This window comes from Arthrobacter sp. JZ12 (genome assembly GCF_035189165.1).
Lineage (GTDB): Bacteria > Actinomycetota > Actinomycetes > Actinomycetales > Micrococcaceae > Arthrobacter_D.
Genome location: NZ_CP045246.1, coordinates 740536 through 797349, shown reverse-complemented (window position 1 = coordinate 797349; position 56814 = coordinate 740536). Strand labels below are relative to the sequence as shown.

Annotated in this window: 54 protein-coding genes (2 of these 54 cut by a window edge); 24 read left to right on the top strand and 30 right to left on the bottom strand. The window is 63.7% G+C overall.

The features are described from left to right. The 3 genes in view from GC088_RS03825 to GC088_RS03815 are tightly spaced (at most 53 nt apart) and all read right to left on the bottom strand, a layout consistent with a single transcriptional unit that may run on beyond the window. Positions 1-1211: the 5' portion of an HNH endonuclease signature motif containing protein gene (locus GC088_RS03825; RefSeq protein ID WP_323960654.1), read on the bottom strand. It extends 469 nt beyond the left edge of the window; only the first 1211 of its 1680 coding nucleotides appear in the window; its start codon is at positions 1209-1211; its stop codon lies off the left edge, out of view. 53 nt (positions 1212-1264) lie between these two features. After that, a complete protein-coding gene (locus tag GC088_RS03820; protein WP_323960652.1) occupies positions 1265-1846 on the bottom strand; it encodes a GNAT family N-acetyltransferase in 582 nt (193 codons plus the stop codon). A gap of 9 nt (positions 1847-1855) precedes the next feature. Further along, positions 1856-3322: an MDR family MFS transporter gene (locus tag GC088_RS03815; RefSeq protein WP_323961902.1), complete on the bottom strand. Its 1467-nt coding sequence runs from the start codon at positions 3320-3322 to the stop codon at positions 1856-1858. Between the two features lie 490 nt (positions 3323-3812). On the opposite strand from GC088_RS03815, the gene GC088_RS03810 reads away from it, so the two are divergent. Together GC088_RS03810 and GC088_RS03805 are read left to right on the top strand one after the other, a co-directional pair. Further along, on the top strand, positions 3813-4694 hold the full coding sequence (locus tag GC088_RS03810) for a transposase (protein ID WP_323960650.1): 882 nt from the start codon (positions 3813-3815) through the stop codon (positions 4692-4694). 75 nt (positions 4695-4769) lie between these two features. Continuing rightward, positions 4770-5342, top strand: a complete 573-nt coding sequence (locus GC088_RS03805) for a hypothetical protein (protein WP_323960648.1) — start codon at positions 4770-4772, stop codon at positions 5340-5342. 1 nt (position 5343) lies between these two features. On the opposite strand, the gene GC088_RS03800 is transcribed toward GC088_RS03805, so the two are convergent. Both GC088_RS03800 and GC088_RS03795 read right to left on the bottom strand, forming a co-directional pair. Further along, complete coding sequence (locus tag GC088_RS03800) at positions 5344-6441, bottom strand: S1C family serine protease (protein ID WP_323960646.1); 1098 nt, start codon at positions 6439-6441, stop codon at positions 5344-5346. A gap of 100 nt (positions 6442-6541) precedes the next feature. Further along, positions 6542-7048 carry a metallophosphoesterase family protein gene (locus tag GC088_RS03795; RefSeq protein ID WP_323960644.1) on the bottom strand — a complete coding sequence of 169 codons (507 nt, stop codon included), beginning with the start codon at positions 7046-7048 and terminating at the stop codon, positions 6542-6544. A gap of 87 nt (positions 7049-7135) precedes the next feature. Here GC088_RS03795 and GC088_RS03790 point away from each other — a divergent pair, with 87 nt between their 5' ends. From GC088_RS03790 to GC088_RS03760, 7 genes are all read left to right on the top strand, one after another. Continuing rightward, a complete protein-coding gene (locus GC088_RS03790; protein ID WP_323960642.1) occupies positions 7136-7975 on the top strand; it encodes an SDR family oxidoreductase in 840 nt (279 codons plus the stop codon). Positions 7976-8143: 168 nt separating this feature from the next. After that, complete coding sequence (locus tag GC088_RS03785) at positions 8144-8944, top strand: mechanosensitive ion channel family protein (RefSeq protein WP_323960640.1); 801 nt, start codon at positions 8144-8146, stop codon at positions 8942-8944. 56 nt (positions 8945-9000) lie between these two features. Next, the gene (locus GC088_RS03780; protein WP_323960638.1) at positions 9001-9201 is read left to right on the top strand and encodes a hypothetical protein; all 201 of its coding nucleotides are present in this window, start codon (positions 9001-9003) and stop codon (positions 9199-9201) included. A gap of 177 nt (positions 9202-9378) precedes the next feature. After that, entirely contained in the window at positions 9379-10668 is a 1290-nt protein-coding gene (locus GC088_RS03775; RefSeq protein WP_323960636.1) for a serine/threonine-protein kinase, read from the top strand. Continuing rightward, on the top strand, positions 10665-11222 hold the full coding sequence (locus tag GC088_RS03770) for a hypothetical protein (RefSeq protein ID WP_323960635.1): 558 nt from the start codon (positions 10665-10667) through the stop codon (positions 11220-11222). The genes GC088_RS03775 and GC088_RS03770 overlap by 4 nt, the downstream gene beginning before the upstream one ends. Then, positions 11222-11866: an MBL fold metallo-hydrolase gene (locus tag GC088_RS03765; protein ID WP_323960633.1), complete on the top strand. Its 645-nt coding sequence runs from the start codon at positions 11222-11224 to the stop codon at positions 11864-11866. The genes GC088_RS03770 and GC088_RS03765 overlap by 1 nt, the downstream gene beginning before the upstream one ends. 59 nt (positions 11867-11925) lie before the next feature. Then, a complete protein-coding gene (locus tag GC088_RS03760; RefSeq protein ID WP_323960631.1) occupies positions 11926-13182 on the top strand; it encodes a phospholipase D-like domain-containing protein in 1257 nt (418 codons plus the stop codon). A 63-nt stretch (positions 13183-13245) separates the two neighbouring features. Here GC088_RS03760 and GC088_RS03755 read toward each other — a convergent pair whose 3' ends face one another. Genes GC088_RS03755 through GC088_RS03730 form a run of 6 tightly spaced genes read right to left on the bottom strand, consistent with a single transcriptional unit; the run spans position 13246 to position 20915 of the window. After that, entirely contained in the window at positions 13246-13959 is a 714-nt protein-coding gene (locus GC088_RS03755; protein ID WP_323960629.1) for a GntR family transcriptional regulator, read from the bottom strand. After that, positions 13949-15586, bottom strand: coding sequence for a dipeptide ABC transporter ATP-binding protein (locus GC088_RS03750; protein WP_323960627.1), 1638 nt, complete (start codon positions 15584-15586; stop codon positions 13949-13951). The genes GC088_RS03755 and GC088_RS03750 overlap by 11 nt, the downstream gene beginning before the upstream one ends. Continuing rightward, entirely contained in the window at positions 15570-17381 is a 1812-nt protein-coding gene (locus GC088_RS03745; protein ID WP_323960625.1) for a gamma-glutamyltransferase family protein, read from the bottom strand. Before GC088_RS03745 ends, GC088_RS03750 begins: the two co-directional genes overlap by 17 nt. A 10-nt stretch (positions 17382-17391) precedes the next feature. Continuing rightward, positions 17392-18291, bottom strand: coding sequence for an ABC transporter permease (locus GC088_RS03740; protein ID WP_323960623.1), 900 nt, complete (start codon positions 18289-18291; stop codon positions 17392-17394). Then, positions 18291-19244 carry an ABC transporter permease gene (locus GC088_RS03735; protein ID WP_323960621.1) on the bottom strand — a complete coding sequence of 318 codons (954 nt, stop codon included), beginning with the start codon at positions 19242-19244 and terminating at the stop codon, positions 18291-18293. The genes GC088_RS03740 and GC088_RS03735 overlap by 1 nt, the downstream gene beginning before the upstream one ends. A gap of 3 nt (positions 19245-19247) precedes the next feature. After that, positions 19248-20915, bottom strand: a complete 1668-nt coding sequence (locus GC088_RS03730) for an ABC transporter substrate-binding protein (protein ID WP_323960619.1) — start codon at positions 20913-20915, stop codon at positions 19248-19250. A 172-nt stretch (positions 20916-21087) separates the two neighbouring features. Between GC088_RS03730 and GC088_RS03725 the strand changes: the two genes are divergently transcribed. Further along, entirely contained in the window at positions 21088-21804 is a 717-nt protein-coding gene (locus GC088_RS03725) for a YoaK family protein (RefSeq protein ID WP_323960617.1), read from the top strand. A gap of 9 nt (positions 21805-21813) precedes the next feature. Here GC088_RS03725 and GC088_RS03720 read toward each other — a convergent pair whose 3' ends face one another. Next, the gene (locus tag GC088_RS03720; protein WP_323960615.1) at positions 21814-22551 is read right to left on the bottom strand and encodes an ANTAR domain-containing protein; all 738 of its coding nucleotides are present in this window, start codon (positions 22549-22551) and stop codon (positions 21814-21816) included. Positions 22552-22693: 142 nt separating this feature from the next. Between GC088_RS03720 and GC088_RS03715 the strand changes: the two genes are divergently transcribed. Beyond that, a complete protein-coding gene (locus GC088_RS03715; RefSeq protein ID WP_323960613.1) occupies positions 22694-22933 on the top strand; it encodes a hypothetical protein in 240 nt (79 codons plus the stop codon). A 28-nt stretch (positions 22934-22961) separates the two neighbouring features. Further along, the gene (locus GC088_RS03710) at positions 22962-23246 is read left to right on the top strand and encodes a GNAT family N-acetyltransferase (protein WP_323960611.1); all 285 of its coding nucleotides are present in this window, start codon (positions 22962-22964) and stop codon (positions 23244-23246) included. Between the two features lie 64 nt (positions 23247-23310). Here GC088_RS03710 and GC088_RS03705 read toward each other — a convergent pair whose 3' ends face one another. After that, complete coding sequence (locus GC088_RS03705) at positions 23311-23886, bottom strand: DnaJ family domain-containing protein (protein ID WP_323960609.1); 576 nt, start codon at positions 23884-23886, stop codon at positions 23311-23313. Between the two features lie 96 nt (positions 23887-23982). Between GC088_RS03705 and GC088_RS03700 the strand changes: the two genes are divergently transcribed. Then, a complete protein-coding gene (locus GC088_RS03700) occupies positions 23983-24858 on the top strand; it encodes a fumarylacetoacetate hydrolase family protein (protein ID WP_323960607.1) in 876 nt (291 codons plus the stop codon). 9 nt (positions 24859-24867) lie between these two features. Here GC088_RS03700 and GC088_RS03695 read toward each other — a convergent pair whose 3' ends face one another. Together GC088_RS03695 and GC088_RS03690 are read right to left on the bottom strand one after the other, a co-directional pair. Beyond that, positions 24868-25902, bottom strand: a complete 1035-nt coding sequence (locus GC088_RS03695; protein ID WP_323960605.1) for a GTP pyrophosphokinase — start codon at positions 25900-25902, stop codon at positions 24868-24870. Between the two features lie 104 nt (positions 25903-26006). Then, entirely contained in the window at positions 26007-27374 is a 1368-nt protein-coding gene (locus GC088_RS03690) for a GmrSD restriction endonuclease domain-containing protein (protein WP_323960604.1), read from the bottom strand. Between the two features lie 179 nt (positions 27375-27553). On the opposite strand from GC088_RS03690, the gene GC088_RS03685 reads away from it, so the two are divergent. The 3 genes from GC088_RS03685 (at position 27554) to GC088_RS03675 (ending at position 29787) form a co-directional block, all read left to right on the top strand. Next, entirely contained in the window at positions 27554-27949 is a 396-nt protein-coding gene (locus GC088_RS03685) for an excalibur calcium-binding domain-containing protein (RefSeq protein WP_323960603.1), read from the top strand. Between the two features lie 32 nt (positions 27950-27981). Beyond that, the gene (locus GC088_RS03680; protein ID WP_323960602.1) at positions 27982-28737 is read left to right on the top strand and encodes a sortase domain-containing protein; all 756 of its coding nucleotides are present in this window, start codon (positions 27982-27984) and stop codon (positions 28735-28737) included. A 132-nt stretch (positions 28738-28869) separates the two neighbouring features. Next, entirely contained in the window at positions 28870-29787 is a 918-nt protein-coding gene (locus tag GC088_RS03675; protein WP_323960601.1) for an endonuclease/exonuclease/phosphatase family protein, read from the top strand. A 20-nt stretch (positions 29788-29807) separates the two neighbouring features. On the opposite strand, the gene GC088_RS03670 is transcribed toward GC088_RS03675, so the two are convergent. After that, positions 29808-31235, bottom strand: a complete 1428-nt coding sequence (locus GC088_RS03670; protein ID WP_323960599.1) for an HNH endonuclease — start codon at positions 31233-31235, stop codon at positions 29808-29810. Between the two features lie 253 nt (positions 31236-31488). Between GC088_RS03670 and GC088_RS03665 the strand changes: the two genes are divergently transcribed. Further along, the gene (locus GC088_RS03665) at positions 31489-32139 is read left to right on the top strand and encodes an NADPH-dependent F420 reductase (protein ID WP_323961900.1); all 651 of its coding nucleotides are present in this window, start codon (positions 31489-31491) and stop codon (positions 32137-32139) included. Positions 32140-32192: 53 nt separating this feature from the next. On the opposite strand, the gene GC088_RS03660 is transcribed toward GC088_RS03665, so the two are convergent. Then, a complete protein-coding gene (locus GC088_RS03660; RefSeq protein WP_323960598.1) occupies positions 32193-33341 on the bottom strand; it encodes a glutamate--cysteine ligase in 1149 nt (382 codons plus the stop codon). 167 nt (positions 33342-33508) lie between these two features. Here GC088_RS03660 and GC088_RS03655 point away from each other — a divergent pair, with 167 nt between their 5' ends. Both GC088_RS03655 and GC088_RS03650 read left to right on the top strand, forming a co-directional pair. After that, a complete protein-coding gene (locus tag GC088_RS03655) occupies positions 33509-33973 on the top strand; it encodes a hypothetical protein (protein ID WP_323960597.1) in 465 nt (154 codons plus the stop codon). Between the two features lie 35 nt (positions 33974-34008). After that, on the top strand, positions 34009-34263 hold the full coding sequence (locus GC088_RS03650) for a DUF3072 domain-containing protein (RefSeq protein ID WP_323960596.1): 255 nt from the start codon (positions 34009-34011) through the stop codon (positions 34261-34263). Positions 34264-34317: 54 nt separating this feature from the next. On the opposite strand, the gene GC088_RS03645 is transcribed toward GC088_RS03650, so the two are convergent. The 8 genes from GC088_RS03645 to GC088_RS03610 form a co-directional block, all read right to left on the bottom strand. Then, positions 34318-35790: a GH1 family beta-glucosidase gene (locus tag GC088_RS03645; RefSeq protein ID WP_323960595.1), complete on the bottom strand. Its 1473-nt coding sequence runs from the start codon at positions 35788-35790 to the stop codon at positions 34318-34320. Continuing rightward, entirely contained in the window at positions 35787-38126 is a 2340-nt protein-coding gene (gene yicI / locus GC088_RS03640; RefSeq protein ID WP_323960594.1) for an alpha-xylosidase, read from the bottom strand. Before yicI ends, GC088_RS03645 begins: the two co-directional genes overlap by 4 nt. Beyond that, positions 38123-40549 (bottom strand): glycosyl hydrolase family 95 catalytic domain-containing protein, encoded by a 2427-nt coding sequence (locus GC088_RS03635; protein ID WP_323960592.1) that lies wholly within the window; start codon positions 40547-40549, stop codon positions 38123-38125. Before GC088_RS03635 ends, yicI begins: the two co-directional genes overlap by 4 nt. Next, entirely contained in the window at positions 40550-41479 is a 930-nt protein-coding gene (locus tag GC088_RS03630) for a carbohydrate ABC transporter permease (RefSeq protein WP_323960591.1), read from the bottom strand. Beyond that, positions 41476-42429 (bottom strand): carbohydrate ABC transporter permease, encoded by a 954-nt coding sequence (locus GC088_RS03625; protein ID WP_323960589.1) that lies wholly within the window; start codon positions 42427-42429, stop codon positions 41476-41478. Before GC088_RS03625 ends, GC088_RS03630 begins: the two co-directional genes overlap by 4 nt. Further along, positions 42426-43724, bottom strand: a complete 1299-nt coding sequence (locus GC088_RS03620) for an ABC transporter substrate-binding protein (RefSeq protein ID WP_323960588.1) — start codon at positions 43722-43724, stop codon at positions 42426-42428. Before GC088_RS03620 ends, GC088_RS03625 begins: the two co-directional genes overlap by 4 nt. A gap of 69 nt (positions 43725-43793) precedes the next feature. Then, positions 43794-45845, bottom strand: a complete 2052-nt coding sequence (locus GC088_RS03615; RefSeq protein ID WP_323960587.1) for a beta-galactosidase — start codon at positions 45843-45845, stop codon at positions 43794-43796. 33 nt (positions 45846-45878) lie between these two features. Next, positions 45879-46910 carry a LacI family DNA-binding transcriptional regulator gene (locus GC088_RS03610; protein ID WP_323960586.1) on the bottom strand — a complete coding sequence of 344 codons (1032 nt, stop codon included), beginning with the start codon at positions 46908-46910 and terminating at the stop codon, positions 45879-45881. A 238-nt stretch (positions 46911-47148) separates the two neighbouring features. Between GC088_RS03610 and GC088_RS03605 the strand changes: the two genes are divergently transcribed. Next, a complete protein-coding gene (locus tag GC088_RS03605) occupies positions 47149-47640 on the top strand; it encodes an FBP domain-containing protein (RefSeq protein WP_323960585.1) in 492 nt (163 codons plus the stop codon). Positions 47641-47667: 27 nt separating this feature from the next. Continuing rightward, positions 47668-48222 carry a hypothetical protein gene (locus GC088_RS03600; RefSeq protein WP_323960584.1) on the top strand — a complete coding sequence of 185 codons (555 nt, stop codon included), beginning with the start codon at positions 47668-47670 and terminating at the stop codon, positions 48220-48222. Here the strand turns inward: GC088_RS03600 and GC088_RS03595 are convergent. Both GC088_RS03595 and GC088_RS03590 read right to left on the bottom strand, forming a co-directional pair. Beyond that, positions 48219-49217 carry a threonine ammonia-lyase gene (locus tag GC088_RS03595; protein ID WP_323960582.1) on the bottom strand — a complete coding sequence of 333 codons (999 nt, stop codon included), beginning with the start codon at positions 49215-49217 and terminating at the stop codon, positions 48219-48221. The genes GC088_RS03600 and GC088_RS03595 overlap by 4 nt on opposite strands. Before the next feature lie 78 nt (positions 49218-49295). After that, positions 49296-50219 carry an AEC family transporter gene (locus GC088_RS03590; protein ID WP_323960580.1) on the bottom strand — a complete coding sequence of 308 codons (924 nt, stop codon included), beginning with the start codon at positions 50217-50219 and terminating at the stop codon, positions 49296-49298. 187 nt (positions 50220-50406) lie between these two features. On the opposite strand from GC088_RS03590, the gene GC088_RS03585 reads away from it, so the two are divergent. The 3 genes from GC088_RS03585 (at position 50407) to GC088_RS03575 (ending at position 52923) form a co-directional block, all read left to right on the top strand. Continuing rightward, positions 50407-51786, top strand: a complete 1380-nt coding sequence (locus GC088_RS03585; protein ID WP_323960578.1) for a glycoside-pentoside-hexuronide (GPH):cation symporter — start codon at positions 50407-50409, stop codon at positions 51784-51786. A gap of 85 nt (positions 51787-51871) precedes the next feature. Continuing rightward, a complete protein-coding gene (locus tag GC088_RS03580; protein WP_323960577.1) occupies positions 51872-52546 on the top strand; it encodes a LacI family DNA-binding transcriptional regulator in 675 nt (224 codons plus the stop codon). Further along, complete coding sequence (locus GC088_RS03575) at positions 52435-52923, top strand: LacI family DNA-binding transcriptional regulator (RefSeq protein ID WP_323961898.1); 489 nt, start codon at positions 52435-52437, stop codon at positions 52921-52923. The genes GC088_RS03580 and GC088_RS03575 overlap by 112 nt, the downstream gene beginning before the upstream one ends. A 2-nt stretch (positions 52924-52925) precedes the next feature. On the opposite strand, the gene GC088_RS03570 is transcribed toward GC088_RS03575, so the two are convergent. The 3 genes in view from GC088_RS03570 to GC088_RS03560 are tightly spaced (each overlapping or abutting the next) and all read right to left on the bottom strand, a layout consistent with a single transcriptional unit that may run on beyond the window. After that, positions 52926-55040 carry a family 10 glycosylhydrolase gene (locus GC088_RS03570; RefSeq protein WP_323960576.1) on the bottom strand — a complete coding sequence of 705 codons (2115 nt, stop codon included), beginning with the start codon at positions 55038-55040 and terminating at the stop codon, positions 52926-52928. Next, positions 55037-55936: a carbohydrate ABC transporter permease gene (locus tag GC088_RS03565; protein ID WP_323960574.1), complete on the bottom strand. Its 900-nt coding sequence runs from the start codon at positions 55934-55936 to the stop codon at positions 55037-55039. Before GC088_RS03565 ends, GC088_RS03570 begins: the two co-directional genes overlap by 4 nt. Next, positions 55936-56814, bottom strand: the 3' portion of a protein-coding gene (locus GC088_RS03560; protein ID WP_323960572.1) for a carbohydrate ABC transporter permease. 24 nt of this gene lie beyond the right edge of the window; the window shows 879 of its 903 coding nt (coding positions 25-903); its start codon lies off the right edge, out of view; its stop codon occupies positions 55936-55938. The genes GC088_RS03565 and GC088_RS03560 overlap by 1 nt, the downstream gene beginning before the upstream one ends.

The window sequence follows — 56814 nt, the reverse complement described above, 5'->3', positions numbered from 1 at the left end:
TCAGATGCCGCTTCATCGCAATTAGACGCAGTTGCCGCCTCAGCGGAAACCTTCCCAGCGGCCGCCTCAGCGGAAACCTTCCCAGCGGCCGCCTCAGCGGAACCGACCGGTTGCTGCCAGTCCGATCGCGAGCGCCCCAGGAGTGTCATGACCGGAACGGTGACGAAGACGGTTGCTCCCACCCCGCGGAACCCGGTTCCCTGCTTGGGATTGCCAGTGCAGGTGTGCGTCAGGATGTCAGCGAGAACGTCTGCCCTCAGTTGGGACAGCGTACGCGGCTCGTCAGGTCCCTGCAGGGAGCGGGCGGCGGCGTCGACCCGGTTGAATATTCCGTGTGCCTGCTCGGCGGGCAGGAAGGCGCCCAGCCAGGCCATACCGTCCTGCTCAGGCTGGACTGAGACGTTCCGGTCCTTCGCGGCGCGAATCTTCCTGGCGGAGATAGTTTCCGGATGCAACTCCTCCCGCAGACGGCGACACTTTCTCGCGAGTTTCGGGCGGGTCAGTGCGCCTGCTGACTCGAGTGCAGTCGCTTCGAACCCAGCCAGCGCCTCGAATGGGATGGACCCCGACTCTTCCACTATCACCCGGCTCTGAACGGGACTGATCTTCCCCGCGTCCAGGGCCTCCCAAGTAGTCGGAAGTTCCTCGGTCAGCCGGAGGGACTCTCCGATCATTCGATGCGCGGTCGGGCCAGGAACGCGCAGCAGCGGTGCGATTTCCTGCGCCGCCAGCATGAAACTCGTGTCCGGGCGCGCCCCATCTCTATCTCTTCCCGCACCGGGCTGCTCAGATGCGTGGACCTTGTGAAAGACCTCTGCGGTCAGCAGCGCTTGCCTCGCCGCCACCCACGACGCCAACCGATCCGCCGCCCGCAGGAGGTCCAACGTGTCGCTGAGTGCACGGAACCTCGCGGAACCCGGCGCATCCCTCGTGTCCGGTGACGCCTCATCAAGCAACCGAAACATCAGCGCGTAGGGTGATGCCTCTTCGACGCGGCTGCGTGCATGATCCTCAGAGACGGCATCATCAGCCACAGACTCACCACCGAAAACAACCCGCTCCAGCACAGGCTCAGGTATTCCAGACGAGGCCTCGGCATATGCCTCTTCGAGCGCAGTCTCTGCAGACAGCGAATCAGCAGACAGCGAATCTGCAGCCAGCTCATCAGCAGTACACTGCTCAACTCGCTCAAGCGCTGCTCCGATTCCCATACAAAGCAGTGAATCATCCGCCTCTGACAAAACTGCCTGCGGCCCATCCGGCTCTATTTAACGGATGCAACCAAGCGACTCCAGGGTCGCGGATCGGTCGCAAGCATGCCCATCAGCACTGCATCAACCCACTCCCCATCCCAGAGGAGTGCATCGCGCATGCGCCCCTCCACGCGGAAACCGCACTTCTCATACACACGCTGCGCCCGCGGGTTGAACGCGTAAACCTCCAACCCGATCCTATGGACCCCAATCTCGTCGAAGGCGTAGTCGACGACGGCGCGGGTTGCCTCGGTCCCGTAGCCCTTGCCGAACGTGTGGTCGGCACCGAGCGCGATCCGGAAGCCCAGGGACCGGTTGGCGGCGTCGTAGTCGTTGAGTACCACCTCGCCGATGTGGACACCGTCTTCCACCGTGATGATCGCCCAGTCGGCTCTGCCGTCGGTCTCTGCCAGACCGGCAAGCCAGCGCTCCACCTGCTCACGGGTGAATTGCTGATGCGTCCCCGTCAGGCGCATCGATTCCGGATTCTGAAGCGCAGCCCAGGAACCTTCGAAATGCTCGGGGCCGAGCGGCTCCAACCGAAGCCGCGGCGTGGTGAGGACTGCCGGCGGAATGAAGGGCGACGGAGACATAGCGGGAGTCTAGTGGCCCAGCGGGGAAGCCGGGACACCGGCGTCGTCATGACCATCCGACGACGGGACAGCGGCAGCGGGCTTGCGCACAAACAGCGCCGCCATCACCGCGAACAGGAAGATCACTGCGCCGCAGAGGAATGCCGCCCGGATACCTCCGGCGAGCGCAGGCAGCTCAGCGGCGCCGGACCCCATCAGGGCACTGGTCTGGATGGTCATCACGGACACGAACAACGCGATACCGGCGGCGCCGGCCAACTGCTGGACGGTACCGACGACGGCGCTCGCGTGCGAGTAAAGCTGCGGACGGACCGATCCCAGCGCGGAGGTGAACAGCGGCGTGAACATGCCGGCGAGTCCGATGCTCAGGATCACATGGCAGGCAAGCACCAGCGGTACGGGTGTGGACCCGTCCAGCAGCGTCAGAGTCCAGAAGGCTGCCGCCACCAGGACAGCACCGGGAACCACGAGGACGCGCGGCCCGTGCCGGTCGAAAATCCGGCCGACTACCGGTCCCAGCAGACCCATCGCAAGGCCGCCGGGGAGCAGCATCAGCCCTGCGGCAGCGGGTTCAAGGCCGAGGACGTCCTGCAGGTAAATGGGTAGGAGGATCACCGTTCCGAACAGGGCCATCATGCTGATCGACAGGACAAGGATGGAGACCGTGAACGTACGGGAACGGAAGGTGCGCAAGTCCAGCAGTGCGCGGTCGTGGCGCTGCAGGGAAAGCTGCCGGGCAATGAATCCGGCCAGGCCTACAAGCCCGACGGCGAGCGGAACCCAGGCCGGAACCGAGGAGCCTACGGAGGCCTCACCAAACTGGCTCAGCCCATAGACAATGCCACCGAACGCGAAGGCGGACAGGATGACCGACACGACGTCGACGGGGACGCGGTTCGGCGTGGTTACGTTCTGAATGCGAAGCCCGCCCAGCACCAGGGACCCGACGGCAATGGGCAGCACCAGCCAGAACATCCAGCGCCAGTCCAGCACGCTGAGGATGATGCCGGAGATCGTTGGACCAATAGCCGGAGCCACCGAGATGACGATCGAGATGTTGCCCATGGTCTTACCCCGTGACGCCGGCGGCACGAGTGTCATGACGGTCGTCATCAACAGCGGCATCATGATGGCGGTTCCGCCGGCCTGGATCACGCGTCCGACGAGGAGCATCTCGAAGCCAGGAGAGAGCGCAGAAACCAGGGTGCCGACGCTGAAGAGAGTCATCGCGGCGAAGAAGACCGGTCGAGTGTTGAAGCGCTGGATCAGGAAGCCCGTAATGGGGATGACCACCGCCATGGTGAGCATGAACGCCGTCGTAAGCCACTGCCCTGTCGAGGCGGTGATCTGGAGATCCTCCATCAGGCGCGGAAGGGCGACGCCCATGATGGTTTCGTTGAGGATAACCACGAAGGCCGACACGAGCAGCAGGGAGATCACCAGCCGGTCGCGCGCGGACACCGTGTCGGCGGCCATGGGTAGGCTACTGCCGACGGCGGTATCGGTGGCGGGTGCGTCGGTTGTCCGATCGCGCTGGTCTGTGCGTTGCTGCAAGAGGTTCCCCCTGTGAAGGCGCTGAGGCGGCGCTACCGGTCGGCGCCAGCCAGGAATAGCAAGCCGGGATGTGCACGGCTTATTCCCGGGTCCATTTTGGCAGTCCATTTCCGACCAGCCCCGAGCGGCGTACTGTGGTTCCACATCGACGAAGATGAAGAGAGGACAGCGCGATGACCATCCCCCCGCCCTACGAGCCTCACCCTGACCCGTCGCAGCCGAGGCCGCCAGGAGAACCGGCCCCGGAACCGCAGCCCTCGCCGTCGCCGTACCCTATCCCCGACCCGGGACCTGACACCCCAGGCATACCTCCTGAACCGGAGCCCGGCCCCTCGCCGGACCGGCCCTTCCCGGAGCCCGGGCCGACGGTTCCACCTTTGCCCTGAACTGAACAACCACAAAATGGAGAGCCTTGCCGGAACCCGATCTCGCTGACATCGCTTCGGAACTGTACGCAATTCCACTGGATGAATTCACCGCTGCCAGGAATGCCCGGGCGAAGGAGGTCAGTGACAAGGCGCTGGCCAAGGAGGTCCGGGCCCTGCGAAAGCCGTCCGCGTCTGCCTGGCTCCTCAACATGATGAACCTGCATCGCGGCTCCCAGTTGACCCAGGCCCTTCAACTGGGAGCGGCCATGCGTCAGGCGCAGGAGGAACTCGACGGCAGCGAGTTGAAGAAGCTCGGTGTCCAGCGCCAGCAGCTGATCTCAGCTCTCGTCAAGGACGGAACCGCCCTGTCGCGGGAGTTGGGACACCAGGTCAGCGCAGCGGTGTCCACCGAAGTAGAGCAGACGCTGCGTGCAGCCATGGCCGACGCCGGTGCTGCCGCGGCGGTCTCGACGGCCCGCCTCGTGCGGCCGCTTGAGGCAAGCGGCTGGGACGCGGTGGACCTCACCGACGCAGTGGGCGGCCCTTTCGATGCAGGTACTGAGCTGGGGAGCTTCGCGTCGGCCCATGCAACTGAGCAACACGGCGACGAAGGCGAGGACACCCCCGATCCCGCAGCGGAGGCGCGGCTCGAACTCGAGGAAGCCGAGGACCGCGAGGAGGAAGCCGCTGAACGGCTCAAGCGGGCGCGGGAGCACGTGGATCGACTTGACCGCGACCGGGAAGGACTGGTGTCTCAGGTCCGCGAACTACGCAAACGAATGCGGGCACTCGAGCAGGAGATTGACGACATCGACGACGCTGCCGACGATGCCGCCCGCGAGCGCACCGAAGCGGAGCGGACTGCGAAGGAAGCGGAGCGCGAGGTGGAGCGCGCCCGCAAGCTGGTTGACAAGCTCAGTTCCTGAAATCAGTCAGGCGGCACAGCCATCGTAACGGAATCGTGAGCTTGATCAGCACACTTAGCTTCCACAATGGAAGATATGGCACGAATAAAAGCAGACAAGAGTACGCATACGGCAAGGAACAAGAGCACGAGGTTCAAACGCGTCTCAGCCTGGCTGATCGCGGCCGTCGCTGCAGTATCGGTATCCTCATTGGCGCTCGGCTGGCTGCAGCTGCAATCCGTTCAGCGGGCGGTCGGTCTTCAGCTTCCGGACACCATGATCGGCGGCTACAGCGCGGATCATGTGCAAGCCGTTCGAGACGAGTTGGATGCCCCGGTGATTGAGCGTTACCAAAGCGTCCACTACTTCTGGGATCTGGTGTTTCCCGTGGCCTTCGCCGCGTTGATCATCCTCCTGGTTCAGCGGTTCGGCGGACACTCACCACTGAGGTGGTTGTTCTATGTGATTGCGGTTGTCTACGCGGCCGTTGATGTCGCCGAGAACCTGGCCCTGGAGGCTGCCTTCGCCTCGGTGGACATAACTGCATCCGAGGTGGCCTTCGCGAGCTTCCTCACCACGGCGAAATTTGTCCTTTTCGCCGCCGCAATCCTGGCCTTCGCGTTCTCCTTCATGCTCAACCGACCGGCCGAGCGCGCGTCCGCCCGCTGACCTACCCTTCCTCGGCCGGGCGCTCTCCCAGCGTCATTTCGACTTCACGTGTTTCACCCTCGCGCACGAACTCAGCGGAGACGGAGTCGCCGGGATCGAAAGCACGGAGGGCCGCCAGCAGCCGCTCCGCGCTTTCCAGCGGCTCACCGTCCAGGGAGACCATAATGTCGCCCGCACGGATTCCGGCGTCGTCGGCAGGGCTGTCGTCTTCGACGGCAAGCACGGCAACCCCCTGCTCCGCATCGACACCGAGCTGTTCGGCGATCTGCGGGGTGAGGGTCCGCGGCACCAGTCCGAGGAAGGCGTGGTCGGCCTTGCCGTCTTCCAGCAGTTCTTCCACCACTTCGACGGCGGTTCCCGCCGGTATCGCGAATCCCAGGGACACCGCGCCGGCCTGTGGCGGGATATAGGCCTCGCTGATCCCGATCACCTGTCCCTGGCTGTTCACGAGGGCACCACCGGAGTTGCCGGGACTGATCGCGGCATCCGTCTGGATGAGGTCCACCAGCGAAGCGCTGTTGGTTGCCGATCCCGGAATTTCACGGTGCAGTCCGGAGATGATGCCGGCAGTGGCGGTGTTCTCGAAGCCGAGTGGACTTCCAATGACAACTGCCAGCTCTCCGACGTCGGGCAGCTCGGTCTGGAATTCGGCAGCGGGCAGCCCGGTACGGTCGGCCTGCACCAGCGCAAGGTCCGTAACGACGTCGGTCGCCACTACGGTGCCGGACACCCGCTGGCCGTCGGCGAAGGCCACCTGCACTTCCTCAGCGCCCCCCACTACATGCTCGTTGGTGAGGATCAGCCCGTCTTCGTTGTAGATCACGCCGCTGCCCAGGCCGCCGCTCTCAAGGAAAACGGTGACCACCGACGGCTGCACGTTGTCGATGAGCTGAGGGATGTCGGTACCAGCGGCCGCTGGAGTGTCCGCTGCTGCACCGCCGCCTTCGCCGCCCTGAGTCGCGGCGGCGGAGCCGGACTCCTGCGTCTCCTCACCCGGCGGCTCGGGGGACTCGGTGCAGCCCGAGAGCGCCAGGCACACTGCGACGGCGGTTACCGCGCTCTTCCGAACGATGGGCAATTGTCGCTGGCCATTCTCCACACTGAGCTCCTTGTGCCGTGATGTCTGCTGCAGTTTGTACGCACCAAAACGTTTACTTCAGTTATTCCTACCAACAACGCGGTTTGAGCAAAAGGAGCGGCTACCGCGCTGGAAGCCGTTCGAGGCGCACGTCCCGCAACTCGCCGTCGTCGGCCACAGCAGTGAAATAGGTGCACGCAGGCTGGCGCCGGCGGTCAGTCGGCGAGCCGGGGTTGAGCAGCCGCATTCCTGCGGGGGTGGTCGTGTCCCAGGGAATGTGGCTGTGACCGAAGACCAGGACGTCCGTATCCGGAAACGCCTCGTCCATGCGCTTCTCCCGTCCGGTGGCCGCACCCGTTTCATGCACGACGGCGAACCGGACGCCCTCGAGCTCGGCCCGGGCAATCTCGGGCAGGCGGGCGCGGAGATCTGCGCCGTCGTTGTTGCCATAAACGCCGATCAGGCGACGGCACCGCCGTTCCAGCTCATCCAGGAGCGGAACATCCACCCAGTCGCCGGCGTGGACGACCACGTCGGCGGAATCAACCGCGTCCCAGACCTGCTGGGGCATCTGCCGGGCGCGTTTCGGTACGTGCGTGTCAGCGAGCATAAGCAGTCGAAGCGCCATGCGAGCAAGTCTGGCACGTAGCGCGGGCAAAGCAGTGCTCCCGGGCAACGCTCAACAGCGGGCGGCCCTACGTGAGAAGCTTCCGGGGTGACTGTCTTGATCGCCGGATGCGGTGACCTCGGAACCCAGGCCGGACTGTACTTCGCCGAGGCGGGGCACCGCGTGATCGGGTGGCGGCGCTCCCCGAAGAAGCTGCCGCCCGCCATCGAAGGCGCAGCTGTCGACATCACCGGCACGCTGCCCACCGTCCCGGGCGACACCGACGTCGTCGTTATCGCGCTTACCGCGGATGGGCGGAACGAGGCTGCCTACCGCACCACCTATCTCGGGGGCACAGCCAGCCTCCTCGACGCACTCGAGCGCGACGGCGTGGCGCCGCGGCGGATCATCTTCGTCTCATCCACCGCTGTCTACGGCAACGACGACGGCGGGTGGATCGACGAGACCGAGGTCCCGGCGCCGTCGACACCCACCGGAGGGGTGCTGCGGGAGACCGAGGAACTGCTCGCCGCCCGTGCCCCACAATCAGTTGCGCTCAGGCTTTCCGGGATCTACGGTCCAGGGCGGACGAGGCTGATTGACCAGGTGAAGGGCGGAACCGTGCGAACTACGTCACCGCACTGGACCAACCGCATCCACCGTGACGACGCGGCCGCCGCGATCGTTCACCTCGCCGGGCTTCAGGAGGCGGCTGCAGCCTATCTCGGCACGGACAGTGAGCCCGCGCTGCTCACCGATGTTCAGCGATTCCTGGCTGGGGAACTTGGTGTTCCGCTCGGACTGCCCAATGACGACGACGGCGCCCCCGCCACCGGAAAACGGTGCAGCAATACGCTGCTCACCTCATCCGGGTTCACGTTCGCGTACCCGACTTTCCGGGAAGGTTACCGGGCCGTTTTGAGAGGCGAAGGTACGCGGCACCCCTGACCGGGCAAGCCCTAGGGGAAGCACAGCAGCCGGGACACGACAAAGAAAACATTACTAAGCAACCTTCCTATTTATCGTCAGTATGCTTACTGTTGATCCGTGCAAACCCGGTGGGGCACCCGCTCCGCCGGCACGGCAGCTTCTCGAAGCTCATAGATGGAGGTTCCCTTGGAAGAAACCCTGAGGACCGGGCTCGCGTCAGTAATTGATTTCGTGCCCAAGCTGTTGCTCTTCCTCGTCATCCTGATCGTCGGCCTGCTCATTGCCAAGGCGATCTCGAAGGCGCTGGAAAAGCTTCTCGAACGGGTCGGGTTCGACCGCGTGGTGGAGCGCGGCGGTGTCAAGAAGGCACTGTCCAAGTCATCGCTCGATGCCAGCGACATCATCGCCAAGATCGTCTACTACGCGCTTGTGCTCTTCGTACTGCAGTTCGCCTTCGGTGTCTTCGGACCGAACCCCGTCAGTGACCTGCTTGCGGGAATCATCGCCTTCCTGCCAAAGATCGTCGTTGCCATCATCATCGTGATCATCAGCGCCGCGATCGCAGCAGCAGTCAAGAACCTTATCCAGGGAACCCTTGGCGGCCTGTCCTACGGCAGGATCCTGGCCAACATCGCGAGCGTCTTCATCCTGGGAATCGGCATCATCGCCGCCCTGAACCAGGTCGAAATAGCTACCACCGTCACCACCCCGATCCTTATTGCAGTTCTTGCCGCCATTGTGGGCGTCATTGTTGTCGGCGTCGGCGGCGGGCTGGTCAAGCCCATGTCCCAGCGTTGGGAGCACTACCTGAACCGGGCCGAGGCCGAAGCGCCCCGCATGAAGGCCGAAGCCCAGTCCTCGCCGTCCGCATCCGAGCAGCTGAAGAGCGCTGCCCAGGATGCCAAGGCGCGCACCCAGACCACAGAAGTAGGTGGCAGCACCCAGGTCCACCGTCCTGAGGATCCGAGTGCACCCCGCTTCCGGTAGAAGCCGGAGCCAACCCTAATCCGCCTATCAACACTCTCTAACTACAGGAGAACACCATGAACATCGACAAGCAGCAGATTCTCGACCTTCTGAAGAACCAGGGCGATCACGACAAAGCCCAGCAGGCAGATCAGGAACTGCCCGACCAGGTGGACACCGACCGTGACTCCGGACTGCTGAGCAAGCTCGGCATCAATCCCCAGGACCTCCTCGGGAAACTGGGTGGCGGCGGCGGACTGGGCGGCCTGCTCGGCTAAGCCCCTCCCACTGGATGGAGCGGCGCAGGGATCGGATCCCTGCGCCGCTCCATTCTTTTCTGGATAGAAGTTTTGAGATGAGAATGTGGTGAGAACCGCATCCATCGCCTTGAGTCACGTCATGCACGTGGGCTTTCATGGACATACAACGGACAGCTGACGGAAGGAAGACCCATCATGCAGCTTCCTCCTCCCCCGGGCAGGTCGCCCGAAGTCACGTCCGAACCCGGTCGCACTGGCAGCAGCCCAGGTGTGCGGCAGGATGAGCTGCTGGGCGGACGCTACTCCCTCGGGAATCTGCTCGGCACGGGTGGCATGGCGGAGGTTCGCCGCGGCCATGACCAGGTCCTTGGGCGTGATATTGCCATCAAGCTCTTCCGCGGCCAGCCCGAAACGCGCCTTACCAGCCGCGAGCGTTCGGAGGCGCAACTCCTGGCTTCCCTTGACCATCCGGGCGTTGTCAAGGTGCACGACGTCGGCCATGCACCGCACGCAGGCTGGGTGGTCATGGATCTCATCGACGGATCCGACCTGCACAGACTGCTCCATGGCGGCGCCCTGGACCTGCAGCGCACCTGGAACGTTGCGCATGACGTATCCCGGACGCTTGCCTACGTTCATGCGAAGGGCATCACCCACCGCGACGTCAAGCCGTCAAACATCCTGGCCCGTGAAGCGGACCCGTCCTCGGGGCTCTTTGCGTACGTTCTGACCGATTTCGGCATAGCGCAAATGGCCGGCAGCGACCGGCTTACCGCCACCGGCGAGACGATCGGCACAGCCGCCTACTTCAGCCCCGAACAGGCGCGCGGCGGAGCGGTCAGCCCCGCCACGGACATCTATGCACTCGGCCTGGTGATCCTGGAATGTCTCACCGGCGAACCTGCGTTCGAGGGCCGCGGTCTGGAGACCGCCCTGGCCCGACTGCATCGGGCACCCGAAATTCCCGCCTCGGTCACCCCCGCCTGGCGGGACCTCATCACCCGAATGACCGCGCTCGACGCCGGCAACCGGCCGTCCGCTGCGCAGGTTGCCACCATTCTGGTCGAAGAACGTGCCGCATTTCTGGCAGCGAGTGCGGGACCGGCGACCGCCGTCCTTCCCGGCCCGGTCCCCGGCCATGCTCCCCCCTCTTCGCCCGCCGAAGCTCACCGGCCCGCCTTTGTGCTTGGGCTGAACGACGACGACGCTTCCGCCGGGCAGCCTTCGCCAACCGCGCAAGCCACCAAGGTCCACACAGCGACGAAGACGGGACCCAAGCCGCAGGCCCGCAAACAAGCGGCCCGCAAGAGCCAGCACCGCCGCTGGTGGGCGGCAGTCGCCGTCGTGCTTGTCCTGATAGTGGCCGCAGCGATTGTAATGCTGTCCGGGATGTTGTCGCCGGTGTCCGAACCGGAACCGTTGCCGTCAGTGCCGGGTGTGCCCGGCGAGCGCCTGTCCGAACTCTACGAGAGCGTGCAACCATGAGAAACAGCAGATGGATCCTTGCCCTGGCGCTGACGCTGCCTGCACTGGGTGCGTGCAGCGGTCCGACGTCGATCGAGGCCGGCACAGCTGAATCCCTGCAGGTGAAGGTGCGTGAAATCGCCACGGTCACGAAGGAAGGCAACGTGGAAGCCGCCATGGAACAGGCAACGGCCCTCAGGGCCGAGGTCGAGCAGGCAACTGCTTCCGGCGCCGTCACCCCCGGCCGTGCCCAACGCATCCAGGCGAATATCGATGCCTTCCTTGAGTCGGTGAAGCCCGCCACGCAAGCCACCGAGAAGCCCGCGCCGGCCACCACCACCGCACCGCCGACGCTGGAGGCGCCACCGGCCGCTCCTGCCCCCTCCCGTCTGAACGAGGACAGCGGATCCCGGGAGGAACGCGAAAGGGACGCCGCGGAGGAGGCCGCCAAGGAGGCGCAGAAGCGCGCTGAGGAGGAAGCCAAGGAGGCCCAGAAACAGGCCGAAGAGCAGCAGAAGGAACTTGAGAAGCAACAGGAGGAGCAGCAGGAGGAACTCGAAAAGGGCGACGACTAGTGCGAACCATCACCACCAACTGCTACCAGTTGCAGCGTTCGCGCGGCGCCAACGGATACCTTATCCGGGCGGGTGAGCACACCGCCGTCGTTGATCCCGGCATGGACGGTGCCTTCGACAGCCTGCTGGGTGAACTACGGGATGCGGGCCCGATTATCGGCCCGGTCACCGACATACTGCTCACCCACTACGACGCCGACCACGCCCAGGTGGCTCTTCGCCTGCAGCGTGAGTTGGGTGCAACCGTGTGGCTCGGGGCCGCGGATGCGGCGATCCTGCGCCGGGACGTGCCGCCGCCTACCCGCTTCCGCCGTGTCCTGTTCAGGCTGATGCCCACCAGGCTTCCCGATTCGGTGTCTGAGCTCGACGGCGAACGTGACCTGTTCGAGGGTGTGAAGACTTTTCCCATCCCTGGTCACACTCCAGGGCAGATTGCCTTCCAATTCGGCGATGTCATGTTCACCGGTGACGCGGTACGGGTGCACCGCGATGGCCGGATTGAGCGCTTCTACGCGGCCCTGAACAGCGACAATCCGTTGGCAGCCAGAACGACGGCGGCACTGCAGGAGCTGATCGACGGCGGGACCGTGGGCTGGGTCTGCCCCGGGCACAATCCCCCAGCCCGTGTGGGAACCCAGCCCTGACCAGTCACCTTTTCCGGCAACGTGCGAGCCGCGTCCCGCGGGTCTATAGGCTTAGACCCATGCGCACCCTTCGCCGCCTCCATCTATTTGCCCTGACCCGGTCGCTGCTGGTGCGGGCCACCATGGCGTTCGCCACCGTGCAGGCAGCGGTGATTGCCGTCATCGTGCTGGTGGATGCGGTTCAGAAGAAGCTGCGCAGCAAGCGTCCAGGATTTCCCCACCCAGGGACGTTCGAGTCCGAGGTTGCCGGCTCGAGCACCACCGTCTTTACCTACGGGCACGATCTCTATGAGGACATGCTGGACGCCATCCAGGGCGCCAAGCACACGATCATGCTCGAAACGTACATTTGGAAGGGCGACGCGATCGGCCGCCAGTTCAAGGATGCGTTGAACGAGGCCGCCGAACGCGGTGTGAAGGTGTACGTCATCTACGACGGCTTCGCGAACCTGGTGGTTCCCCCGTCGTTCTACCGGTTCCATCCGGACATCGAGGTCTTCCGGTTTCCCTTGGTGCGGCCTTCGATCCTGTTCACCAACATCCGGGGCACGGGATTCGACCACCGGAAGATTCTGGTGGTGGATGACTCCATCGGATATGTGGGCGGCTATAACATCGGCTCCCTGTATGCATCCAAGTGGCGAGACACCCACCTGAAGCTTGAGGGCAAGTCCGTTTGGGAGCTGCGCCAGGCTTTTGTGGCGTTCTGGAATTCGGCTCCGACCCAGCGCCACCGGGAACTGGAAGAGACCAGCGCCGAATTCTGGGAACCGCGGCTCCGTGCGGTGAACAACATCCCGGCGAACCTGGTGTTCCCTATTCGCGGTGTCTACCTCGATGCGATCAACCGTGCGCACAGCCACATCTACATCACCACTGCCTACTTCATCCCGGACCAGCAGATCCTCGAAGCCCTGCTGCGGGCCAGCAAGCGCGGCGTTGACGTTCGGGTGATCCTGCCCGAGGACTCGAATCACGTGGTGTCTGACTGGCTGTCCCGCGGATTCTATTCAGCCCTTCTCCGGGCCGGGGTGAAGGTCCTGCTGTACCAGAACGCGATGATCCATGCGAAGACCGCAACGGTCGACGGCGAGTGGACCACCGTGGGCACCGCCAACATCGACCGCCTCAGCCTCACCGGCAACTACGAGATCAACATCGAACTCTTCGACCGTCGCCTGGCCGCCGACATGGAGAAGATCTTCGAGATCGACAGCAGCAACTGCCGTGAGCTTGGGCTTGAGGAGTGGAACAGCCGCCACATCGTGGCGCGGATCAGCGAGGCCATCCTCGCGCCGCTGCGTCCCTTCCTGTAGGGCGTTTCTCTCCGCCCGGGAACTGACGGCCGGAAGCTACGGCCCGGCCCGGATCTGCCTGGCTCAGCCGACCTCGGAGGCGAACCGGTCCAGATAGCCTTCCTTGGACTGGTGCACATGGTGAGCCATCAGCCGCTCCGCTTCCGCGAAGTTGCCGGCGTCGATAGCGGCCAGGATGGTGCGGTGTTCGCCCCAGGACTCCTTGCCGCGGGTGTCCACGTCGGTCGCGTACAGCCACTCGATCTTGCCGGCGATCTGCCGCAACAGGGCGGTCAGCGAGGCGCTCCCGCTCAACTCGGCCACCCCGAGGTGGAAGCGGATATTGAGTTCGGGAAGAAGTTCCAACCGGTTCTGTGCAACGGCCCGGTCCCCCTCGTCCAGGATACCGGCGAGCGCCTTGCGGGCCTGCCACCAGTCCGCGCTTGGCGCACCTAAATCGAACTGCGCCGCAGCCCGCCGTGCTGCCCGCCGGGCTGTGGCCGACTCCAGCGCCTCCCGGACAAAGAACAGGTCCTCAGCGTCATCGACAGGAATCTTGGAGACGGTGGACCCGGCGTAGGGCTTCGATTCAACAAAGCCCTCCGCCTCGAGGGCGCGCAAGGCTTCCCGTACGGGTACGCGTGAAATTCCGTACTTGGTTGCAAGCGCGGTCTCTGTTACACGAGTGCCGGGCGGCAGCGTACCGAAGATGATATCCCTGCGGATCTCATCCTGGACGCGCTGCTTCGGCGGGGTGTCCTCATCGGCGCCCCGCTGTCCTCCAGTGTCAGGCGGCAAAGCTTGCCCCCGGGATTGCTCCAAGTAGCTCCTCGGTGTACTGGGCTTCAGGGCGGAGGAACACCTTGTCGACGGTGCCTTCCTCCACCACGGAGCCCGACTTCATCACCAGCACGTTGTGCGCGATCTGACGGACCACAGCGAGATCATGGGTGATGAAAAGGTAGGTCAGTCCCAGCCTATCCTGCAGATCGGCCAGGAGATTGAGGATCTGGTCCTGCACCAGCACGTCAAGTGCGGAGACGGCTTCATCGCAGATGATCAGTTCCGGTTCCAGCGCCAGCGCACGAGCGATTGCAACCCGTTGCCGCTGTCCGCCGGACAGTTCGTTGGGACGACGCTGTGCCACCGCGTGCGGCAGGGCGACCTGGTCAAGCAGCTCAGCCACGCGGCGTCGTCGGCTTTCCTTGTCCCCCACGCGGAAGATGCGCAGCGGCTCATCGATTAGGCGTTCGATACTGTGGGTGGGATCCAGCGATCCATACGGGTCCTGGAAAACCGGCTGTACCATCCTGCGAAGGGCTCGCCGTTCGGCTCCCCTGCTGTCCGTGATGCTCTTGCCGTCGATGAGCGCCTGACCCGCAGTAGCGGTCTCCAGGCCGAGGATGATGCGTGCCACCGTGGTCTTGCCCGAGCCTGATTCACCCACGACGGCGGTCGTTGTGCCCCGTTTCACTGTGAAGGAGACGTTGTCCACTGCGCGGACCGTACCCCCGCGCTGGCCGCGAAGGGCGAACTCCTTGCACAGGTCCCGAACCTCGAGGATGGGCGCGGGTGCGGCGGAGGAAGCCGCTGCAGCTCCCGGCACCTCCATCTGAAGTGCGGCAGTCACTGAGGGAGCCGCTGCGACCAGCTTCCGCGTGTACTCCTCCTGCGGGTTGAGGAGGATTTCGCGCGGTGTGCCGACCTCGACGATGCGACCTTCGGCCATGACGATGATGCGGTCGGTGCGGTCGGCGGCGAGGCCCAGGTCATGGGTGACGAACAGCAGTGAGGTGCCGCGTGCGTCGACGAGGGTCTGCAGGTGGTTCAGGATCTGGCGCTGTACCGTCACGTCGAGGGCCGACGTCGGCTCATCCGCGATCAGCAGGTCAGGCTCACCCGCCAGGGCGACGGCAATCAGCACACGCTGGCGCATTCCGCCGGAGAACTCATGCGGATACTGGCCCGAGCGGCGTTCCGCATCGGGGATGCCGGCTTCCGTCATCAGCTCAACAACCCGGCGCTGCACCTCAGCCCGTCCACGCATGCCGTTGCTTTTCAGTGCATCGGCGATCTGGGCGCCGACCTTCATGGATGGGTTGAGGTTGGACATGGGGTCTTGGGGTACCAGTCCGAGACGCGTGCCGCGGATCGACCGCATTTCTGCCTCGGACGCTGCAGCGATGTCGACGGCGTCGGCTCCGCTGACCAGCCTGATGGAACCGCCGGTGATGCTTCCTAGTCCGGGAAGCAGGCGCAGGACGGCGGCGATGGTGGTGGACTTGCCGGAGCCAGACTGGCCGACGATCGCCACGCGTTCGCCCTTCTTCAGGTCGAAGCTGACCCGGTGCAGCACCGGGATGTCACCGAAGCTCACCTCGAGGTTGCTGATGCTGAGCATCGTTTCCTTAGCGTCCTGCTGCATAGCCCTGCGCTCCTCGCGGGTTGGCGGCGGCCATCAGCACGCCGGTGGATGGATCGCTTACTACCGAGGACAGGCGCCCAAGTGCCCAATCCCCTGCCCGGGTTACGGTGTGGCCGCGCGCTTCCAGGTCTGCAATGACCTCGTCGCCGAGCCTGTCCTCGACCACCGCGCCGCCGGGTTCCCAGGTGCGGGGCCAGAATGAACCGGGGATCGACGTCGTATGCAGTGAGGGCGCATCAATGGCTTGCTGGGGTGTGTAGCCGCCGACGATGGTGCGCAGGATATAGAGCAACTGCCACTGGTCCTGCTGGTCGCCGCCCGGGGAGCCGAGTGCGACCACAGGCTTGCCGTCCTTCAGGATCAGGGTGGGCGTGAGGGTGGTGCGCGGACGCTTGCCGGGTTCCAGGGACGACGGCGCGCCCTCCTCGAGCCAAGTCATCTGCAATCGTGAGCCGAGGCAGAAGCCGAGCTCCGGAATGGTCGGTGACGACTGCAGCCAGCCTCCCGAAGGCGTTGCGGAGACCATGTTGCCCCACTTGTCGACGACGTCGATGTGGCAGGTGTCGCCGCGCGTCTCACCGCTACGCGAGACGGTCGGCTCCCCTACGCCGGCGAATGCCAGCTTTCCGGCGAGGGCCGGCGGTGTGTACTCGGTGCGGAGCGGCGGGATGAACGGGCTGTGGCCGGGGACGGTTCCGGGCCGGAACTCGACCGACGCGCGGTCGGTGATGAGTGCGCGTCGCTGTTCGGCGTACTCGGCGGAAAGCAGGTAGTCCAGCGGTACGTCCGCGTCGCCGTAGTAGGCCTCGCGGTCGGCGATGGCAAGCTTCTGTGCTTCCAGGATGGTGTGCGCGCCGACGGCGGTGGAAGGGTCCAGCCGTTCGTCGTCGAATCCGTCGAGGATGGCGAGGGTCTGCAGCAGCGCCGGGCCTTGCCCCCAGGGACCGGTCTTGGCGATGGTGTAACCCCGGAACCGCAGAGTCGCGGCCTGCTCGTAGCCTGCTTCGAACCCGGCGAAATCCTCAAGGCTCATCACTCCCGCGTGATCCTGGCCCGAGGAGTGGCGGTGGGGTGTCTTGATGAATTCGACGGCGGCCTGTGCCACGAAGCCCTCGCGCCACTCCCGGCGGGCGGCGTCAATCCGCTCTTCCCTGCTCAAATCGGGCAACCCAGCAGAGACCAGGCGGTCAAGCACGGACGCGTAGGCCTCGTTCTTGACGATGTCACCTTCGGCGGGCACCCGGCCCTCCGGCATCCAGAGGTCAGCGGAGGTGGGCCAGTGCTCGATGAACAGGTCCTTCACCGCGTTGATGGTGGCACCAACGCGGCCCACGATGGGGTGCCCGTTTCGTGCATAACCGATGGCGAAGGCCAGCACGTCGCCGAGTTCCCACGTGCCGTGGTCTCGCAGCAGCAGAAGCCAGGCGTCGACGGCGGCAGGTACCGCGGCGGCGAGTGCACCGGCGCCCGGCACCAGTTCCAGGCCTTCAGCCAGGTAGTGCTCGCGGGTGGCAGCTGCCGGTGCCGGTCCCTGTCCCATCAGGACAACGGGCTCTGATGGGTTGTCGGCGGTGGCGAAGACACCTGTCATGTCGCCCCCTGGACCGTTCAGGTGCGGTTCGACGACGTGCAGTACGAAGGCTCCGGCTACTGCCGCGTCGAACGCGTTGCCGCCGCGTTCCAGCACGGCCTGCGCTGACGCCGTCGCCAGCCAGTGTGTGGAGGCGCTCATACCGAAGCTGCCCTGCAGGGTGGGGCGCGTGGTGAACGGGTCCGGAGGTGTGAAGGAGGTCATGGAGGCAAATCTACTTTCGACGGGTGTTGGTGGGGTCGAGGGCGTCGCGCAGCGCATCGCCGAACAGGTTGAATGCCAGGCAGATCACGGCGATCGCGATTCCGGGGAAGATCGCGGCGGTGGGCGACCGGAAGATGTACTGTTGCGCGTCGGAGAGCATGATGCCGAGGCTGGGCGTAGGCGGCTGAATGCCGAGGCCGAGGAAGGACAGCAGAGCTTCGCCGATGACCGCGACGGGCATGATCACGGTGGCCTGCACGATGATGGCAGACGTTGCGTTCGGCAGGACGTGCTGCAGCATGATCCGCAGGCCCGACGCGTCCATGGTCCTGGCGCCCAGGACGAAGTCGCTCTCCTTGATGCGCAGCGTCTCGCCGCGTACCACTCGAATCATGGTGGGGATCTGTGCGATACCCAATGCGATGGCGGCGTTGGCAAGGCTCGGTCCGCTGATTGCTGCCAGTCCCACGGCGATAATCAGGAAGGGGAAGGCGAGGGTGACGTCCGTGAGTCGGGAGATTACGGCGTCGAATCCCTTCAGGTACCCGGCCAACAGACCGAGCGGCGTGCCGATGAGCACTGCGAGCAGGACCGACAGGAAACCCACCTGCAGCGAGGCCTGCATTCCGTAGAGCATGCGCGAGAAGATGTCGCGGCCCAGGTCATCGGTTCCGAGCAGGAAGCCGACGGTCAGGGGTTTCTGGAACGGGGTCTCGAAGTGCACTTCCGCCGGGTCATAGGGTGCAATGACCGGCGCGAGCAGCGCGGCCAGGACGACGACGGCGAGCATCACCGCACCGGTCATGCCGAGTGGGTTGCTGCGCAGGCGGCGCCAGAGCCGGCCCCGGCCGGATCCGAGCGTGGCTTCTGAGGGGTGGGCCGTCGTCGTGACGGTTTCTGTCATTGCCATCAGTTGCTTCCTCCGACTCGGATTTTGGGGTTGACCACGGAGTACAGAATGTCCACGGCGAGGTTGATGACGATATAGCTGAGCGTGATGATGAGGACCACTGCCTGGATCACCGGATAGTCGCGGGTGAAGACGGCGTCGAGGGTGAGCTTGCCGAAGCCGGGGAGGGCGAAGATGCGTTCGGTGACCACGGCGCCCGAGATGAGCCCGCCGAGCTGGAGACCGACGATTGTCACAACGACGATCAGCGAGTTCCGCAGTCCGTACCGCATCAGTACGCGCCCGCGGCCCAGGCCCTTGGCGCGCGCTGTCCGGACGTAATCAGTGCTCATGGTCTCGATCATCGAGGCGCGTGTCTGCCGCATGATCACCGCCGCCAGGCCGGTGCCGAGGATGATGGCCGGCAGGGTCAGGTAGTAGATGCCGCGCAGGGGTTCAGCGGCAACATCGACGTAGCCTGAGGCCGGGAACCAGCCGAGGAACACCGCCAGATACAGGATGGCGAGAATTCCCAGCCAGAAGTTCGGTACGGAGAGCCCGATGAGCGCGAAACCGTTGGCCATCCACTCAGGCCAGCGCCCGCGGTAGCGTTCGGCGATTACGCCGAACACAATTCCGACGACGACGGCGACCACTATCGCGTACGCCGACAGCCACAGGGTCACGGGAAGCGTGGTCGCAATCAGTTCCGTCACCGGTGTGCCAGTACGGGTTGACTCGCCGAAGTCACCGCGCAGGATGTTGCCGATGAACGTGAAGTACTGGACGAACAGGGGCTGGTCGAGGCCCATTTCCGCGCGGATGGCGGCGAGCTGTTCGGGCGTCGCTTCTTCGCCGGCCATTGCCAGGGCAGGGTCGCCTGGAAGCTGACGCACCCCGATGAAGACCACGATCGAGGCAAGCAGCAGCGTGAGGGCTGACTGCCAGAGCCTGGTAAGCAGGTAACGCGCCATGGGTCAGTCCTGTCCTTCTAGTTCGCCGGAATCAGCAACGAATGCTGCGTTGCTCAGATGGACCACGCCGTCGGCGAAGGTTTCGATGCCGGTGACGTTGTCGGTGTAGGCAGTGAGGCTGCGCTGCCGGTACAGGTAGATGAGCGGGTTGTCTTCCTGTACCTGCTTGACCACCTGGCCGTAGAGCTCGGCGCGTTCGGCCTGGTCGTTGGTCTGCGCGGCGCTCTTCAGGAGCCGGTCCACCTCCGCGTTGTTGTAGCCCGAGTAGTTGTTGCCGCCGCCCGTTGAGAGGAAGTTGAACATGTTTCCGTGCGGGTCGACGCGGCCGGACCAGCCGAGCTGCAGCATCTCGAAGTCTCCGCGGGACTGGACATCAAGCAGGGTCGAGTACTCAACCGGCAGGATCGTGATCTTGAATCCGGCGTCGGCAACCGAGGCCTGCAGCGCCTGCGCGAAGCGGAGGGTGTCAGGCGTGTTGCTCACCTGCATCTCGATGGCGTAGGGCGTTTCGACCCCCGCTTCCGTCAGCAGTGCCTTGGCTCCTTCCGGATCGTATGGCGGGCAGTCTTCGCTCAGTTCGGAGGTGAACGGGCTCGACGGCGAGATCGGCGAGCACGCGGGCTGGAACCAACTGTTGAAGACCGTGTTGACGAGTGCTTCACGATCGATCGACATGGACAACGCAAGGCGGATTGCGGCCTGCTTTGCCAGCGGGGTGTCTATCTCTCCGACCGGCTCGCCTACGCCGTCGGTGTTGCCGACGTTGATCGTCAGGCCCTGGTACCCGAGGGAACCCACCTGCAGAACATTTACCCCTTCTTCCTGCATCAGTGCGTCCACATCCTGCGGTGAGATGGTGTCTGCCACCTGGACGTCTCCTGACCGCAGGTTCGCGGCACGAATGTTTGCGTCGGTGATGATGCGGTAGGTGATGGTGTCGAGGTGGACGTTCTCGGCGTCGTAGTAAAGCGGGTCCCGTTCGACGGTGATTGATGTCTGCGGTACCCGGTTCACGAACTTGAAAGGGCCGACGCAGACGGGGTGTTCGCCGAAGTTCTCGCCGTTCTCCTCCAGCGCTTTCGGCGAGAGCATCATGCCTGCACGGTCGGCGAGCGCAGCGGTAAGCGGAGCGAACGGCGTCTCGTAAGTGACGCGCACGTGTGTATCGTCTACCGCTTCTATGTCTGCGATCGGCCCCAGCTCGCTCTTTCGCGAGGAGTCCTCAAGGGTGAGGTGGCGTTCGAGTGTTGCCGCAACGGCGTCGGCGTTGAATTCGGCGCCATCGGCAAAGACCGCGTCGTCGCGTACCGGGATGGTGACGGTCAGTCCGTCAGCCGAGACTTCCGGCAGCGCGGTGGCCAGTTGGGGCACCAGCTCGCCGTCGGCATCGATGTCGTACAGCTTCTGGCACATGGTCTGCATGACGTACCGCGTGTACAGAGAGGATGACGTTGTCGGGTCCAGTCTGTCGGGTTCAGCGGAAAGCGCCATCACCAGGTCCCCGCCCTCCACGAGCTGGCGGCCCTCCGCAGATACGGACGTGATGTCTTCCCGTTCGGGTGCCTGTTCCAGCGCCTGAAGTGGCTGGCACGCGGTGGCAGCAAGGACGACGGCGGCGCCGGCCACCGCGGTCTGAAGCACCTTTGCGCTTCGCTGGCTACTGGTTGTCATACGAATCCTCTGGTCGAGTCACGGCTTTGTGCGTCGATCTTCTGCCTTCAATCGGCCCCACAGATGGAAGATTGAATACAATCGCTTGCACGAGCCTAATCTTCGTATACATTCATTACAAGAGTGTTTCTGAAAGTTCCCAGTCGCGCCTCCCCCTCAGAAGGAGCACCCAATGCCCGCCAGACGCATGTCCACCGAACGGTTGCACCTCACCCTCATGCTGATCCTGACCTTCTCCACCGGAGTGGTGGACGCGGTGGGTTACCTCGGCCTGGACCGGGTGTTCACGGGCAACATGACCGGCAACGTCGTACTTTTGGGTATGGCTGTCGCGGGCGGAGATGATTTACCCGTCCTTCGACCGGCGCTGGCGCTGCTCTTCTTCATGGTTGGCGCGGCACTGGCGGGTAGGGCCCTGCGGAAGGCTCCGTCAGGTTGGTCCTCGGCAACATCGTGCACCTTTGCGGCGGTGGCGGTCGGAGCCGCCGGTCTGGCAGTCCTGCTCGCCTTGGTTGACGTGACTGCGGATGAGGTACTCGGCAGTGTTGTAACCTCCGGGCTGGCGCTCATCATGGGGATCCAGGCCGGCACAGCGAAACGCCTGGCGATCGCAGAGGTGACTACCGTCGTCGTCACTTCAACCATTACCGGACTGGCATCGGATTCCCGGCTGGCTGGAGGTAAGGGGAAGCACTGGGTCCGCCGGGCACTCGCGATCCTGTTGATTGGACTGGGTGCGGTGGCCGGCGCCTTCGCTCTACTTGTGGACCTGTGGGTGGGAGTTGCCCTGTCTGCGGTTCTCTCAGCAGTGGTGGCAGGAGCCGGCCACCTTCGCCATCGCCAGGACCGGCACGAGCAGCGTCGGAAGGAACCGGCGCTGGCCTCCTAGGTACTACAACTAAGCCTGGAAGTGGGTTGCGGGTTCGGTCTCCCCCACCGAGGCAACCACTGCGGCGGCCACAGCATGGAGCTTGATATTCCGGGCACTGGAGGCTGCCTTGAGAATGTTCACCGCTGTCTCTTGACTACACCGGTTCTGGCCCATGATGATGCCTACCGCCAGGTCGATGGTGGTTCGGTTCTCCATGGCGGCACTCAAGTGGTTGCTGAGCTCCTCGAGAGCGGAGATCCGTACTGCCAACCGCAGCGAGCGCGAAGCCTGTACCGCGAACTTTTCCGCTTCCGCAATCGTGGCTGGATCGAACACTCCCGGCTCGCGGCAGTAAAGGTCCAGCCCGGCGTCCACTGCGCCTTCAACGATGATCGGAACACCGAGGGCCGAGCGGATCCCATGCGCTATGACGGCCTTCGTATAGTTACCGAAGCGGTGTTCGGCCTCAAAATCCTGCACCAGAACAGTTGTGTGCCCGCGTGCTGCACGCAGGCACGGTCCGTCATCGAAGCCGTACTGGATCTCATCCATATTCTGGGCCTCTTCACTGCTGCTTGCAACAGTTCCCGCATGCTTGGGTCGCAACAGGGTGACGGCAGAGTAGATCGTCCTGCCGGTGTGCTCAGAAAGCTCGCGGGCTGCGACATTCACGAACCCATTGAGGAATTCTCCGAACTCAGTACTTTCAAGGACAAGATCCTGCAACTCGCTGCGAATTGCAGTTTCACTCGCCTGCTCCGCCATGCCCGTACCACCTCGACTTCCTGATGATGCCTTGGATCATAGTAGGCGAGGAGGACCTCCGGCCCCCCTTGGGGGTTGTGACGCCCGAAGTCCAGCCGTAGCCTGATGGATAATCAGAAGTCTACTTACTATTGGAGGTTTCGTGAACATCAACGACGTGCAGTGGAACGAGCAGGCCCGCGAGAAGATCCTGTCGGACGCGGACAAGGCGCTGCAGGATGCGGTGCGCGAGGCTGCCGGGAAGCATTCGGGCGGTGACCGCAACGAGGTATACAAGTTCCTATTCGAGAAGCTCCAGCCGCAGTTCATCGACTTCGAACCCGGACCTGACCTGAGCAAATACGCCGATGCGATCGCCAACGGAGAATTTGCAGCAGACTAGTCCGCGGCATAGAACTGTGAATGTGGACGTGGACGTACAGGTTCAGAACAACGCAGATGAGCGGCGGTACGAGGTCAGCGTGGGCGGAAAGCCCGCCGGTTTTGCCGAGTACCGACTGAGGAACAGTCGGGTAATTTTCACGCACACCGAGGTTGACTCCGCTTTCGAAGGTCATGGCCTCGGCACAACCCTCGCCCGCTTCGCCCTCGACGACGTACGTCAGCGCGGCCTTCACGCCGTACCGCTCTGCCCTTTCATTGCCGCCTGGATCAAGCGCCATCCCGAGTACCAGGACCTGGTACCGGCGGACTAAGTCTCCCTAGATGACGACGGCGCTTACCTAACGACGCGCTGTTTGCCTAACGGGCGCTGTTTGCCTAACGACGGCGGCGCCACCAGCGCGGGCGGCTTTCCTTTTGTTCCTGCGGCTCTTCCGCCGGCTGGGCGGCCTTGCGGCGTTCGCGCCATCGCGCGATTTCCAGTTCGACGTCGCGTGTCGGAGTGACTACCGGCGGCCCGCCGAGCAACTGTCGACGCGCTTCGATGATCTGCCGGTTGAACTCGACGAGAATCTCGCGGACCTGAGCTTCGGTGTACTGCCGGTCCAGCTTTTCGTCCAGCTCGGCGTCTTCCTTGCGCAAGCGGAACGGTGCCGGTGCCAGGCCCGAGAGCTTCTCACGTTCGATCAGTCCCTTCACCCACCAGTCGGGGTCCAGCGTCGCTCCCAGCCCGGGAATGGGTTTGCCGGCGTATTTCAGGTTGTCGAAGTCGCCGCGGGCTGTGGCCTGTCGGATCTCCCAGTCGGCTTTGGCAGCAAAATCGATCGTGGGGGCGTTGTCGTTCTCGTCGTCCAGATGTTCGAGCGCTTCGGCTGCATCGCTGCCCGAGCGGCGGGCGGCCCGATAGTCAGCGATCCGCTGCATGCGGCGGGCGCGTTCACTTCGATCGGTCATGGGTACCCCGCTTTCCTGCTGCTTCTTAAAGTATTTCGGGGTTTTTCATGTGCCGCCAGTGACCAGTAGCGTTGCTGGCTGGGAAGGGAGATCGACATGGAACTGATGCGGTTGGGCGAACCCGGGAGGGAAACGCCAGTGGTTCGCGAGGGTGCGGAATACTACGACCTGCGCGGCATCACCGACGACATCACGGGTGCGTTTCTGGGCTCTGGGGGCATCGTAAAGGTCCGTGCTGCCCTGGCGTCCGGCAACCTGCCGGTACTGGATAACGCATCCGCGCTGCGGGTGGGTGCCCCGCTGAACGGCATCGGCGCCGTCGTCTGTGTGGGTCAGAATTACGCCGCTCATGCAGCGGAGACCGGTGACGAGCCGCCAAAGGCGCCCATCATCTTCTTCAAACATCCCAACACTGTCATCGGACCGAACGACGACGTCGTCATCCCGCCCGGAGCGCAGAAGGTGGACTGGGAGGTGGAGCTGGCGGTGGTTATCGGCAAGCGGGCTTCCTACCTTTCCAGCGCTGACGAGGCGCTGCAGTGCATCGCCGGCTTCACCATCAGCAACGACGTGTCCGAGCGCGATTTCCAGATGCACCACTCAGGCGGCCAATGGTCGAAGGGCAAGTGTGCCCCGACCTTCAATCCCATGGGTCCTGCACTGGTTCCGGCGGAGGACATACCGGATCCGCAAGCACTGCACCTGTATTCAGCTGTGAACGGCGAACGGCGCCAGGACTCTACGACCGCTGACATGGTGTTCAGCGTTGCCGAGATCATCCGGGACCTGTCCCAGTACATGGCATTGGATCCGGGTGACGTGGTGAACACCGGAACGCCACAAGGTGTAGCTGTGTCCGGGAAGTTTCCGTTCCTTGCGCCGGGCGACACAGTCACGATCGGCATCGACGGCCTCGGCGAGCAGCGGCAGCGCGTCATTGCGCATGAGGGCGCTCCTTCGGCTGCCCTGTAAGAGAGTCATCTAGGCAGGACTGCCGGCTCTACCCGTTTCGCGGAGCCGGCGCAGGCGGTGGTTCAGCTTGCCGAGTCGGTTGCGGTCATGGCCCAGCCCCTGTGTCTTTTCAATGTGGTCCTCGCCGAATGTGAGCAGCAGCAGGTCGTCAGCGGCGCGCACGTGGCCGGGAGCGAATTTGTACTGGATGCGTCGTGCAATGGCGTCCCAGTCCGCGGAGCCGATCAGGTCCGATGCCTGGGCAACCGTGGTGATGCCGTGCGTTTCGAGCAGTTCCCGCAGCCACTCGTACTGTTCGACGCGGCTGCGCGGGTTCTTGGGCAGCGCCTGTTCGAGAATGCGTTCGAGTGCCTCGCCGGTCAGGCCCACAGGCAGCAGCTTGGTCGATTCTTCGAGGTTGGCTTTTTCGGCGGCGACCACGTTGCTGATGGTGCTGAACTGGTTGTCAGCAAGCTCGATGAGACCTGAGGCAAGGGTGAAGGCGCGGTTGACCTCAGGGGGGACGGGACCTGCGCTCTTGTAGCGGATGTCGTGTTCGAATTCAGCCCAGGCGTGCTGAAGGATGGTCCGGAACTGTACTTCAAAGCGTTCACCGGTGAAGTTGCGGCAACCGTTTGGAGCTGCGTCGTTCACACGCAGGACCAGATGTTGGCCCGAGTAGCCGAATTCGCCCTTCTCCCGCTGTTCAGCCGTCTTGTCTACGTGCGCAATCACCTCGAACGAGTTGCGGAGCGCACGCATGGCGCGTTCCACGTCGAGCTGAAGGAATGTGATCACGCGGATTCCGATGACGTCGTCGATCGCTTGAAGGCCGTCGGGGTATTTGAGTGATCCGTCCGGGTTGAGCCGTCGCAGCTTTTGTTCGAGGGACTGGTGGTCCTTCACGCGGTAATCGATGGCGTGGTAGTTCAGTCCGTCGTCATCGAGGCGTGCTGCGATTGCGTCCTGGATGGCGCTGGCTGCCGCCCGCTTCTGCTGTTGGGACGCAGCGTACTCCTTCAGCCACTGATCCATGAGCTGTTCGTGAGTGGAATCCGGAACCATTTGCCCCCTCTTCCCGCATGGCCTCCTGAGTGGTTACACAGTAGCGCCCGGAGGCCCGAACCTGGATGCGGGACGGTCCAACTGTTTCCGGAATTTACGAACGGCTATTCGCAGCCCACCCCGTCGCCGTCGCCGTCAAGGTGCGGACCGTAACCCGGTTGGCCGGCATAAACCGGAGCCGCACCGGCTGACCTTGCCGCTGTGCAGTTCACGAAGGGAGCAGACGCGGGAGCAGGCGCGGGAGCGGGTGCCGGTGCCGGTGCAGGGGCGGGTGCAGGAGCTGGAGCCGGAGCAGGCGCAGGGGCGGGAGCAGGTGCAGGTGCCGGTGCAGGGGCGGGAGCCGGTGCAGGGGCGGGAGCAGGTGCCGGTTTCGGTGCGGCCTGGCTTGTCGGGGCAAGCGTGTTGGTGCAGTTCGCCAGGACGCGGACCATGGCGTCGTGTTCGGCTTGTGTCACCCAAAGGTTATACGTGGCCTTCACAGAGATTTGGCGTGCAACGTAGTCGCACCGGAAGGACCGGTTAGGCGGCAGCCAGGTGGCGGCGTCGCCTGCGCCCTTTTGCTGGTTAGTGGGTCCGTCAGTCGACTGGAGATTGAGCGGATCGTTGGCGAACGCAACCCGCTGTTCGAAGCTCAACTGTTGGGCGCCCTTCTGCCAGGCGTCAGCCAGGGCAACAACGTGATCGATCTGAACGTCACTGCTTGTGTCCTGACCGCGCAGGAAGCTGATGGTGCTACCTGTGTAGGGGTCGTTCAGAGTGCCGGACCGGACCTTGCAGGGGACTGAATTGACGTGGGTGATGTTCTTGAGGTCACGGTTGAGCATGTCGTTGCGGGTGTCGCATCCGTTGCGGTCGACGTCGAGCCAGGCCTCTCCGAACTGGTCACGGTCGTATCCGGTTTGGGGAGCACGGCCCTTGATGGCGAGTGTTTCGAGCAGATCGAGTGCGCGGGTTCCGTACTCGATCTGGGTTTGGAGAGCCGAGGGGTTGTCCGCCGCTTCGGGAACACTGTCTTCATCGACGGGTGCGACGTCGGCGTCCGCGGTGGCGGTTTGGCTGGGTTCAGGTTTGGTCTCGCGAGGGCTCGGCTTGGACGATGATGGTGACTTCGAAGGCTCTGCAGATGGAGCGTCAGTCCGCTCGGCGGTGGCTGCCGGAACTGGGTCGTCGATCTCCGGTGACAACGCTCCACCAATGAGCACGGCAACAATGCTCACGCCCATGACGATCGAGCCTGCCTTGCGTCCTGCAAGGCGTGCCCAGGATCCGCGGCCCGTCAGCAGGGTGTAAAGACCGGTCAACAAACCGAGGATCGCTGCCAGGACTATGGCGCCTCCGATGCCTCCGGAAATGAACCCTAAAGCAATGAGGAAGAGCCCCAAGCCGGCAACAATCGGTGTGGACTTCTTTGCCTTACGACTATGGCTTGATGCCAACGAGTTGAAGGCAGGCGGCAGCGGCTTGTTGTTCATTGATTCCCCAGGTGGTGCGACGGTCCATCCATCGTACGGGGCTCTCGCCTAGCACATGCGGAAGGGCTAGTCACTTGGAAGGAGAAAACTGTGAATAATTCCTTGACCGGTAATAAGCCAGCTGATTAGCCTCGTGTAATCCGCGTCACATCACTCGCGGAACTAGATAAGGGGAAAACATGAAGAAGACATCAGTGGGTCTGGCTGTGGCAGCGGCAGCCGGCTTTGTTGCTCTCTCGGCAGCGCCAGCGTCGGCAAGTCACCCGCCATTCCCGAACTGCTCAGCAGCGGCAGCCCTAGGGGTATACAACATCCCGGCAGGTTCGCCGGGTTACGCAACTCATCTCGACTCTGACCTGGACGGAATCGGTTGCGAAAACGCCAGCGTCGCCTATAACCCGAACCTCGTACCTGTCCACAACAACCAGGTCACAACGATGCCCGTTGGCGGCGCAGCCACTGGCGTCGAGGTGAAGAGCACAGACAATACCGCCATGCTGGCGCTAGGAGGCGGACTTGTCGTCGCGCTGGCGGCAGGCGGCACGTACGCCGTCCGTCGTCGTGTGCAGAACTGACCCGAGGCTGCTGATCGGATAGCTTTTTACCCATGGCAAGCCTTGTTCGGGACCGCTGGAGGAGCCTTTTGGCTGCGACAGCGGTCCCTTTGCTGCTCGTCACCGGTTGCGGGGGTGCGTCCTCAGAAGCCCCAACTGCCGGGGACCAGCCCACTTTCACCGTCGTGGCAGGCGAAGCTGATCGCACCAAGACCGCTGCTCCGTCCGCCGAATCGTCAAGTCCTCGTACACCGTCCACTCCCGCAACACCGTCTAATGGTGATGATGCAGCCGAAACTGGTCCGGCGCCGTCGTCCGCTGAGCCGTCAACGGCGGCACAGAAGCCGTCAGTATTCGAGCGCTCGCTACCGACGACCCTCACCATGCCCACCCACGGCGTCCAGTCCGGATTGCTGTACGTGGGGCTGCAGCCAGACGGCACGCTTGAAGTCCCACCAGGACATCCCGGGGCACCTGCTGCCTGGTACAGGAACTCGCCGACGCCGGGTGAGCCGGGCCCGTCCATCTTCCTTGGCCATGTCAACGCAGACGACGGCGGACCAGGGGTCTTCGCCTGGATCAAACAGTTGGCTCCTGGTGACTCCATAGAAATTGCCCGTGAAGACGGTACGGTCGCGACCTTCACCGTGGAGCGGGGAGAGCAGTACTCCAAAAACGCTTTTCCCACGCTCGCGGTGTATGGAAATACCCCGGGTCCTGAGCTTCGCCTAATTACTTGCGACGGCTATGACCCTGCTTCCGGGACCTTCAATGACAACTACGTGATCTACGCGAAGCTGCAAACCTGAACTCCGGCCCCTCTTGGTTCACCGGCCGGTTGAATGGACGACGGCGGACAGTCACCTGGCTCGCCTAGCCTCGCCGGTGGCGTTGCGTATGTGCTCGCAGCGCCTTCATCGAACCGCTAGCGAGGAGACCCCGTGTTCAGGAAACTCATATCCGTCTGTGCAGTTGCAGCTCTTGCGGTGGGAGTCGGCAGTGCTCCTGCTGCCGCTGCACCGGCCGACACCGATATCCGTGTAATGGCCTTCAATATCCACCATGGCGCGGACCGCACCGACGTTCTGGACCTTGAGCGCGTTGCCGGAGTCATCGAAGACTCAGGCGCCGAAATCATCGGCCTGCAGGAGGTCGACAATCATTGGTCGTCGCGGAGCGACTTCCAGGACCAAGCCGCGGTACTCGCGGAGCGTCTTGGCATGCACTACGCGTATGCCGCCAATCTCAATCTGGATCCGGCTGCCGGGCAGACAGAACGCCGGCAGTACGGTACAGCCATCCTGAGCGAGTACCCGATTCTCAGCTCGGGAAACCACTTGCTGACCAGCATTGAGTACGCCGAGCGTCCCACTGAACAGCGTGGGCTGCTTGAGGCCGTCATCAATGTCGAGGGCAATCACATCAGCGTCTACAACACGCACCTCGACCACCAGCGTAGTGAGCAGCGTCAGTCGCAGGTGAAGGAGATCCTCGATATCACCGGTGAATCCGAGCGCCCCGCCGTCCTGGTCGGCGACCTCAACGCCGTTCCCGGCACTCCGGAAATGGAATCGATCCTCACCGAGTTCGACGACGTCTTCGACGAACTCGGGCAAGACAACGCCTACACCTACCCGGTGGTCAATCCGAACCGTCGTATCGACTACATCCTGACCCGTGGCGACGTCGAGCCACGTCACGCTGAGGTCATCAACTCGATGTCTTCAGACCACCTGCCGATCATCGCCGACCTAACCATCCCCCAGTCCCCAACGGCCTCACCAAGTAGCTCAGTTCGTATAGCCCAGATTGGGGAGTACCGGCGCACGCCAGATCGAGGCCGGTACTTCCCAAACTGATTGCAACTCTCATCCGTCCCTTAGAACGGTGGTGGTGCTTGGGCTTGTGCGGGGTCGGTTTCGGGTTCGGTTGTGTAGATCCTGCCGGCGAAGGAGGTGGCTTTGATGGTGCCTTCGTTCGGCTGGGTGTAGTGCCAGAGCCCTTCGGATTTGAACATGTGGTGGCGTTTGCAGAGCGCGGCGAGATTGTCGGCGCGGGTGTACCCGCCCTGATGCCAGGGGATAGTGTGGTCGATCTCGCAGCCGGCCGCCGAGCGGTTACAGCCCGGGTGCCGGCAGGTCCTGTCGCGGACCCGGACCCAGTCCTGCAGGTCTTTCGGCGGCCGGTACCGTGTCCTGCCCACCGAGAGCACCGCCCCCGACTCTGGGTGGGTCAGCAGCCGGGTGAACGAGGGTGCGTGGCCGGCCAGCCGGCGGGCGGTGTCCGCGTCGATCGGACCGTACCCGTCCAACTCCGCCGGCTGGTCCCCGCCGAGCAGGGTCATTACCGGGACGGTGACGAACACCCGCGCCCTGATCCCCCGATATCCCTCGTCGAACTGACCAGTATTTTCCGCTCCTGAGCCCCCTCGTTGCCCGGAACCCGTCGCGGCGCCGAAGGTCCCGCCGGCGGTAACGGTGGGATCGATGAGGATGGGATCGATGATGGTGGGGTCGCTGGGGCAGGTGTGGGTGAGCAGGTCAGCGAACACGTCCGCCCGCAACTGGCCCAACATCCTGTCCTCATCAGGGCCCTTTAGGGTGCGGGCGGTGATGTCCACACGGTGCGCGATCCCGTACGCCGTCTCGGCGGGCAGGTAGGCACTAAGCCAGGCCATACCGTCACGGTCCGGGTCGACCACCACGCACCGTTCGCGGGCCTTCTTCTCCCGCCGCACACCCAACGCTTCGGGGTGCAGGCGTTCACGGAGTCGGCGCGCCCGGTGCCCGAGCTTCGCCACTGTGGTGGTCCGGGCGATCTCCAACAACTGTTCCTCGAACCCGGGGACCTCATGTTCGGGGACCCCGCAGCATTCCTGCGCCACCGTGACCGCGTGCCGGCGGGAAATCCTGCCCAACTGCAGCGCCTCCACGGTAGCCGGGAAGAAGTTCACCAACAGCTTCGCCTGCTCCACCAGTTTCCCGGCCGACCCCTCCGGCACCTTCAGCACCGCACCCACGTCGGCGGCGGCCAGGGTCTGAGCGGACTCCTCCGCCGACGGCCCGGCATAACCCCGCTCGGCCATGGATCCGAGCGCGAGCTCCGAAATCCGGGCCAGCAGCTTGGCTTCCTGCGCATCCACCCACGCCCGCAACGACGCCAGCTCCTCCAGGCATTCCAGCGACCGGTCCAGATCCCGGTTAGCTACCGGGTGATGGGCAAGCTGCCCGGCGAGCGGGCCCACGACGGAGTCCGACGCCCATAACGCCGTCTCCTCAGCAACCCAATGTTTCCCCGCAGAACCCATCCCCGCCATAAACCCATCACATCACCCACCACTGACATTCCTGCAGCAGGCGTGAAACGGGGAAAGAGTGCACCAGAAGCACGACCGAAAAGGGCGCAGAGCTGGCTGACGTTCGTGCAGGTCGGAAGGGGAAGTGCCTGGTCAGCGGCAGCGGATCCACCACAAGCAGAGCAAACCAACCCGAGCTGGCCCACCCCAACTACAGCTTCCGGAATATCCACGGCACACCACGGTTGTACCCGCCATGGAAAATGTGCAGACCATCGGCTTCATTGGCAGCGGACATATCGGCTCTCAGCTCGCCCGCCTCGCAGTCAGCAACGGCTACTCGGTCGTCATGAGCAATTCCCGTGGCCCCGAAACCCTCGTGGACCTCATCGAAGAACTGGGCGATCACGCGCGCGCCGCCACCCCGCAGGAGGCAGCGGAGGCGGGCGACGTCGTCGTCGTAAGTGTGCCTCTCAAGGCGATTGATGCGGTGCCCGCAGGCCCGCTCAAGGGCAAGACCGTGATCGACACCAACAACTACTACCCCCAGCGCGACGGGAACATCCGCGAACTAGACGACGAGTCGACCACCACCAGCGAGCTGCTCCAGCAGCGACTCCCCGACGCGCACGTGGTCAAGGCCTTCAACAACATCTACGCCGCCCACCTCACATCCAAGGCCAGCGCCCCCGGCACTCCCGGCCGCCGTGCGCTTCCAATAGCAGGGGACGACGACGACGCAAAGCGCACCGTTGCTGCCCTGATCGACCAGTTCGGGTTTGACGTGGTCGACGCCGGTCCGCTCGCCGAAGGCTGGCGCTTCCAGCGCGATACACCTGTCTACGGCCCGGAGTACGACGTCGACCAGGTGCGCAAGGGGCTCGCCGAGGCGAGACGATATGCCGACGTCGCCTGACACCGGCGTGACAGGCCTGCGTGACAGGCCGGCGTGACAGGCCGGCGTGACAGCTAGATGCGGAACAGTTCGTTCCCACGCATGTGGAAGCAGGCAGAATCCGCGTGGCGTTCCTCCAGTGAGCCCTGGCCCGCCCCGGTGAGGAAAACGGCGTCCGACACTACTTCCGCGAGGCTCTCGGTCCGGGCATAGACGGCACGCTGGCGGGTGCTGCCGGTTCCCCGAATGAGGACCTGGTTGAGCAGTGACTCCACGAGGAGGTCCTCGCCCTGCTCGCGAAGAACCGGTCGCACGTACTCAAGCAGCGCGCGGGCCAACTCATGGGCGTCGCGAAGCGTGCCGCTCAACGGGTCGAGCAGTTCACCGTCGATCCCAAAGCGGCTTGCCCTCCAGCACCCGAGTCGCAACTGGGCGGCCGGCATAGGGATCGGCGGAACCCCGGCGGTCCACTCCCTCACCGCAGTTTCCACCAGCGCCCTGGTGAGAGCGGCCTGCAGGACAGCATCGTCAGGCTGGAGGCAGACATCCGCCACGCGAACCTCGACCGTTGGATGACGTGTGCTCAGGCGGGCATCAAAGTAGACAGCCTGGCCATCGAGCGGCACACCAGTCGCAAGCAGTTGGGCGATCAGGGCGCTGTATGCCTCCGCGGATCCGAAGATCTCACAGGGGCCCGCGGTAGGCCACCGGTTCCAGGCCTGCCCGCGATAGCTTGCGAAACCGGAATCCTCTCCCGCCCAGAACGGTGAGTTTGTACTTAAGGCAGCCAGCACCGGCAGCCACACCCGAATGCGGTCCAGTACAGCAACGCCCTCCTCATCCGACTCCACAGAAACGTGAACATGGCAGCCGCAGGTCAGCTGATCGCGAAGGGTGGCTCCGAACCGCTCCTGCATCTGCAGGTAGCGCGTCTCATGGGTGACGCGGGTGCCCGTGACGATGGGGGAGGTTCCCAGGGCTGCGATCCGGACCCCACTTCGCACAGCCGCCTCGTCCGCAAGCGCCCTGTGCCGGAGGATGTCAGCGTAGAGCTCCTCAAGGGACGACTGAGGGTGCGTGCCTGTTTCTATCTGTTCCTGCTTGACCTCGCGGGTCACGTCATGGTGACCGGCGGCCAGAAAAACGGCGTCTGCGGCAGGTTCAGGACACAACTTGGTCGGATCGATCAGGAGGAACTCTTCCTCTACGCCGAATGTCCGCATATTGACCACCCATCCTTGAATCTCCCAAGCGAGAGGGTATGTGGCTCTCTGCTGAACAGCTCCAGATTAGGCGTTAGCCAGCCGGCTTATCAATCCTGCTACGCGCGGGGTCACAGTGCAGCTTGCCCTCTGCCCAACCGGCTTCCCTGCTGTATATGGTAAGCAGTATGACTATTTCAGGATCCGACGGACCGGACAGCAACCACCAGCGACCAAATGGTGCGTCCGACAAGACCATCGAGGCGCTCGGCAAACTCTCCGAGGCACTGGAGGTGGTGGAACACGCACGCGGTCTCCTGTACGGCTTCCACCGGCTGACCGGCACCGCCGACCTGGCACTGGGAGAAGCCGTTGACCTGTTGCGCGAGGCCGGGCACACAGAACTCGCCGATGAGGTGAACCGCGACATCGTTGGTCGTAACGTGATCGAGGGTCGCTGGACGTTCCAGATCGTGGAGGACTACGACGACCACTATTACGCCCAGTTCAAGGCGATTGAGAAGCGCGCACGCGACCAACTCGTCGAGGGCAAACGACATCTGTTCGAAGCGGAGATGAAGGAAGACCGCCGTACCCACGGACGCGAGCACCATGAGGCGCTGCCCCCCGAAGCGAGCCAGACAGCCAGCTAAGAACCATTCCCCTGCATCAACGAAGGAGCAACACCATGTCCGATGAAACACTGGGAAGCCCGACGCCGGAGCCTCAAGGCGGCTTTGCACGTGACCCTGAAGATTGGGTCACCGGCGATGAACCCATGACTGACGCGCAGCGCAGCTATCTGGACACCCTGGCCCGCGAGGCCGGCGAGGAATTACCCGCCGACCTCACCAAGGCACAGGCATCGGAACACATCGACCGACTGCAGAAGTCCAGCGGACGGGTCTCGGGTGGTTCCGACGCGCAGCAGGCTGGCGGGTAGCACCCGAACAGGGCCGGCTCTGCCAGCTATGGCTACAGCCGGCCCATCGCGGGCTTACTCCAGCCCGGGGATGCGGCGTTCCCGAATCAGGCGGGCGTACCAGCGGGCGCTGTCCTTTAGGGTGCGCTCAAGCGTCTCGTAGTCGACGTGCACAATGCCGAACCGCTTGGAATAGCCGTAGCCCCACTCGAAGTTGTCCATCAGCGACCACACCTGGTAGCCGCGCAGATCGACGCCGCGGCTCATGGCGCGGTGGGCGGCGGTGAAGTGGCGACGCAGGTAGTCGATGCGGTCGAAATCGTGCACACGGCGCTGACCATCGGCGTCCGTCTCCACGACGTCCGAGAACGCCGCGCCGTTCTCGGTGATCATCAACGGCACGCTCGGCCAGCGTTCATGCAGCGACACGAGCAGGTCCTCGAGTCCTGACGGGTCGATGTTCCAGCCCATCTCGGTGTACGGGCCGGGCTGGGGAAGGAACTCGACGTCGTCGGCGCCGGGCCAAGCCGTGCCCGCTGAGGGCTTGTGCCCGTCTGCGTTCTGCTTCTCACCGTTTCCGTCCCACATCCGCACCCGTGTTGTGGAGTAGTAGTTCACTCCCAGCAGGTCCAGCGGTTGCCTGATGATGCCCAGGTCCCCCTGCTGGATGAACGACCAGTCAGTGATCCCGGCTGTATCGGCCAGGACGTCCTCGGGGTAGGTTCCGTTCAGCAGCGGATCCAGGAACAAACGGTTGGCCAACCCGTCCACCCGACGAACCGCTTCCGCACCGGTGTCACCGTCGGGGCGGAAAACATGCAGGTTCAGGGTGATCGCAAAGTCAGGATCATTGGTTACCACTTCGCGCAGCGCGGAGACGGCAAGCCCATGCGCCAGGTTCAGATGGTGCACAGCGGCGAGGGCCGCAGCCGGCTCGGTGCGGCCGGGTGCATGTGCTCCCGAACCGTAACCAAGGTAGGCGCTGCACCAAGGCTCATTCAGTGTGGTCCAGACGGCCACCCTGTCACCGAGCCGTTCTCCGACAATTCGCGCGTAGTCACCGAAGGCGAGCGCAGTCTCCCGGTTGGTCCAGCCGCCGCCGTCCTCCAGTGCCTGCGGCAGGTCCCAGTGGTAGAGAGTGACAATCGGCTTGATGTTGCGCGCCAGCAGACCGTCGACCAGCCGCTCGTAGAAGGCCAGGCCCGCCTCGTTGGCCGGCCCCCGGCCGGTGGGCTGGATGCGAGGCCAGGCAATGGAGAAGCGGTACGACTCCAGGCCGAGCTGCTTCATCAGGTCGAGGTCGGACTCCACCCGGTGGTAGTGGTCGCAGGCTATGTCCCCGGTGTCACCGTTCCACACTTTGCCCGCCGTGTGGCTGAAGGTGTCCCAGATGGAGGGGCCGCGTCCGTCCGCCTCGACAGCACCTTCGATCTGGTAGGAGGCGGTGGCCGAACCGAAGACAAAACCTGGCGGGAACTCCAGGCCTTCGTCGCGGTAGTCAGGATCTCCAGCGGTTTGAGCGCCGGCTTCTTCGAGGTGCTGCGTCATGGGTTAAGCACTGCCTTTCCTGAGGTTGAGTGGATGGTTGCACCGTCTGCAGCGAGGCGCGCCCGGAACGGTGTCCCACTGCTGCTGGTGATGGTGATGCTGTTGTCGGTCCGCTCGATGGAGAAAAGAAGGTTCTCACCGAGCGGGTTGGGTACGCGTACTGAATCGCCCCGGGAAGCACCGGGGTACACGGTGACGAGCGGGTCCGCGGCGTAGTCGTAGTCGGGCCGGTCGCGCCGCGGGCCTGTGACGAGCACGCTTCCTTCCCGGACCCACAGCGGGATGCTGTTGAAGTCGTGGCGCTCATGCCGCCACCCCCCGCCGGCTGCGACTTCCCCCGTGAGGTAGTTTGTCCAGGTTCCGGCCGGCAGGTAGTAATCAACCTCTCCGTCGGCGCTGAAGACCGGAGCAACCAGCAGGCTGTCGCCAATCATGTACTGGCGGTCGAGGTAGTCCACCGCAGGATCGCCGGAAAACTCCAGTTGGAGTGGCCGCATGAACGGAAGACCTTGAAGGTTCGCCTGCTCACCCACCGCATAGAAGTAGGGCATGAGCTCCATCTTCAGGTTGGCAAACTGTCGCGTGATGTCGACGGCGCTCAGCCCTGCCGGTTCCTCTCCGGTGTCGAAGGCCCACGGCACGCGGTAGCTGGTGGACCCGTGAAGGCGTGAATGGCTGGAAAGGAGTCCGAAGGCCACCCAACGTTTGAAGACCGCAGGGTCCGGATTACCCTCGAACCCACCGATGTCGTGACTCCAGAACCCGAATCCGCTGAGCGCGAGGGACAGGCCCCCGCGGAGCGTTTCGGCCATCGATTCGAACGACGACGAGTTGTCGCCTCCCCAGTGCACGGGCATCTGTTGCCCGCCCGCGGTGGCTGACCGGGCGAACAGTACGGCGTTCCCTTTGCCGTGTTGCTCTTCCAGCACCTCGAACACGGCCCTGTTGTACAGGTGGGTGTAGAGGTTGTGCATGGCGGCCGGTGATGACCCGTCGTGCCACATCACGTCGGTGGGAATCCGCTCACCGAAGTCCGTCTTGATGGAGTCCACACCCTGTCCGATGAGGTGCCGCAGTTTGTCCTGATACCAGGACGTGGCGTCGGGATTGGTGAAATCAACCAGACCCATGCCTGCCTGCCACATGTCCCACTGCCAGACGTCGCCGTCGGGCTTGCGAACCAGGTAGCCGGCTTCCGATGCCTCGTCGAACAGGGCCGATCGCTGCGCGATGTAGGGATTGATCCAGGCGCTGATGCGCAGTTCCTTCTCATGCAGCCGCTTGAGCATGAGCTCCGGCTCGGGAAAGACCCGTTCGTCCCATTCGAAGTCAGTCCAGTTGAACTCCCGCATCCAAAAACAGTCGAAGTGGAAGACGCTCAGCGGAACCCCTCGCTCGGCCATCCCGTCGACGAAGTGGTTGACGGTGGCCTCATCGTAGTCAGTGGTAAAGCTGGTAGAGAGCCACAGGCCGTAGGACCAGGCGGGCACACTGGCCGGGCGGCCGGTCAGCTCGGTGTACCGGCGGAGGATGTCCCTCATAGTGGGCCCGTAGATCACGAAGTACTCAAGGGTTTCCCCCGCCACGGAGAACTGAACCTCTTCGACGGACTCCGACCCGACCTCGAACGAGACATGCTCGGGGTGGTTCACGAACACCCCATACCCGCGGTTGGTCAGATAGAACGGGATGCTCTTGTAGGACTGCTCGCTCGCGGTTCCACCGTCGGCATTCCAGACGTCAACCGTCTGTCCGTTCTTGATGAGTGGCCCGAACCGCTCGCCCAAACCGTAGACCAACTCGCCGACACCCAGGGACAGCTTCGCATGAAGGTACGACGACGACGGCGGCCGCCCGGTAGCGCTCACCCCCGTTCGGCCTACCGGTTCCACTGAAACGGACGCGTCTGCGGCGAGCGTTACGTAGCCGATGGACTTCCGTCCGCTCCTGGTGAGCGTCCGTCCGTCTGCCTCGAAGGTCAGGCTCCACGGATCGCCGTCCGCGATGCGGGCCTGTATCGATCCGGCGTCAAGCACTCCCCCGATCGAGTCGACACTCGCGGTTCCGCATCCGGACTGCCGGCCGACCAGGTCGAACCCGCCGGAACCGGAAGCGCCCCGGTGATGCTCGATCTTCACTCCGACGACGCCCTCCAACGGACTTGATACCGTCACGGTGAGCATGGCCCGGTTGAGCGTATCGCCGCGCCGGGTGATCACGCGGGTAGGTGCTGAGATGGTGAGGCGTCCGTCCCGTGCCTCGATGTCGTAAGCCTCCTGAGCGTAGAGCGCGTCGACGCCGGGACGGGTCTCCCAGAAACCGTCGGTGAATTTCACGTGTTCTCCTGCTGTGTTGTTGAAAAAACGGGGGTGCCGGATTGCGGCTCTCGGCGAAGCACTGTGCGCTGCCCGAAGGCCAGCGTCACGGCTCCGGCCCAGTCGGCAACGGCGACGGTCCGCTCCCCTGCCGCCTCCGGACGGAGTGGCGTCAGAATCGCTTCCGTTAGCTGTCCGTCCTGCCAGACAAGGTCGACGGCGATTCCCGGCCGGGCTACCAGGCCGCGGACACGGCCGCTTCCCAATTCCCCAGGAAGTGCTGGCAGAAGCCGGATCGTGTCCGCATGGCTCTGCACCAGCGCTTCGGCCAGTGCTCCTATGAACCCGAGGTTGCCGTCGATCTGAAAGGGCGGATGTGCAGCGAAGAAGTTGTTGTACAGTCCTCCGGCGTGCTGACCGGACGTCGCATCCGCTGGCCGGAACAGCAGTCGGAGCAGGTCCGCGACCTTTTCGCCCTGTCTCAGCCGTGACCGGAGGCAGATCTTCCAGATCAGTGACCAGCCGGTCGAATTGTCACCGCGGACGTTCAGGGACTTGTCCAATGCTCCGGTGAGTTCCTGCGTCGGGCCGTTTCCAGGGTAGGCAAAGAACAGGTGGGAGACATGGCGGTGCTGCGGGTCTTCCTCCTCGTCGCCGGCGCCCCATTCGAGGATGCGGCCGTCCGAGCCAACCTGCGGCGACGCGATTCGCGGCAGTGCGGCACGGACCTCGTCCAGCACCGGATGACCGATTTGGCCGACGAGCGGTGCCAACTCCAGCACCACCTGAAACAGCTCGCGAATCAGCGCACGGTCCATCGCCGTCGACGTTGCAACCGCCGCCCTGCCCTGGCTGCTGAGGTAGCAGTTCTCGGGTGAGGTCGAGGGGCGCGTCTGCAGGTGGGTGCCGCCGTCGTCAATCAGCCAGTCGCAGACGAATTCTGCGGCACCCACAGCGAGCGCCCAGAGCCGTTCGAGATCGGCAGGTGAGGCAGAGCCGAAGCGCCGCTTCTCGTCGAGGTGGCGGACGAGCCACGGTCCGGCCATGGGCCACTGGGACCAACTGGCATGGCCCGCGGTGGGTGAGCTGTAGCCCCAGGCATCCGAGTTGTGATGGGCGACCCAACCGCGTGCTCCATAGAGCGTGCTTGCCGTGCTTCGTCCTCGTTCGGCCAGCGCCTCAGCTAGGTCGAACAGCGGGTAAGAGCATTCGGCCAGCGCCGCCGCCTCCGCGCCCCAGTAGTTCATCTCGGCGTTGATGTTCAGCGTGTAGTTGGAGGACCACGGCGGGCGCATATCCTCGTTCCAAATCCCCTGAAGCGTGGCGGGCAACGTTCCCGGGCGTGATGAGCAGATCAGCAGATAGCGCCCATAGTTGAACAGCAGGGCGACGAGCTCCGGGTCCGCTGTCAGGATGCCTGCGGGGTGCGCGTTCGCTTCGCGCAGCCGTCGATCTGTGCAAATCCCCTCGCGCTCCGGCCGGGACTGCGGGCCGGTTTCGAAGGTAAGCGAGGCACGGTCGAACAGGTCCCGGTGAGCGGCGACGTGGTCCCGGTGCAGCGGATCCCAACCCTTTTCGACCGCGGCTTCCACCCGTTCTTGAACTTCCTCCGCGCAGTCTGCTGCGCTGCCCTCCGGCTCCCGCCCGATCCCGCTGAACGTGGTCTCCGTCGCGATCACCAGCAGCAGGTCGGTGACCCCTGTGAACAGGGAAGCACCGCCGTCGTGCCGGCCGTCGTGCCGGTCGTCATGCCGGCCATCATGTGTGGCTGCCAGGCACAGTGCGCCCTCAAGCGGCGTCACGCCGTCGGCCTCCCACCGCAGCGCGGGCTCGTTTGGTTCGTGGCCGGGAGCCACGTCGGCGGGCAGCCGCAGTTTCAGTACGACGCCGTCGGGCCGGCTTGCGCGGCCAAGTTCCATCAACGGAGTGGACAGAGCGATCGTCACGTCCACGGGTGCCGTCGACTGGAGCCGGTGGACAAGTACGCCGTCCACCGGACTGATAAAGGTCTCCTGAGTGAGGAAAACCGGCCCATCAAGGGTGAAGCAGTGCGTTGCTTCCGCGAGGGACAGTCCGCGGTCCTGCAGCTTCCACCCGCAGTGTCCGCCGTCGTCGGACACTGTGAGCACGACGTCGGCAAAGGGCAAGTAGGACTGGGAGTAGGCAGACTGCAACTGCTCGAGGGTGCGCTCCGCATCGACAGGCCGGTTCTCGGCGATTGCCGTCCGTGCGTCTGCCAGGGCAGCAGCGGCGGTGTCGGCATCCACCCGACCGCGGCGGTGCTCGCTGGCAGGACTGCCGGACCAGGCCGTGCTGTCGTTGAGCTGCAGCCGTACTGAAGAATCGCCGGCCAGCACCATTGCGCCGAGCCGGCCGTTGCCCAACGGCAGACCGTCGAGCCAGTTCTTCGCAGGACGGCGGTAGAGAAGGTCGTTCACCGGCATTTAGAAACGCACACCGCCTGCCGCCAAACCTGAGCGCCAGTAGCGCTGGAGGGACACGAACACGACGACGATCGGAATGATGGAGACCAACGCGCCGATGACCACCAGGGTCTGCAGCCCCGGAATCGTAATGGCCGCCTGGCTCCATCCGCTGAGGCCCACCGTGACCGGCATGAGCCGTGCATCGCTGATAACCAGGAGCGGAAGCATGAAGTTGTTCCAGCTGCCGATGAAGGCGAACAGCATGATTGTCACGCCGCCGGGGCTGAGCAGTTTGAGGGCGATGGAGAAGAACGCGCGCCATTCACTTGCGCCGTCGAGTCTGGCTGCCTCAAGCAGTTCCTGCGGGACGGACGCCTGTGCATAGACAAAGGCGAGGAGGACGCCGAACGGATAGGCCAGGCTGGGAATCAGCACGCCCCAGATGGTGTTGTTGAGCCCGATTTCCACCAGCAGCAGGTACGTGGGCTGGGCGAGGACGGTCTGCGGAATGAGCATGCTGCCCAACACCGCAGCCAGCACAACGCTGCGCCCACGGAAACGGTACATCGCCAGCGCGTAACCGGAAATGAGGCTGATGAATGTCATCAGCAGTGAGCCGACCCCGGAGTAGATCAGCGAGTTGCCCATCCACCGCCAGAAGATTCCGTTGTCGTACTCCGTGAGGGCAGCGAGGTTGGTGAACAGGTTGAATTCCGCGAACCAGAAGCCCGGCGTGGAGAAGAGGTCGGACGTACTCTTCGTCGCCGCGACGATCAGCCAGTAGACGGGCACGAGGAAGTACAGGGCCGTGGCTCCCATGAAGATCCACGCAGCGACACGGGCAGCAGGGCTGGGCCGTTCGCCTTCGGCGTGGACCCGTGTGCGGTTCCGGGGCTTGGATGCCGGTTCGGGTGAAACCGGCGGGGCAAGGACAGGTACCTGTGTCACTTCGCGCTACCTCGCTTCCGGTTGGAGAGCACTGAGACGATGACAGACAGCACAAACGTCACCAGGCCGATGACGATTGCCATCGCGGAGCCGAGATTGATGTCACCACCGAGGGTGGTGGCCGAGAAAACAGCCATGTTGGGGGTGTAATCGCCCGAGATGTTCGAGGTAACCGAGCGCATGGTCATCGGTTCGTTAAAGAGCTGCAGGGTGCCGATGACCGAGAAGAGCATGGTGAGGATCAGGGCGGGCAGGATCATGGGCAGCTTGATCTGCAGCGCCATACGAAGTTCGCCCGCGCCGTCGATCCGGGCAGCCTCATACATCTCTCGGGGCACCGTTTGCAGTGAGGAGAACAGAATGATCATGTTGACGCCGACGACAGACCAGACAGCGACGTTCGCGATCGACCAGAGCACGGTACCGGGTGCCAGGAAGTTCACGGGGACACCGATGCTGGTAAGACCCTCGACGATCGGGCTGACCCGCGGCTGGTAGAGGAAACCCCAGATGAGCGCGGCGACCACGGAGGGAACCGCGTAGGGCAGGAACACACTCAGTTGGAAGAAGCGCTTCCACCGAACGACGGCGGAATCGAACAGCAGCGCAAGGACCAGGGAAAAGGCGAGCATGACCGGAACCTGGACCGCTCCGAAGAGCAGCACCCGGCCGAAGCTCTCGATGAAGCCGGGATTCGAGAACGCGAGCGCGTAGTTGTCGAACCAGACGAACTTCTGTCCGTCACCGCCGCCGAAGCCCAGGCCGCTGCGCTGCGTCTGGAAGAAACTCGTGTAGAGGGCCACGATGATCGGCAGCACCAGGAACACGAGGAACAGGAAGATGAACGGTGCGAGGAAGACATACGGTGCTACCCGTTCCCCGCCGCCGCCTCGACGGCGGCGGCGGGGAGTACGGGCAGCCGCGGCGCGTGTCGCGGCTGCGGTACTCATTTGACGTTCAGCCCCATGTCTTTCAGGTCCTGCACGGTTGACTCCTGAACCTGGGTCAGTGCCTCGGCGAAAGTCAACTTGCCGTTGGCGACCTGCGCGAATGCGTCCTTCAGCTGGTCCTGCGCAAGGTCGAAGCTGGGCCCTTCCACCCAGGTGTCCGGCACCTTGGTGGCTTCGCCCGCGAAGACCTCATTGATGACCTGGCCGCCGAAGTACTCCTCGGGCTGGAGCAGGGACTCGCTTTCGAGGCCGGTGAGGGCGGAGGGGAACAGGCCGCCCTCGGTGATCAGGATCTCGAGTGCCTCCGGTGAAGAGTTCAGCCAGGTGGTGAACTCAACGGCCTGCTCCACGTGCTCGGTTCCTTCGGGGATGACGTCGACGCTGCCGCCGGTTTCCCCAGCTGTGTCGAGTCCGTCGTACCGCGGTGACGGCGCAACGGCCCACTTTCCGGCAAGGTCGCCGGCGCTTTCCTCAAGCAGCCCGGGGAACCATGCGGCGTAATTGATCGTGGCGATCGTACCGGCGTTGACCTCGGCCCAGTATTCGGGGGTCCACATGTCCACGACCTTGACGAGGTCCTCATCAAGGAGCGTCTGCCACACTTCGGCTACTTCCTGGCTGGCCTCATTGTCGATGCCCACGGTCCAGGCGTCGCCGTCGATGCCGTACCAGGTTCCTTCGTTCTGCCAGACCGTCTCAAGCCAGAGTCCGGTCTCGTTCGGGGAGAACTGTGCAATGTGAAGCTCCGGGTCCGCTTCCTTGAGTGCCCGGGCTGCATCGAGGTACTCGTCCCAGGTGGTGGGAACTTCGACGCCGTGCTGCTCGAACAGGTCCTTGCGGTACATGAGACCGGTGGGGCCGGAGTCCTGCGGGATGGCGTAGACGCCGTCGTTGTAGGAGACGCCTTTCCAGGAGCTGGCGGTGAACTGTTCCTCCAGGCCCTCGGTGTACTCGCTGATGTCGGTCAACCGGTTGTTGATGATGTGACCAGGGATCGAGTGAACGGACATCTGGACCACGTCCGGTGCGGTGCCGGCGTCGATCGCTGCCGGGATCTTTGCTCCGTCATCGCCTGTCATCCGGAAGAACTCGATCTGGGTGTTGGGGTTTTCCTCGTTCCAAAGTTCGACGGCGGTCTCCAGGCCGGGGGCCCAGCCCCAGAACTCGAGGGTGACTGGCCCGGCCTCGGCGGACGGAGCGTCTCCGCCTGACGCACAGCCGGTGAGCAGGAGTGCGGAGACTGTGGTGAGCGCGAGGGCTGAGAGAGCTCCAGACCGCTTTGAGGTGAGTGCCATCATTGGCATCCTTTCGTGGGTTTGTTTGCACGGTTGTGCGGGTCATAGACCGGTTGCAGAGGGAGGTATTCAGGGAGTTTCGTGTGGTTCGCGCACTATCAGGGCGGCGCCGGCAGCCAGGACGGTGGAGCCATAGACCGCCGTATCGGTAAGGAGATCTTGTCCGCGGACATCCACGTCAACGGCTTCCCCGGTGTGGTTGAGCAGAAAGAGGTAGCTGCGATCCCCGGCATAACGGCGGACTGCTTCGACCCCACGGCCTGCTGCCGGGTGGTCCTTCGAAATTCCGGCGGCGTCGAGAATGCGCTCGAGGTGGTCTTTCAGGCTGTCCTCACCGAACCGTGTTGCGAAGTAATGCGCCGTGCCGCTGCCAAATTCGTTGCGTGTGACGGCAGGACGTCCGGCGAGCGGAAACTCCGTGAAGTCGGCAACGCTAACGGCGCCATGAAGTTCCACAGACTCCGCCCAGCCGTCGGCTGTGGAGCCGTCACTGAGTTTCAGGATGTCACCTGCGGGCTGGGGGAAGTGTTCCTCGACGCGGATGCCGAGGAGGTCGGCAAACGCTCCGGTGAATCCGCCCAGGCGGACGTTGAGGTTCTCGTCTGTGCTACCTGAGAAGTACCAGACGGCGGTGTGTCCGCCGTCCGCCACAAACCGCCTCAGGTTGTCGGCCTCAGCGTCCGAAGCGGCCAGCTTGCTCGGCACCAGAACCAGGCTGTAACCGCTGAGGTCCTGGTCCAGCTGTACGAAGTCGGCGTTGATGCCAAGGAACCACAGCGCGCGGTGAACCGACTTCACGGCCGGCAGGAACGCGACGTCGTTCGAGGGCAATGCGCGTGTCTCGGCCGACCACCACGCGGAGGCATCCCAGACGATGCCCACGCGGTTCCGGTTCACCCGGTTGCCGTTTGCCGGCTGCTGCGCCAGTTCGGGAAGGCGGCTCAGGGTGGTTCCGAGCTCAACGATCTCCCGGAAGGTCCGGGAGTTTTCACCCACGTGCGGCACCATCGGCGAGTGGAAGAACTCTGCGCCTGCACGCGGTGAGCGCCACTGGAAGAAGAGAGAACCTGTGGAGCCCCGGGCAAGGTACTGAAGAGTGTTGAATAGGAGCTTGCCGGGATCACGGGCGAGGATGCGGCCCTGTGCGTAGTCGTAGACCATGGTGGTGGCCTGCTCCATGAGGACCCAGGGCCGACCGCCGTTGAAGGAGCGGGCAAGGTCGCTGCCGAACGCAACCTGAACGTCACCCTCAATGCCGGGGGTATCCGGATAATGGTCCACCGAGACCTCGTCTATTTCCGCGGCCATGTCCCACTGGTCGTAGTGGTTCCAGGCGGGCAGCATGAAGTTGGTGGTGACCGGAACGTCCGGGCGGACGGCCCGAACCACGTCCACCTGCTCGCGTAGGCAGTCGCGCAGAACGTCCGCTGAGAAACGCTTGAAATCGAGCAACAGAGAGGGATTGGGCAGGTACTGGGTGGCCTGCGGCGCGAAGATTTCCTCCCATTCCCCGTACCCCTGTGACCAGAAGGCCGTGTTCCAGGTGGAATTCAGGGCCTGCAGGCTGCCGTACTTCTCCTGTAGCCAGCCGCGGAACGCTGTGTTGGTTTCTGGGCCGTAGGAGACGGTGCCGTACTCGTTGTGGAGGTGCCACATCCGAAGTGCCGGGTGGAAGGCGTACCGTTCGGCAAGCGCAGCGGCCACGCGGCGCGCGGCGGCGCGGTAGGCCGGGGCGGCAGGGTTGTAGGTGTCCCTGCTGCCGTGGACCAACCGGACTCCATCGGCAGTCATGGGAAGGGCTTCGGGGTGGGCAAGCGTGAACCATGGTGGGGGTGATGCCGTAGGCGTCGCGAGGACGACGCCGATGCCGTTCTCGGCCATGAGATCCATGACCCGGTCCAGCCACCCGAACCGGTACTCACCCTCACGGGGCTCGATGGAGGACCAGGAAAATACACCGACGGTAACTCGGTTGACGTGTGCTTCGCGCATGAGGCGTACGTCTTCGTGCCAGGTCTCTTCCGGCCATTGCTCCGGGTTGTAGTCGCCTCCGAATACCAGTTGTTCACTGTTTGGTCCCTCCGCGGACGCGCTGTGTCGAAACGTTTCGCTAACGGGCATGGAATGGGCCTCTTTCAGGACGTAAGGAAGGATTTAGGTGAGTTCGGGGACGGCTGGCTGTACCGGCTTTCCCAGGGAACCGCGGGATTCGTACCGCGGTGCCACCAGCTCGACATGCGGCTCGGCCGCGCCGTCGAGCGCTTGCATGATCAGGGCAACCGCCCGATCGCAGGAGTCCGCAGCGACGAGCGGGATTACGTCGAGCGGCGGGTGGAAATGGGACGTATCAAAGCTGGTGCAAGCGGAGATCACGGACAGGTCCCCGGGAACGCTGCGTCCGCTTTCAGCAATAACCTGAAGCGCGCGGGACTGGATGGACTCCTCACAGTGCATCACCACGCCGGTAACTGAGTCGCCAGGGTCGAGCATCTGGTCGACGGCCTGACGAACATCGGTGTCACTGGTGCCCGGCATGACAAATTTCGCGGATATCTTTTGCTCCGCCGCGTAATCCAGGAAGGCATTTCTGAAGCGATGGGGAAAGTTGGATCCTCGCTGGTACACAGCTTCGGGGTGGCCGAGCAGTGCTATCGAGCGGTGACCCGCCTCGGCAAGCCTGTCTATGGTCAGTCGGGCAGCCGCAGCGAAGTCCAGGTCAACGCAGATGAGTCCGGTGGCATCCTTCGGTACGCCGACGACCACCGACGGAACCGAGAGGTCGCGGACCAAGCCAATACGCTCGTCGTCGATCGAGACGTCAAGGAGGATGACGGCGTCGACCAGGCGACTGGACGTAACGCGGCGCAGACCGTTTGTTGCCTCGTCTTCGGTGAGCAGGAGGATGTCGTAGTCGTACCGGCGGGCAGCCGTTGCGACCGCGAGTACGAACGCCATGTGGGCGGGTGCGTAGGTGTCCGACCGGAGCGGAGCGCTCAGCGCGAGGATCCGGGTTCGGGCTCCCGCGAGCATTCTTCCAGCAGCATTCGGGAGGTAGCCGAGCTCCTGGACCGCAGCCGTGATCCGGCGGCGCGCATCCTCGCTCACCGACCGCTTACCGCTCAGTGCGTAGGACACGGTGCTGATGGAAACACCAGCGACGCGGGCGACGTCGTGAATGTTAGCCATGCAGACTCCTGTGTCCAAAGCTGTGCTGAGAGAAGAATGATTGAGAGGTGACCAATTAGCGAAGCGCTTAGCGAAGCGCTTCGACGAGCCTACGGCAGCGCGCTTGTGATCCGCAACACCCAGCTCGAACTACTTTTCCCGTTGCCTCGCCACACCAGTTTTGCAAGAATGCAACGGCTCGCTGAAGGGCGCTTTGTTCTGCCCACCCTCAGCTTCCAACCTGCAAAGGCTCTTTCCCATGCAAGAAATCAGCGACCGGGACATCCGGTCATCCTTCATCAACGCAACCCGCTCAGAAACCGCCAAGCTCAATCTCCCGCCGAACTTCGACCACCTCGACTGGGACAACCTCGATTTCCTTGGTTGGCGCGACGAAAAGATGCCCCTTCGCGGCTATCTTGTGGTGCCCGCTGAGGGCGGTCTGACCGGCATCCTTCTCCGCGCGCCCGAAGGCGGAGCCAAGAAGAATCGTTCAGTGCTCTGCGAAATGTGCCGCGACGTATTCTCGAAGGAGGACGTCTTCCTCTGGTCGGCGAAACGGGCAGGCCAGCCGGGCCGCAACGGGAATACGGTAGGTACCTTGATCTGCGCAGATTTCATCTGCTCTGCAAACGTACGCAAAGCCCCGCCGGCCAACGAGATCAACCCGGACCCCGCCGTCGTCGTCAAGCGGCAGATTGAGGAACTGCGTGAGCGGATAGGGAAGTTTCTGAGCCGGGTCGCAGAATAGCGAGTGCCGTCTGGAAGGATCGTCAGCATGAGTGCCAACCCGCGCATCAAGCCCATCGAAACGTCCACCCGTCGTCAATGGGATGACTGGATGCAGTTTCTGAACGGAATTGATGCGGAGAACCTCAGCCATAAGGACATTGCCGCGAAGGTGTTCGCGGAACTCGAGGGGACCATGGAGTCGGCCGCTTGGTGGTCGCAATCGATTGCGGTGGCGTACGAGCATGCCATCGGACGACGTATCCCCGGACAGCGCTCGGACGGCACCTTCCAGATGAGCATCAGCCGCTCCACCCGCCTGGGCCTCGAGGACCTCATGGCCCGGTGGGTGGGCTTCGCTACTGAGGACAGCGAGGTGCAGTCCCTTCTGGCCGACGCACCGCGCACCAGCGGAACCGACAAGCGCAAAACCTGGCGCGCACCGGCGTCGGACGGTTCATCCATCCTGGTCACCAGTGAGCCGAAGAAGGACGGGACAGCGTCGATCGTCGCCACCCAGCGGGGCATGGCCACGCCGGAAGAGAACGACGCCGCGCGACAACTTTGGACGGCGGTGCTCACCCGCTTCCTGGGACAGCTCTAGCTGGCGGGCTGCAGCACCGCCGCCAGCAGCGCCGGATCCACCGAACCACCGGAAACGACGGCGGCCACCGCGCCGCCGTCGTTTTCTGCACCTGCGATGTTGTGCAGCCAGGCGGCGGCAGCCACCGCTCCAGATGGCTCTGCAACCAGCCGACCCGCCAGGGCGAGATGCCGCATGGCGGCCAGGATCTGGTCTTCGGTGACAGTGACGATGTCGTCGACGTAACGCTGCACATGCGCCCAGGGATGCACGCCGATCGCGGGCGTGCGCAGTCCGTCAGCCACAGTGCGGTAGGTCAGCTGCGGATCCCAGCTGATGCGTCGGCCCTCGCGGAGGCTTTGGGCAGCGTCGGCGGCGAGCTCCGGTTCAACGCCGATGACGCGAGTCTCCGGCTTCAGCGCCTTGACCGCGGTCGCAATCCCGGAGATGAGGCCGCCACCCGAAATGGGGACGAGAACAGTGCTGACCTCGGGTAACTGCTGCACGATCTCGAGCCCGACGGTTCCCTGTCCGGCGATGATGCGGGGGTCGTCGTAGGGCGGGACGTGCACATAACCGTGCTCAGCTGCGAGTTCGTGGGCGCGGACGTCGCGGAGGGCTGACGGAACCACTTCGACGTCGGCACCGAGCTCACGGACGGCATCGATCTTGGTGGGCGGTGCGGCGTCGGGCATCACGATCACGGCGCGTAGGCTGAGCCGGCGGGCAAGCCAGGCGACAGCCCGTGCGTGGTTGCCCGACGACTGCGCAACGATCCCGTTAGCGCGGGCCTGATCCAGCACCTGGGCGATGGTGTTGTAGGCACCGCGGAGCTTGAAGGCGCCGGTGGGCTGTAGGCATTCGGCCTTGCAGTGCAGAATCCGATCCGGTGACTGTGGATGCGGAAGCTGAACGAGCGGTGTTCGAAGCACGAGATCGCCAATGCGGTCGGCAGCTGCTTCGATGTCGTTGAGGGTAACAAGGGTGGCTTCGGCGACGGCGTCGGTTGGTCCCATGGGCGGCCTCAGGAGGACTCTCTAATCTGCATGTAGCACAAGCTACTCCTGGCGCATGGCTGGCACTAGAGCCCCGCTCTAGAGCAGTACCGCCGTCGCTATGAGGATCCAGGCAGGAAGCACCGCGCCCGACAGTATGGTTTGTGCGGCGGTAATCTGCGCCATCAGGGGTGCGTCGCCGCCCAGCCGGCGTGAGAACACATAGGAGCTGGTGGCGGTGGGCAGGGACTGGAAAACCACGCAAACGACGGCGGCCGGTCCGCTGAAGCCGAGCGCCAGACATAGCCCCAGGGTTGCGGCCGGTACTGGCAGGAAGCGGAGCAGGATCGCAGCCACGACCGGGCGGAGTGATTCGCGGGCGAAAACCCGTCCGTGAAGACCGGCGCCCACACAGATCAGCCCGATAGGCAGGGCGGCACCGCCGAGCATTCCCAGCACGCTGGCGATTAGTTGTACCACGGCGGACGGCACCGGTGCCTTGAGTGATTCCCCTACTGCGGGAATTGAACCGAGCAGATTGAGGGCCAGGCCGATCACGCAGGCGAGGATCAACGGATTGAAGAACACGGTGCGAAGAAGCGCCGCTCCCCGCGGTTTGTGGTGGCCATGGTGCGCCAGCGCAACGGTCGAGGCGAGGTTGACCAGCGGAACGAGAACCGCGGTGCCGAGTGCTGCGATGGCGATTCCGTCGCTCCCGAACAGGGCTGCCGCCGTCGTAACTGCGATGTAGGTGTTGAAGCGGACGGTGCCCTGGAAGACCGAGGTGAAGGCCGGCCCGTCGGAGCCGGCCGCAGGGCGGCGTACGGCGTAGGCGAGCAGCGAGGAGAAGAGGGCTGAGGCTGACAGGACCAGGACGATGGGGCCCGGTTCGAGACGCGCGAAGTCCGCCCGGGCGAGACCGGTTAGCAGCAGGGACGGGAGGAGAACGAAGTACGTGAGCTTTTCGAGGCCGGCCCAGAAGTCAGGCGACTGGATGAAGCGGCGTCGGAATGCGGCGCCCATCGCTATGAGCAGCGTCGCTCCGACGAGTGCGATGACTACGTTGAGGTCGATGGTGGCACGTCCGTTCGCTTGTTTCGTCTGTATCTATCCAACCAGCTTCCTTCGCGGGCGTAAGAAACACATATACTGCTCCTGAGAAAACGTTTTCCCGAGGACGCGAAACGCGACCGCGAACGAACAGGAACCCATGTTTCGTCGCCGCTCCAAACCTGAACTGAACCAGGAACTCCCCGCAGTCAGCGTCGTTGCCTATGGCGCCGGTGACATCGCCAACAGCATGACCTTCAGTACCATCGGCATGTTCCTGCTCGTCTACTACACCGACGTAGCCGGCATACCGGCCGCGGCAGCCGGATCGGTACTGCTGTTTGCCGGACTGTTCAACGGCTTCACGGATGTTGTGGCCGGCCGCATCGCCGACCGCAATCCGCAGCGACGACTCGGGAAGTTCCGCCCGTTCCTGCTGCTGGGCGCCCTTCCGCTCGGACTCTGCGTCGCGATGTTCCATGTGCCCGATATCGACCCAGCAGGCGCCCTGACCTACGCCTACCTCTCCTACTTCGCGTTCTGCCTGGTCTACAGCATGGTCAACGTGCCCTACGGCGCACTCGCCGGCGCGATCACCCGGCACCCACGCGGCCGCGCCCGGCTCGCGAGCGCCCGCACGGTCGGTGGCCTCACCACAACCTCCTTCCTCGGCATCTTCATCGCCCCTCAACTGACCAACGACGCCGACATCCAGGGCATCCTGACCACCCTCACCCTCTCCTTCGCTGTGCTGGGCACGATGCTCTATGCGTTCACGGCACTGGCCACGCGCGAACATATCCCCCAGTCAGCGCCAAAACTCTCGCTACGCGAAGCCGCCGCAGTGCTGCGCGGCAACGGACCGCTCCTGATCCTGTGCCTCAGTTCGCTTCTGTTCATGACCTCCAACGTTGCCCTCAATACCGCCAAAATCTTCTACCTTCGGGAGGTCTTCCACCGCCTCGACCTCTTCGCCGTTGTGGCCGCAGCCCAGGTGGTGATCACTCTCGCCCTCGCCGCAACCGTCCCGCGCATGGTGGCCCGCTGGGGCAAACGAGCCATCTACATCAGCGGCGGACTGGCAGGCGCGGCGGGCGGCATCGTCGTCTTCATTGCGCCCGAAAACCTGGTGGGACTGGCACTGGCCGGGATGTTTCTCAACCTGCTCGGCTCGGCGGCGATGAGCATCGTGATGTGGGCGCTGGTGGCCGACACAGTGGAATACGGTGAGTGGAAATCCGGCCATCGCACCGACGGCATCAACTACTCACTCCTCGCGTCGACCCGAAAGTTCGGCATGGCCTGCGGCGGCGGCCTTGCGGCCTTCGCACTCGCCTGGGGCGGCTACACGTCGGGGGCGCCTGAGCAGAGTACGACGGCGGAACTCGGCATCCGCGCGGCCGCCGGTCTGGTGCCGGCGATCATCCTGCTCCTCGCCGTGGGTGCCATGGCCTGGTACCGGCTGACCGACAAGACGCACGCCTACCTCGTGGCCCAGATCCAACAGCGGAACGTGGAACCGGAGGCGCCCACGCGGTAGCTGAGAACGTCGCCCAGCGCAGCCGCGCCCTACGCACACTTGCGCCGGTCCGCCTAATAGCATGGAGGAAACAGACAGGACACCAATGACGTCTCAGCTTCCACCTCGCAAGAGCGGCCGCGCCACCATCTCTGACGTAGCAGCACTCGCGGGCGTTTCTCCGGCGGCTGTGTCCAAAGTATTCAACAACACCGGCCGGATCTCGGAATCGACCAGCCAGCGCATTCGCGATGCGGCCCAAAAGCTCAACTGGGCACCGAGCGCCGCTGCGATCGCGCTCCGCAAATCCCGCACACAGGCCATAGGCCTGGTCCTTAACAGTTCCTCGCAGTTTCCCGATGTCGGAGCAGCGAACGTGGGCCTCATATCGGGCATCGAGTCCATCCTCGCTCCGAGAGAGTACGGACTTCTGCTCAACATTTTCATCACGGATACTCACGAAGAATCGACGTTCTACCGAAACCTTGCCGAACGGCAACGCATGGACGGGATCATCCTGACGGACTCTCAGGTCGGAGATACCCGGTTCGAGCTGGTCCGCCAGCTCGGCCTTCCCGCGGTGCTGATCGGTACCCCATGGAAGCCCGGAGTCGTGGAGTACGTTGACGCTGATCCCCCAGCGCCGGGATTCCTGAATCGGTGCGTCATCTGGTCGATTTCGGTCATCGGCGGATCGCATACATCGGTGGTCCGGCAGAGTCGGTGCTCCCCAGCATCCGACGCAATGCGTTCGAAGACACCCTTGCCTCGCTCGGGTTGAAGCCCCACGCGGTGATCAACACCAGATACTCACCGGCCAAGGCGGCCAGCGAAACCGCGCGCCTGCTCGATGAGCCGGAGTCCCCCACCGCCATCATGTACGGCACCGACACCATGGCTATCGCCGGCATGCGCACCGCGCAGAGCCGCGGTCTGCATGTTCCTCGCGATCTGTCGGTGGTGGGGTTCGAAGGACTTCAGATCGGTGAATGGATTGATCCGCAGTTGACCACTGTGCAGCGTTTCGCGGTGCAGCGCGGCCGTGCAGCGGCCGCCAAACTGATAGGGCTTCTCGGCGAGACCGTCGCCGAGGAGGTCCCGCTCGAGAAGCCCGTACTTGTGGTGCGAGGATCTACCGGACCTGCACCGAAGCGATGAATCTACCAGTCCAGCCGGATGGCACCCAGCTCATGCACCTCGCCAAGCTGGACGCGCACCGCTCCTGAATTGTCCAGGGCCCATTCCGTTTCTTCTACTTGACCGTTGGCTCCGAAGACGCGGACCGTTAGATCCGCCGGTTGAACGTCGCGGCCGGCAGCCACGGCGAGGCGGCTGACGTCGATTGTTGCGCAGAGATCCTCAAGCGGCCACACACTTCTCTGCTGGCCACGAAGAGCAGCTGTTCCCGTCAGGTTCGCGAAAGCGAAAGTGTAGCCGTCGTCCTGAACCCAACTGGCGCAATCTATGAGTCCTGGTCCCTCCAGAAGGACAGCGGAACCACCACCGAGCCCTTCACGCACAACGTTGCCCAGCAGGGTCAGATGATCCTCCAGCAAGACTTCGGCGTACAGCTCCGAGGCATTGAAGGCGATGACCCGAACGTAGCCGTCTCCGACAGGTGCCCCGAAGACCGCCGGTACCACCGCTTCAGAGCGGGGGTACACCTCCTCCATAGGGAGATCCGGATGGTCAGGTACGAAGCGCCAGTCAACACTGACTGCGGGCGGTGTCCGCAAGGTGGCGAGCCGCGTTCCGCCTATTATTCTGCCAGCCCCGTCGAGACCGGTGGAGAGACCTGTCCCCTCAGCGGGAACGATGTAGTTGTTCTTTACAACCTCATCTCGGCGTTCAACCAACTGCGCACCGAGCAGTTCAGTGATCAGCAGGTTCCCATCCGGCTTCACGGGCCCCGTCCCGATCACGACCAGGGACCCCCCGTTGCGAACGAATTGCTCCACGGCGGAAGCTGCCTCCAGACCGATCTCAGAAACTTCCGGCATGATCAGCAGGCGCGTTTCCGCGGCAAACAGGCGGTGTTGGCTACGCTCGTTCACGTACTCGAACGGCACCCTGAGCTCGACCAGCGCCTGATAGATACCGTTGCCTGCTTTCCTCGCGCTTGGACTCACCAGCGGACCGTCGACATCCCAGACGCAGACTTCGGCGGCGGGCCGAGCGTCCTGCCATAGGGGTGCTGCGGTCCGATGCAACTGGAAAGCGCGCTCCACGGCGGGAACCCAGCGACGATCATGAATGCGGGCGGCGAATTTTGTGAACCACGGAAACGCGCCATGGACAAAACCGTCAACGATCCACGTCACGGTTTCGGCTGAGGCGTTGACTGAGTCCTTCCACCGGTACCCGTGAGACTCCGGTCCCACGGAGGTTATGAGGCCGACGGGTTTGTCGGGATAGATCGAGCGTGTGCGCTTTGCGTCACGACCGGCGGCCCACTGTGTCTCTCCCTCATTCCGTGCCTGATGGTCCACCAGGAAGAACGGCACATGGTTACTGGCCACCGAGTCGTCGAGTTCTCGTGCCGCAAAAGAACCAAGGTTGGGGATGAAGCGTACTGTGGGTTTCACTGCCTGAACTGCTCTATCCCAGTGCGCCACCAATTCGCTCAACCTGCTGCGTCTCCAACGGTGGTAGGCCACCCACCGCTCACCGCCGACCGGATCCGCGGAGGTCGGTAGCTCCAGTCCGCTCGCGTCATGGAACAGACGACGGGCCGTGTCGGTATACGAGGGGCTGTGACCCTGCCAGCGGTTGGCGAAGATCGCGTCGACGTCATAGTCAGCCGCGATCTCGCGTGCGACCTCAGTGGTGAATTCCCAGTTGTAACCGCCATAGGCGTCTGTTACGTAGATTCCGCGGTAGGCCCAATGCTCGAAAAACTCGCCATCTTCAGTCCGCGCTATCCACTCGGGATGGGCATCCCGGACGTCCTGATGTACGGCGTGCGGGTCGACTCGCGCCATGACGGCCATGCCACGAGAACGGGCCAGGTCTACGACTTCCCCGAACAGGTCCCGGTTGCCAAGGTACGCGCTGCGGTAGTGGAGCGGGATTTTCGTGGGGTAGAACGCGATATATCCTCCTGCGCTTATACAGATTGCAGTGGAGGAGGTCCGCTCCATTACTTCTGCCCATTGGTTGATATCGAAGGTGAGCGGGTCATCCTCTACGAAGGTGAGTTGGGTCCATCGTTGTTCGCCGTGGTACCAGGCCGGCATCTGAATCGAGCTCCGGCCGGTGTACGTCTCCGTTGTCATTTGATTCCTGTCGTGGCGATGCCCTTGATGATGTATTTCTGCGCGAAGAGGAAGAAGAGCAGGATGGGAATCAGGGAGATCAGCGACATGGCGAACATGATTCCGATACCACTCTGTGTTTCGGTGTCTACGAGGGATTTGAGAGCGACCGGTACGGTATACAACTTCGTCTTCGTGAGGTAGAGGAGCGGCCCGAAGTAGTCATTCCATGTCCAGATGAAGGTGAAGATCGTCGTCGTAATCAGCGCCGGTTGCATAAGCGGCAAGATGACGGACCAGAAGATCCGGAAGGGTCCGGCTCCGTCGAGCATGGCGGCCTGGTCCAGCTCCTTAGGGATGGTGCGGATGAACTGCACCATCAGGAAAATGAATACTGCATCGGACGCCAGCAATTTGGGGATGAGCAGCGGAGCGTAGGTATTAATCCATCCGAGCTCAGCGAACAGGATGTACTGCGGAATGATCAGGACGTGGAACGGCAACATCATGGTCAGCAGAGTCAGCGAGAAGTACAGCTTGTTTCCACGGAAGTCGAGCCGGGCAAGCGCGTAGGCCGTCAGAGAACAGGAGAACAAGTTCCCAAGGATCGACCCGACTGCGATAAGCCCCGAGTTTATGAAGAACGTCGTGAAGGGCGTACCCAGTGCGTTCCATCCACCGGAATAGTTCTCGAGGGTGACCTCGGACGGGATGAGGCCGGTCTGGGACAGAATAAGGTTGCTCGGTTTGAAGGAGCTGATAACCATCCATACAAGGGGGTACAGCATCAGGCCGGCGAAGATCAGTAGGAAGACGTGCCGACGGAGGTTCCTTCGACGTTCCATGTGGCGACGTGGGGACCGCGCTACCGGTTCAAGCCCGGAGTCAAGCTTCATGACAGGGTCGATTGTGGACATTATTCGTCTCCGTAGTGAACCCAGCGCCGCGAGACGATGAAAGTGATGCCGGTTGCGATCGCGATCACTACCAGCAGGACCCATGCCATTGCCGCGGCGTAACCCATGTCGAAGTTCACGAAACCCTCCTGATAGATGTAAAGGGTGTAGAACAAGGTCGAGTCGAGCGGACCTCCGCTGCCGCCGCTGACGACGTGCGCCGGAGTAAACGCTTGGAAAGAGCCGATCATCTGCAGGATGAGGTTCAGGAAGATGATCGGAGTCAACAGCGGGATAGTGATCGAGAAGAATCGACGGACGCGGCCGGCGCCGTCCACCTGTGCGGCCTCGAGCAACTCATCCGGAATCTGCCGTAGACCGGCAAGGAAGATCACCATCGGTGAACCGAACGTCCAGATGTTGAGAACTATGAGGGTCCACGGCGCAGTGTCCGGGTTCTGCAGCCAACTTCCCGCTTCGATTCCGAAGAAGGCAAGGACCGTGTTGATCAGGCCGGCGTCGCCGAACAGTTGCCGCCAAAGGATTGCGATAGCGACGCTGCCGCCCAAGAGTGACGGTAGGTAGAACGCACTCCTGTACAGCGGCAGTCCTTTGATTCCCTTGTCGAGGATGATTGCAAGGAACAGCGCAAAAGCCAACTGCAGGGGCACGGAGACAACCACGTACAGCGCGGTGACCCTCGTGGAGGCCCAAAAACGCTCGTCCTCCATCATCCGGGTGAAGTTATCGAATCCGATGAACTCGGGGGCAGTGAGGAGGTCGTAGTCCGTGAAGGCTAGAAAAGCCGAAGCGATCAGCGGGCCTGCCGTCACCAGGATCATCCCAAGCATCCAGGGCAGGAGGAAGACGTGAGCAACCCAGCCCTGGTGCCGGTACGA

Bases quoted from the DNA above. Each gene is read 5' to 3' on its own strand.
- GC088_RS03750 (WP_323960627.1), bottom strand. From the start codon at position 15,586: ATGCAGCAGGACGCTAAGGAAACGATGCTCAGCATCAGCAACCTCGAG.
- GC088_RS03770 (WP_323960635.1), top strand. From the start codon at position 10,665: ATGAGAAACAGCAGATGGATCCTTGCCCTGGCGCTGACGCTGCCTGCA.
- GC088_RS03735 (WP_323960621.1), bottom strand. From the start codon at position 19,244: ATGGCGCGTTACCTGCTTACCAGGCTCTGGCAGTCAGCCCTCACGCTG.
- GC088_RS03745 (WP_323960625.1), bottom strand. From the start codon at position 17,381: ATGACCTCCTTCACACCTCCGGACCCGTTCACCACGCGCCCCACCCTG.
- GC088_RS03780 (WP_323960638.1), top strand. From the start codon at position 9,001: ATGAACATCGACAAGCAGCAGATTCTCGACCTTCTGAAGAACCAGGGC.
- GC088_RS03610 (WP_323960586.1), bottom strand. From the start codon at position 46,910: ATGGCTAACATTCACGACGTCGCCCGCGTCGCTGGTGTTTCCATCAGC.
- GC088_RS03720 (WP_323960615.1), bottom strand. From the start codon at position 22,551: ATGGCGGAGCAGGCGAGTGAAACTGCAATTCGCAGCGAGTTGCAGGAT.
- GC088_RS03705 (WP_323960609.1), bottom strand. From the start codon at position 23,886: ATGACCGATCGAAGTGAACGCGCCCGCCGCATGCAGCGGATCGCTGAC.
- GC088_RS03635 (WP_323960592.1), bottom strand. From the start codon at position 40,549: ATGCCGGTGAACGACCTTCTCTACCGCCGTCCTGCGAAGAACTGGCTC.
- GC088_RS03740 (WP_323960623.1), bottom strand. From the start codon at position 18,291: ATGGCAATGACAGAAACCGTCACGACGACGGCCCACCCCTCAGAAGCC.
- GC088_RS03695 (WP_323960605.1), bottom strand. From the start codon at position 25,902: ATGGTTCCGGATTCCACTCACGAACAGCTCATGGATCAGTGGCTGAAG.
- GC088_RS03570 (WP_323960576.1), bottom strand. From the start codon at position 55,040: ATGACAACGGAGACGTACACCGGCCGGAGCTCGATTCAGATGCCGGCC.
- GC088_RS03775 (WP_323960636.1), top strand. From the start codon at position 9,379: ATGCAGCTTCCTCCTCCCCCGGGCAGGTCGCCCGAAGTCACGTCCGAA.
- GC088_RS03605 (WP_323960585.1), top strand. From the start codon at position 47,149: ATGCAAGAAATCAGCGACCGGGACATCCGGTCATCCTTCATCAACGCA.
- GC088_RS03660 (WP_323960598.1), bottom strand. From the start codon at position 33,341: ATGCGGACATTCGGCGTAGAGGAAGAGTTCCTCCTGATCGATCCGACC.
- GC088_RS03565 (WP_323960574.1), bottom strand. From the start codon at position 55,936: ATGTCCACAATCGACCCTGTCATGAAGCTTGACTCCGGGCTTGAACCG.
- GC088_RS03615 (WP_323960587.1), bottom strand. From the start codon at position 45,845: ATGCCCGTTAGCGAAACGTTTCGACACAGCGCGTCCGCGGAGGGACCA.
- GC088_RS03795 (WP_323960644.1), bottom strand. From the start codon at position 7,048: ATGGCGCTTCGACTGCTTATGCTCGCTGACACGCACGTACCGAAACGC.
- GC088_RS03670 (WP_323960599.1), bottom strand. From the start codon at position 31,235: ATGGGTTCTGCGGGGAAACATTGGGTTGCTGAGGAGACGGCGTTATGG.
- GC088_RS03585 (WP_323960578.1), top strand. From the start codon at position 50,407: ATGTTTCGTCGCCGCTCCAAACCTGAACTGAACCAGGAACTCCCCGCA.
- GC088_RS03600 (WP_323960584.1), top strand. From the start codon at position 47,668: ATGAGTGCCAACCCGCGCATCAAGCCCATCGAAACGTCCACCCGTCGT.
- GC088_RS03725 (WP_323960617.1), top strand. From the start codon at position 21,088: ATGCCCGCCAGACGCATGTCCACCGAACGGTTGCACCTCACCCTCATG.
- GC088_RS03815 (WP_323961902.1), bottom strand. From the start codon at position 3,322: ATGGCCGCCGACACGGTGTCCGCGCGCGACCGGCTGGTGATCTCCCTG.
- GC088_RS03650 (WP_323960596.1), top strand. From the start codon at position 34,009: ATGTCCGATGAAACACTGGGAAGCCCGACGCCGGAGCCTCAAGGCGGC.
- GC088_RS03820 (WP_323960652.1), bottom strand. From the start codon at position 1,846: ATGTCTCCGTCGCCCTTCATTCCGCCGGCAGTCCTCACCACGCCGCGG.
- GC088_RS03645 (WP_323960595.1), bottom strand. From the start codon at position 35,790: ATGACGCAGCACCTCGAAGAAGCCGGCGCTCAAACCGCTGGAGATCCT.
- GC088_RS03680 (WP_323960602.1), top strand. From the start codon at position 27,982: ATGGCAAGCCTTGTTCGGGACCGCTGGAGGAGCCTTTTGGCTGCGACA.
- GC088_RS03760 (WP_323960631.1), top strand. From the start codon at position 11,926: ATGCGCACCCTTCGCCGCCTCCATCTATTTGCCCTGACCCGGTCGCTG.
- GC088_RS03590 (WP_323960580.1), bottom strand. From the start codon at position 50,219: ATGGGCGCCGCATTCCGACGCCGCTTCATCCAGTCGCCTGACTTCTGG.
- GC088_RS03595 (WP_323960582.1), bottom strand. From the start codon at position 49,217: ATGGGACCAACCGACGCCGTCGCCGAAGCCACCCTTGTTACCCTCAAC.
- GC088_RS03700 (WP_323960607.1), top strand. From the start codon at position 23,983: ATGGAACTGATGCGGTTGGGCGAACCCGGGAGGGAAACGCCAGTGGTT.
- GC088_RS03685 (WP_323960603.1), top strand. From the start codon at position 27,554: ATGAAGAAGACATCAGTGGGTCTGGCTGTGGCAGCGGCAGCCGGCTTT.
- GC088_RS03580 (WP_323960577.1), top strand. From the start codon at position 51,872: ATGACGTCTCAGCTTCCACCTCGCAAGAGCGGCCGCGCCACCATCTCT.
- GC088_RS03730 (WP_323960619.1), bottom strand. From the start codon at position 20,915: ATGACAACCAGTAGCCAGCGAAGCGCAAAGGTGCTTCAGACCGCGGTG.
- GC088_RS03620 (WP_323960588.1), bottom strand. From the start codon at position 43,724: ATGGCACTCACCTCAAAGCGGTCTGGAGCTCTCTCAGCCCTCGCGCTC.
- GC088_RS03655 (WP_323960597.1), top strand. From the start codon at position 33,509: ATGACTATTTCAGGATCCGACGGACCGGACAGCAACCACCAGCGACCA.
- GC088_RS03690 (WP_323960604.1), bottom strand. From the start codon at position 27,374: ATGAACAACAAGCCGCTGCCGCCTGCCTTCAACTCGTTGGCATCAAGC.
- GC088_RS03805 (WP_323960648.1), top strand. From the start codon at position 4,770: ATGGCACGAATAAAAGCAGACAAGAGTACGCATACGGCAAGGAACAAG.
- GC088_RS03625 (WP_323960589.1), bottom strand. From the start codon at position 42,429: ATGAGTACCGCAGCCGCGACACGCGCCGCGGCTGCCCGTACTCCCCGC.